The sequence below is a fragment of the Chryseobacterium sp. AG363 genome, from assembly GCF_003610675.1.
In the GTDB taxonomy this organism is placed as follows: domain Bacteria; phylum Bacteroidota; class Bacteroidia; order Flavobacteriales; family Weeksellaceae; genus Chryseobacterium; species Chryseobacterium cucumeris.
Genome location: NZ_RAQF01000002.1, coordinates 353,130 through 410,800, shown reverse-complemented (window position 1 = coordinate 410,800; position 57,671 = coordinate 353,130). Strand labels below are relative to the sequence as shown.

Here is a 57,671-nt window from a genome sequence, read left to right as displayed (position 1 = left end):
ATCAATAACATAGAATTTTATTCCGTTAGACAGCTTAAAATTGAAAAATGCCCATATGGTGACGATTATAAAACGGAGTGCTTTATCTTAAGAGATAACTTACATTGTGTCCATAAATTTTATACTGAACAATAATTTTAAGCGATGGGCCATCATTTAGTTGCTTAACAAAGTAACAATGAACGCTAAACAAGACAAAATTCGCGATATCGACTACTTAACATAAACTTGTGGCATTATTTTTTGAAAATATGTTTGAGATAGAAGTTCAGGGCTTGAAAATTGCTGTATCTGAACATATTGTAAATGGTCAGCAGGTGTTTAGGCTTTCATTTGCCGATAATAGAAAACCCCTGGTGGTTGCGCGCGCGAAAACATGGAATGGCGATACATGGACAAGTATTCCGCAGGGCCGTCAGAAGGAGGCCGAAGAGTTTGGAAAAGAAATTAGTAAACACTTAAAAGAATAAAACTATGTGTTATTACAATGGACAACGCGTATCAAGGGAAGAATTCATCAGATTAATGGATCTTGAAAAAGCCGTTATGAACTATGATTTCCTTGATCAGGAAATACATGAAGGTTTTAATTACGGAAATATTGCTGTTTTAAAACCTACTGAAGACAAATGCAATTTTGACATTGTGCAAATGGAATGGGGTTTTGTACCATCCTATATAAAAAACCGAGAAGATGTCAAAAAAATGCGTTTTGGGTACAAGGACGGTACCGGTAAATGGCGTCAGCCCTATACAACATTGAATGCCAAAGGCGAAGAACTATTGTTGATCGATGAAAATACTGGCCGTGAAAAAATGTTCCGGAAGGCTGCACTGGAAAGAAGGTGTCTGATCTTGTCCAGTGAGTTCTATGAATGGCGACATATCCATCGCCTGAACAAAAAAACCAACCAACCGCTTAAAACAGCTGATAAATATCCATACCATATCGGCTTAAAGGACAAGGCATATTTCTTTATCGCGGCCATTTGGCAGAACTGGACTGATAAAGATACTGGTGAAACGGTCGATACGGTTGCGCTGGTTACCACCGAGGCCAATTCATTGATGAAACAGATCCACAACAGCAAGAATCGTATGCCCACAATGCTGCCCGATGAATTGGCTTGGGAGTGGATGATGTCAGACCTCACTGAGGAGCAGATTATTGAACTGGCTACTTACCAGATCAAAGCAGCTGAAATGGAAGCTTATACCATTGAGAAAGATTTTAAGATAACGGGTACACCAACGAAAGCATTTGTTTATGCCGATGTCCCCGAACTTGCCTATGAGGTTAACTAATCAGAGCTAGTACAAAATAGCTACTATTTCAAAATATGGTAAAAAGATTAACCAGCTCAAAACTGACGATTTATATTTCATAAAAAACGTCCTCACCTAAATCCAGATTGGTTAAATCAGAATGTAATTGTGGGTAATTAATGATGTACCCCTTATATCCAATATGCTTTAAAATAAGCGTGTAGATTAACCGATGCATAATTATGGTCATAAAATAAACTTGCTGAGTAATTACATCTTCCGAATCATCTGTTACGGGAAGTTCCCCATGCTGAAATTTATTTCTAGCCTTCAATGCTACTTTCTCATATTCCTTTAGCGTATAACCCACTACAGCAAATGATTGTTGAAGTTTGCCCATATTAGTAAGCCCATTAAGGTTATCTATGCGTGTTTTAAATATTTCAAGAGCATCTTCATATTGCTCCTCGTCTGGCAATGTTTCCTTTAATATCTTTACCATACCTGCTTTAATTTCTTTGAAAAGTACTTTATCAACAGGCGGTGGAATTTTTCCCTTATACAGTTTTATGAAAACTGATGTTATAGCTTCCAGAGCAAGACTTAATGCAGAACCTTTTATTTCAAGAGGAAGTAAATTAGCTTGAAGAGTAATGATTACAGCACGTGATATGGGTTCGTGGTTATAAAAAAGTTCACAGATTGCACTGAATATTGGCTCTTCAATTTCTACTATTTTACTAATCCATTTTTTCACTTCAGCGTGTTTCTCGTCCCGCTCTCTTTCATCCTTGCCGGTCATATCATGAACAGAATACGCATTGGTGGTATGAATTCTATAAGTGCTCAATATTGATTCGCGATAAATCGAAAAACTAATATCGTTTATTTCAGTAAATTGGTCTGATGTTGAGGATAACATATATCCCTCATCTAAATAGAGATTTCCGTAGAGAAAACCTAAAGCCAATAAAACACTATAGCATACATTTGTAAATTCTGAAAGTCTAGATTCTACTGTTGAATCGATAAACAGATAAAAATCGCCACCTAGTTTAAATTCAAAAAAATGATATTCAGTTCCGTTTATAACTACTTTCAAAAGTGTTTTATAATCTGTAGGCACATCTGTTGCATAGGTCCAGCCCCTTATGTCTCTAAGTTTATTCTTAGTGTTATTTACTGGAACAACAAACCTTAAGAACCTTTCATCAAAATTGTAATCAGTCTCCGCGGTAGATAACCTATCGATACTGCCAACAATATCAACTGCAGAATCATCATCACCTGACAAATCATTAAATCGCTGATGAAGAAGTATTGAATTATCAGGAATGTAGTATGTCACTTCTTCATTGATGAGCTTTATGGGTTGCGGAAGCTTTATACGATACATCGCATCAGAATTGTAACTGCTTAAAATCTTAAAGTTAATTTCAGCTGAGAAACCTTTTTCGATTTTCACAATGGACATATCATAATCCTTCAATAAATGATGTTCATTGTGCAGCCTAAGAGTCTGAGCAGCATTCAAGCGATGAATACGCTGAATAGTCGGTTCCACGAATTTCTTTATCATATCAATTGGCTTATAATTGTATTTAATTGTATATTAAAGTAGTAATTTATTTACCGATCAACAAAATTCAAAAATTAAATTTTTAAAAAAATATCCCATATTCCATAATAATTTAAAGATTAAAAATTTTTTAATCTACGCCAAATTGATAGCCTTTCTTTATCGGGTTTCCGATTAAGGCTCTGCAGAGGTTTCTCCTTTAAAAAATTTTCAAAACTAAAGTAGGTATCTTCATCGCCGTATTTTTCAAGGCAAATCGCATAATAATTGCTCTGAAAATATTCGATTGCGTATTCCTCCTTATTGATAATATCTGCCCATTGATAAATTTTTTCAAGCAGGTCACGTTTGAGCAGGTTTTCCAGCGGATCATTCAGATCCTGATCCTCCAATACCCTCAAACAGCAATCAATTGTTTCTAAATTCAGCATTAAATCGAATTCTCTTTTTTGCGGGAAATCTTTAAAAAAATAACCAAAATACCCCTCCCTAATGCAGCGTTTTTCGACAGGGTGCATCTTTAAATACTTGTATAACAATCCAGCCTCAATATCATTGATGCTAACTCTTATGCGAATATCATATAAAACTTCCATTACAATTATTTATATAAAAAATTTTCTTGCGATCAGTACGCCAGATACGGAGCGTTTGACTGGCGGAGTTAAAAATTCTTATTGATACCCAAGACGACATGGAAAGGTATCAGCTTCTGGGTGTAGAGGCTCTCACTGATATTATCGATAGAATACTTGGTGATGCTATTGGAATTCAGCAAATTATTCCCCTGCAGATAAATATCGCTATTGTATTTTTTCCACGTGTAATTAAGCTTGATATCCCAAAAATGTGTTGGATCCTGACCGGTGTTCCCAAATTTATAATATTCCATCGACGACTCGATCCTGAACATCGGATTTACCTTAAAATATACATTCGCGAAGGCTTTCTGATCCTGATAATTGTTTGAGTTTACATCCGAGACAATCGTATTGAAGGCGATCTCATAACCAAGTTCATAATTGAAAAATCCCATAAAACCTGATTTCATCTCAAAACCTGTTTTGAGGTTAGAAAACCGTGATTTGATCAGTGGCCCGCTATTGATGCTGTTTTCATATTCCGAATCCGAATAAGAACCTAAAAGACTTATTCTGGTCTTGATAAAATTCAGGTATTTGCGAAGTTCCAGGTTAGCGGAAAACGTGCTGTTATTCTTAACAAGGATCGCCTGACTGAACGTAAAAGTTGGATTCACGATCATATTATTTGAGAGGTAGCTATCATTTTTTGCAAAATTAGCATTGAAGGACAGATATTGCGAGCTGATCTGCCCAATGTTGTAGCTCAAGTTAAAGCTGTAGCTTGGTAGCACTGTAAACCTAACCTCGCTCTTGTTAAAATTCCTGTTTCCCTGATAAATGTATCCGGTATAGAGATCATTGATACTTACTGTTGAAAATTTTCTGGAGGCGCTTAAACTGATATTTCCGGTCCTGCTGTTTTCATACCCAATATTGACGGTCGGAAACAGATGAAATCCTGATGTACTCTCGTCTCTGAGATCCGAGTAAATAAACTGACCCATCATCGTAGCGCCATAACGCCACTTCTTGTTTTTCCGGAGGTATTTTCCCTGCGCATACAGGTTATTCTGCTCAAGCGAAACATCATTGCTAAAACTCCGGTCATCGTAATTAACCATATTGTTGTCCGCATCAAAAAGTGAAAGATCTGAAGATAACCGGTTCCTCCGATATTCATTTCCCGCCTGAATCTCAACCGATTCTTTTTCCGAATATTTTTTAAGATAAGAAACTTTAACTCCGCCAAAATTCATTTTGGAGCTGATGGTCTGCCGGGATTTCCTGACGTCCGGATTACCCGTGACTTTTTGGAATACATCATTATCATCAGTGAAATCATACGGCCTGTCCTGAAAAATATATCTTGCAACGGCAACTAAAGCTTTTGAAGAGTCAATTTTTTTGGTATAGACGAATTTATTTTCAGTAGACAACAGCCTGTTGGTTCCTATCTGATTATTTAGCTGTTCATTGAAGACAAAAATATTATCGTTGTTTTCTCTCAGGGATGATGTTTTACTGTAAAACTGAAAATTCGAATTATTCCTGAATTCCTTTGAAATTTCAAGTTTTCCGACCAGATTCGTGTTGTTCTGCTTCCAGGTCTTATCCTCCACGTTTGCGAAATTTTGTCCCGCATAGTTGAACCGGTAAAAACTGGAGATGTAATTTCTGTTCTCGATGTCGTTGAATACAGTGATGAATTTAATTTTCCAGTCATTCTTGAAGTTGTAGATATAGTTCAGTGAACCCAGTTTATCATTGTTGAAGTTGGTACGCTTATCCTGGAAGATGCTGTTTTTTTGATGAAGATTGACAACCGATAATATGCCCACGTTGTTACCCACATTCTCTACCTCATTCTCCGAAGCCGGATCTATCAGGTATTCAACGCCTTTCATTTCGTTCAGTCCGAGGTTGTTCGCATTAAGAAGAAAATAGACCTTTCGTCTCTTGGTGAAATTCATCACGTTGACCTTCCCCTGTCTCATGTCCTCTTTGTAACTTGTCGAAGCAAGCAATAAATTTCCGAACCATTTTCCCTTCGCATCTTCTTTCAGTGTAAGATTAAGGGCAATACGGTTTGTATTTTCGATGTTCTTTAGCAGTTTATTCTTGGAGTAGTTCTCCAGCACCTGAACTTTTTCAAGGGGTTTGGAAGGCATGTTCTGTGTAAGGGTCTGATAACCTTTTTCAAAGAGGTCATCATTTTCTATCATGACCCGCTCAACCTCCCTGTTCCTGAATTTTATTTTCCCGTCACTTTCAACCGTGATGCCGGGAAGTTTTTTTAGCAGTTCTTCCACATTGCGTTCTGTTCCGTTGGAGAAACTCTGCACATTATATTCAGTCGTATCTTTTTTTAGCCTGACCGGTGTGTTTCTGGTAATGACAACTTCTTTGATTTCCTTGACTTTATCCCTGCTAAGTTCGATACCGTTAAGATCGATTACCGAATTCTTTTTGATGAACGAGATCGGAATATTTTTCTTTTCATGCCCCGCCGCGGTAACCTGCAGGTTAAAGCTGCCATATTGATCCGTATTTAACGAAAAGCTTCCGTCCTTATTGCTAAAGACGAAAGCTATGATATTATCATGTGTATCCGTAAGAATGATACTGGCTCTAAGAAGCGGCTGCTTACTATCTGAAAGTACAGTTCCTGCAATCTTCGTTTGCGCGGAGATCTTAAGAATTAGTATAAAGAATAATAAACATAAATATTTCATTAAGGCTTCTTGGTGTCAGGTTCCCATTCAAAGTGGGTTTCCATACAAAACTCTCTGATGTTCGGTACTTCGTACTCGGTTCCTGCTGGCAGTGCAGCGATAGATTTATTCATATCGTCCTGCAAGATAACATTTTCCAATTCTATCATTTTTTTGAACGGCATGATGTGGTCAGTCGTTTTTTTCTCAAAAATTGCGAGAATTTTAGGTGGAATCTGATCCTGCGAATTTAATGAAATTGTTTTTGCAGTACCTCTTATAAAACCATCTTTATCCTGAAATTCCAGGATAACACCAGGTAGTCCCTTAAGTTTCCAAGGAAACACTTCGACATTTAGATCCTTGGTGAACCAAACAGTATATTCTCTTCCCCTAAAATTAGCGGTGGCCATAAAAGCTTTATAACCGAGAATATCCTTTGATTCCTTCGTGATCTTCCAGTCAAGGTTCTTCAGCTTTTCGGAAGCCAATCTCGGGAGCGGCTGCTTTTCATTTTTCGGAACCATGTACACCCGCTGGTAGAGATTTTCACTGGAAAGATCATAGTCATAGACATGATACGGATTAATTGATGTAAAGTCAGTTTCTATTAATTTTTTATAACTGACAGACGGATCACTGGCAAAGAAAAAATAGGAGTTTTTTTGATCACTTATGACAAATGATTTTAAATTACTCATATGCGCAAAAGTATAATCGTACTCCACGATAATCTTATCCTGAGCGTCAGCATATCCAAAAATGGTCAGCAATAAAAAAATTAACACGTTTTTTAAGGCCATAGATCAATATAAGGATGTAATTGATGAACATAGGTCGTTGTGGTAGAACCCTCAAGTTGACCAGATGCGCACGGAGCCGAGACTCTCGGTCCCACAGAAGAACTGATGTAGTTCCCCTGATGGTCTTCATATTGGGTTACTGTCTGCGTAAAACAGCCAGCAAGCTTCTTTACGTTAACTTTTTTCACTCCGGGAGCGGCATACGTTAAGCCACTTAAACCTAGAACGGTCGCTGTTAAAATGATTCTTTTCATATTTTTTTATTTTATTCTATGGACATGATGTCGCTTGGTTAGGATCTGAGCCTGGGTTCCATCCACCTTCTGTTCTAACTTCGTAATAAGTAGATGTTGAGCCTTCTGCCTGTCCCTGTCTGCAATTGACAGTATATTTTGGACTAGCCGAAGAATATAGATACTGTCCGCACGTATTTTCAACGTTTACAATAACTTGCGCGTAGCAGTTTCCTTTGAAACACTGATCCTGATCAAGGTCCTTTTCGATCTCAATGGTGTTAGCAAGAGCAAACGATGATGATCCTGCAACTAGGAATAAACCTAAAATGAGTTTTTTCATAAGATAAGATTTTTGTTGTTTATCGGTAATTACACATATTCCTTACTCAGGTGAGTAATGGTTTTTATTTTTTAATCTGTTTTCTGACAGATCAATAACTGACCTATATGGCTGTTAAGGAAAACCTAGCCAATACACAGCAAGCGGAGAGATCTGATGGACATAAGTTGTCTGGGTAGAGCCTTCAAGCTGTCCCTGCGCGCACTCAACTGACACTCTCGGTCCAACAGAAGAACTTACATAGTTGCCCTGAAGATCTTCATATTGGGTTACTGTCTGCGTAAAGCAACCGGCAAGTCTCTTTTCAACGGCCACTTTTTTTACAATAGGTGAAGAAGCATAAGAAAAACCAGCAAACCCTAAAACGGTCACGGTCAAAATGAATTTTTTCATAGATTTTAATTTAATTATGGTTGGATTAGTTACAGCTTGATAGTGTTGCTGGATCGGAACCTTGATTCCATCCCGCCTCAGTTCGTACTTTACAATAAGTGTCCGTAGTACCTTCCGCTTGTCCCTGTCGGCAATTAACGTTGTACTTGGGACTTGCTGAGGAATACAGATACATGCGGCACGGTGTCTCATGATTAATGATCACCTGCATAAAGCATTGCTCTTTAAAAATTTCTGTTTGGTCAAGATCATTTTTTCGATCTCAATGGAGTTTGCAAGCACGTAGGAAGATGTGCCAGTCACCAGAGATAATCCCAGGAAGAGTTTTTTCATAAGTTTTTAGTCATTTATTGGTGATCAAATATATAAATTTTTATCACACAAAAATGATATTTTTAACTTATATTTAATACTTTATGTAATATTTTCTCCTAAAGACCGCCGATACGGCATTTTATAAAATACTTACTTCACCAGTCTTAGATAAAATACAAGCTATTATTGCTCCTAATAAAACAATTTTCAACGAAACATTGCCGTCAAAATTGCCGGTCTACACGATGAACACTTCAAGCTGGAAAATAGAATGCATTCATTAACTGGATGCAGATAATTATCAGAACAATCGGATAATTCTGTGTTAACAAGAATCTGTGCTTTTTTAGAGATATCCAAAAGTTGGCTCTTTCCTTTTTAAAGGACAATTATTTTCGTAAATAAATTTTTTGGTGGGATTTTTCTTGTTCCAAAAGATAAATCAGACGTTCTATTCAAATGTAAGCGATTACCGGTAATAAGTTAAAGAACTAGGTTCTTATTATGTTGGAAAATTCTGAACAGGCACTAATGAAATTAATATATCTGATCATAAAGGATATCGCAAAAAAATGGACGATGCCAATGCATAACCGTGATTTGACCATATCCCAACTTTATATTAGATTTGGGGATAGACTCAAACTGAAAAGAGGCTTTAAGTTTTAAGCCTATGACACAGTTCGTGTTACACTCCCTGTTGATACGATGAAATGTTGGACAATATTTGTACAAAATATTGCCCAATATAAAATTACCACTGTTTTTCTAATTCTTTGAAATATATGCTCCAAACCCCACCGGTTCAATTTTCTCTTTTCTAATCCATCCAAGTGCGTAATCCAACTGATCAATAAATCTCTTCTTCTTATCATCCCAATTAAGGAAATCTTGTTTCAAAATATCATCCGAGTACAGTTCTTTGTTTATCAATCTGTTATTCCAAACAGCATAAATAGTCGAAATCATCTCACAAAACTCCCAATTTTTATCTCGGAACTTATCTAAAAGATTATTGATGCTTTCAGCCTGATTTTTAAACTCCCGGCAAAATAAAGATGATAATTCATTCGAACCTGATAAAGGTGTGTAAGTTACTTTTGAAGTTGCACCAAACTTATCCTTTTTAATATCGAAAAATCTTAGAGACTTTAATTTTGGTTCTATTACATGTTCTAATTCCCAAGCATACGGTCCGGCTACATTTTTATGATATTTTAATTCTGAAGACAATTGACAATGATACTCTACCAGGTGAAGCATCTTTTGTAATTTCACGCGACCAAAATCCTTCGAATTCTCTGTACTTAACGTTTTTATGATATAGCCTGCAAGAATTGCCATATCTCCGGTATCGCAATTTTTATTAATTACCTTTCTCATAGGATATATTTGACTTTCTTCTTCACCTAATTGTGGTTTTCCGTCCTTTCCATCCTTTACTTCAAGTGCTTCTCTCAAAACCTGTTGAAGAAGTTGTTCATTGTAACTTTGACTTATTTTAATTGAATTTTCTAAATCGTCACAATAGTTCATTAATTCATTTAGCTTTGCATTAATTCTTTCTTGAATTTCCAAAGGTGGTAATGGTGTATACACATTTAACACTGTATCTCTATCTATTCCCGGTATTAGACTTTTTGACTTTATTCTAAAATCTTCTACACTATTCTTGATAATTATGTACACATATCCCAATGGTGAAGAAATTGTACTGAGCGCCATTATTTGTCTTGCAATATGAGCTTTTTCAATTTCCAACATTGCCGTTTTACCTACACCAGATCCCTTACAAGTTAATAACAGATCGCCATTATATGCAATTGATCTGGCATGTTCGGTCCAACGATTAATTATTACTTTTTCATTTTGTAAGTTACTAGCTCCTGTTATATAAGGAATTCCCTTTTCTTTATCATTATATTCTGATGGAATTAAATCTTGTCCTGAATTTAAATTTATAATTTGTCCTAATCTACACCAAACCCAATTTTTAGGAATCTCAAACGGAATTTCTTCTTTAGAAATTGGTGGTAAAGGTTTAGATTTTTTAATCTTTTTTTCTTTGATTAATTTTTCTTTTTGTGCTTGAATTTCATGTAATAGGTCAGCACCAGTTTTCCCATCAGAAGTCTCATTGCTAACTAATTCCCCCTGCATTGCTTCTCGGAGATATGCCTGACGTAGTTGATTAATAAGAGCTATTTGATCATTATGCTCATTTTTTAAATTTATAGTTGCAATTCTTATATCATTGAATTTTTTAACCAACTCTTTTTGGTATTTTATTTCAGGAATAGAAATTTCAAAATTAAAAAATTTATCTTTTTGCAATCTAATTCTTTGAGTAGTTCCGTCGCTACTTATTTTACAAATGTGATCGAAAAATTTTGTTGATGTAAGGAATAAGAAAAAGTGCTTATCTAACAGATTTTCATTTGGAGTCAAACACCAAAAGTCATTAGTAATAATTGCGCCATCTAATTCATTAGGAACAATACCGAATGCACCATTTCTAGCATCAATTCCAGATAATACGAAATCACCACCATTTATTTTAAACATTGTTGATTTTATTTTGGAACCCAATTCTTCATCACGTAGAACAACCCCTTTATGATTCATCCGAATTGTAATTCGCTTAAACTTAGCATCAGCTACTAGTTTAACCTGTTCCTTTTTTCTGATAATTAGTTCAGAGAGTTTATATTTTTTGAATACCATTATGAAACACTATTTTTAAGAATTTCAAATATCTCTTCTGACTTTTTAAATGATTGTGACAATTTTTCTAGAAGTTCAATTGAAGAATATTCCACTGTTTCTTCAGCTTTATGTGGATTTTTAATATCAAGATCAAAATTACGGTCCTTTAAAATGTCAATTGAAACTTTCCAACATTTTTCCGACTCTTCACGATCATTCCACCATTCTTTAATTGGATCAAACTCAGATTCTTTAATGGGTTTTGTTTTGCTATAAGACTTTTGTCCTTCCGGTAATCGGTGTTCATAATACCAAACTTCCTTTGTTGCAAAACTTGAAGTATCGTTATTATGATGCACTTTATCAAAAAATAAGAGATTGGTAGCTACTGTTGCATAAGGTTGAAACACAGAATTTGGTAATCTGATAATAGTATGCAATCTACAATCTTTTAAAAGTTTTTCCCTTACTCTTTGTTTAACACCATCCCCTGTTAAAGATCCGTCAGGTAAAACAATTCCTGCACGTCCACCTACTTTTAATAAGTGAATCATTAAAATAAGAAACAGATCTGCAGATTCTTTGGTACGATAGTTTTGAGGGAAATTATTTTCATTGTTATTCGCTACAATTCCCCCAAACGGAGGATTTGCTTCAATAACATCCACACGATCCTTTTCACGATATTCTGACAATGGTTTATCTAACGAATCACGGTAGGTAATATTGGGAATTTCTACATCGTGTAAAATTAAATTGGTGGTTGCAAGTAAATAAGGTAATGGTTTATATTCCCATCCAATAATATTATCCTGTAAAGACTTTAAATCATCCAAAGAAGAAACTTTTTTGGAGATATTTTCGATAACCGCAGTTAAATATCCACCTGTCCCGCACGCCGGATCCAAAACCTTTTCTCCTAATTTGGGATCAAGAATATGAGTGATAAATTGTGTTATAGCTCTTGGTGTGTAAAACTCTCCAGATTTTCCGGCAGACTGTAAATCTTTTAAAAGACCTTCGTAAACATCTCCAAAGGCATGTTTATCTTTTGTATTATTAAAATCAATCTCGTTAAGTTTATTTAAAACCTTACGAATATTGATCCCACTTTTCATGTAATTATTGTTACCATCAAATACTTCGTGAACGATAACAGCACGTTGATTCCCGGTACTTAAATCTAAGTTTCTTAATGCAGGAAAAAGTTCACGATCTATAAAATAAAGTAATTCATCTCCTGTCATTCCTTCATCATCGGATGCCCAATTTTCCCATCGGTATTTTTCAGGAATTGGAGAGACATAATTCTCATCCATTAATTCCATTTCCTGATCTTTATCACAGAAAACCTTGAAGAACAGCATCCATCCCAATTGTTCCAACCGTTGAGCATCACCGTTTAGCCCTGAATCCTGCCACATTATTTTTCTTATACTATCTATTACCCCTGTAATACTCATTTTACATCTTATTATTTTGCAAAAGTACGTTCCTAAAAAATCTATACCAAGATTATGGTAATATAATTTAAGCTATTGAGTAGATTTCATTTTCAAGTTCCTTTAAAGCATTGAGATACATTTCTCTCCCGCCAAATGCTTTTACAATTTCCATTGGCGAACCGAATTCAGAGATTGGGTTTAGCTTCAATACTTCCATTGATTCAATTGTTTCAACACCTTCATCAGCATACTTATCTACCAATGCAGTAAGAACATTTCTTGCCTGCTCACCATATTTTGCAAAATAATTTCTTTTTTTAACCTCATTTGCACGTTCTGTACGAGTCAAGGGTTTTTGATCAAACGCAACGTGACAAATAATATCAAAAAGATCACATTCTTTATTTACTGCCTGTAAAAGTTCTTCAACCATAACACCCTGTTCTGCCAATTCCTGGATAATGGCATCTTTCCTATCGGAATTTCTCCAAAGATTTAAGAACTGATCTAATGAAGTATATTTTTCACTTAGAATATCTCTGGTATAGTCTTTTAAACTTATAGTAATCGGTTTACCCTCTTTATCAAAATACAATTCTCTTGAATTTAAAACAGTAACATCCACACCGTTTACGTAAACTTTTGCAGGTTTCGTTTTCTTTTCAGTAAAGGGATCTGGATAGTCCGATTTAGGGTAATTCAATTGATCTGTACTGCTCTTTTCATCAGTTTGTAATTCGTCCGGAACATCATTCTCAAAATCATCGTTTGCCGGAGTGTCTTCATCAATAACTTTTATTCTAACGGGATCACCATCAAAGTTAGGGTCAGCAAACAAATCTGTTACATTTCTAAAATCCATGATGGTAAAATACAACTTACCAAATTCTTCGTTCACTCTGGTTCCACGTCCGACAATTTGTTTAAATTTTGTCATTGATCCTATTTCGGTATCTAATGCAATTACTTTACAAGTTTGAGCATCTACACCGGTAGTCATCAGTTCAGATGTTGTGGCAATAACAGGATAAGTCTGTTCGGGATCAATGAAATTATCCAACTCTCTTTTTCCTTCATCATTATCACCGGTAATTCTCATAACATACTTATGATTTTGCAATACAAGATCAGAGTTTAGATTTGCAATTGCTGACCTCATTCGCTCAGCATGATCTATATCTCTGCAAAAGACAATTGTTTTATTAAATCGGCTTGTATTTTGCAGAAACTCGGTCACTTTTTTTGCGACTGCCCAAGTTCGGTTATCAATAACTAAATTTCGGTCAAAATCTTTTCTATTGTAAATTCTATCCTCAATAACATTACCATCTTTATCCCTCTTATCTTTTTCTGGTCTCCAACCTTCGACATCTACATCCAAGGTAACTCTAATAACCTGGTAAGGTGCCAAAAATCCATCTTCAATCCCCTGTTTTAAACTGTAAGTGTAGATTGGATCACCAAAGTATTCAGAATTGCTTACGGTCTCTGTTTCTTTTGGCGTTGCAGTAAGACCTATTTGCGTAGCAGATTTAAAATAGTTAAGAACCTCTCTCCATGCCGAATCTTCCTTAGCACTTCCTCTATGGCACTCGTCAATAACAATTAAATCAAAAAAATCTTCACTAAATTGTTTGAATATATTTTTTTCATCTTCATTTCCCGTTAAGCCCTGATAAATTGCTAAATAGATTTCATAAGACTTGTCTACCTGTCGTTTTTGAACAATAGTCATCTTATCACGAAAATGTTTAAAATCCCCTCTTTTGGTCTGATCAATTAAGGAATTGCGATCCGCAAGAAATAAAATTCTTTTTTTGGTTCTTGACTTCCATAAACGATGAACAATCTGAAAAGCAGTATAAGTTTTACCGGTTCCAGTTGCCATCACCAACAAAATTCTATTTTGACCTTTAGCAATAGCTTCGAGCGTAAGATTTACAGCATTCTGCTGATAATATCTCGGAGATCTTCCGGAACCATCAAAATAGTAATCTTGTTCAACAATAGATTTAGAGTCGTTTTCATTAATCCCCTTAAATTCTAAATATTTACTCCACAATTTTTCCGGTGAAGGGAAATCATCTAATTCAATTTCGGTTTCAACGTTTGTAGAGTTAGTTTTATCATGGAATAAAAAACGATCTCCATTGGTTGAAAAAACAAATGGTAATTGTAGAATGTCAGAATATTCCAATCCTTGTTGCATTCCTGCACCTACTTCATGATTATTTTCTTTTACCTCGATGATTCCTATAGGAATATTTGGTTTATAATATAAAATATAATCCGCCCTCTTTTTTTTACCACGGCTGGACAATTTGCCCCTAACGATAATTCTACCGTCTGTAAAATTGACTTCTTCTCGAAACTGTTTCATTTTATCCCACCCAGCATTTTCTAAGGCAGGAGTAATAAATTTTGTACAAATATCTCTTTCAGAAAACAGTTTTTTACTCATGTTTATTTAATTAAAGAAAATTATTTCATAATTAGTATTACAATATTACATATTATCCACCGTACTCTTTTATTTCTGAAACATTAAGTCTATTTTATATAACTTAATGCACGTATTGAAGAAGAATGAATAGTTAATCAATATGGGCTTTTTTATGATTTAATCTATTTAGTTTTGTGATTTATAATATTTCGTCAAATGCAGTCAGAATTCTTTGAATAAGGATCAAGTGTAAGCATCAGATTGAATCAAGTTGTTTAATGTGAAATTCTTATAGTGAAATTATGGCTAAATCTCTTCTTTGAAAATTGGTGTCCCATTGGTTTGGATTACATAATCAAAAATTACCTGGTCATTTTTATCACCTCTACTATCATCGTCAATATCCTTAATTTTGATAGCAGCAAAAAAACCACTTCTGTTCTGAAATACTGCAATCTGCCCTAGGGATATCGTTCGAACTCTAGAAGACGTATCGTAATTGCGGGCATCTTCAATCTTGTTAATTTCATCTACGTCCTTTACCGCAGCTACGGTTAAAACAGTGTTTGTACCATTATATATGTGTATTCTCTCTTTACTTGCCTTCGAAAACTTGATATGAAACTGTAGTTCATGCTGTCCAATAGCATAAGTACCATCGTTGTTTGAATAGTCAAATGAAACTGTGCCACTTGTAGCAGGTGAAAGATACTTTTCAGATTTAGGAACAAACTTTTTCTGGGCTTGGAAAGCTATTATATTCTCGAAGGGATTTTTACCAATAACGGGAATAGGCAAAGCAATCTCACCTAATAAATCCCGAAGTAATTCTTCATATCTTGCTTCATACAGTGCTACATCGTCAAAATTTATGTACATGCGCCCATTAAGACTTGTTGGTAGAATCCTTTCTGTATTATTCTTGATAAGCGGGATTATATAGTCGGTATTCTGATCTGAAATTAGGTCATTTGTAAAAATCTGTTTTTCATATCCTGCACCACCTTTTCCTTCATTAGCCTTTTTAGTATAGATATCAGAGCATATAGCGATAACCCTGTTTGCACTTGAAAGCCCTTTTTCCATAAACAGCGAAAGGCTAGAACCTAATGTTAAGTTCCATCTATCCAAAATAACGTCTACACCATTGGATCGTAGTCTTGTCGCTAACTGAAGGACCCATTCTTTATGCTGGTCATTATCATGAGAATATGAAATAAATACTTTTGGGGCAATTTCTGACATAATATGAATTTAATGTTGATTCTAAAGTTAAAAAAATCTAATTAGTAGAGGAGTTTAAAATGCAAAATTTTCAGTTATCCTAAAATTCTTTTTATAATTTCTCTTTGCTCTTCGTCTAATTTTTTCTGGTCTTTTAAGGCTGACTTTAATTCGTCGGTGAGATCATTGACCGGATTCCAGTTATTATAGGTTTTCTTTTTGATATGATATCTGTCTGCCAGCTCTGCAGACATTTTGAAAGCCATTAAACCAAACTGACTATAAAAGACCTTCCTCTCTACGAACCATTCTTCGTAATCCGGAGGACCGGCAATTTCTCCGGCAAAATTTATCATCCTGTTTCCTTCTTCAATTTCCGAAGGGAAAGAGAGTAATTTGAACATAAGTTCGGGATCTATACTTTTCCAGTCCACATCATCCGGATAAATTGGAGGTGACGGGATTTTTACCTGGGGTTTGAGACAGCCATCCGGCATTCTTTGACCACAGTCTAGCCCGTCATCTTTAACCACATCAACACACTCCTGCAGATATCTATCCAAAACACAGACAATTCTTATTGCGAGATACCTTGCATTTTTTTCCGCCTCATTTTTTTGAGATCTCGAATTCTGGTACCAGGTTATAAAAGAACCGATTAATACTCCTAATAAACCAAAAATTCCTTCAGTCATATTATTAGATTTTATGATTTTAATATACGTATTCGAACTTTAAACAATCATAATAGATATTTGGAGTAATGAACATTCTCATAAATTCCAGCTATCTTTCGCGCTACTCTGGTGCTTGTGGAGTTGTTAGTCTTCTATATTCAACTGAGTACCTTGTAGCCTGCTTAGGATCATATTCAACAGTCACATTTTCATCGTTCTTAAATTCTGCATTATCAGACCAGTTATAAGATCCTGTAATGACCACTTGATTATCGATAACACAAAATTTATTGTGCATCAACCCTCCTTTAATCCCTCTCTTTAACCTTACATTTGGGACAAGATCAATGTCAACACCATGCTTTTTGTTGATTCCATCATCATAGATAGCAATTTTGACTTCCACTCCCTGCTTCTGCTTTTCCAAAATTTTCTGAAATAACACTTTATTTGTAAACCAGGCTATTACAAGTGTGATAGAAACTTCAGCACTATCCAGTGCATCCAGGATTCTATTTTGAATATCCTGGAAATGAGCTTGGTTTACAACTGGCGGCGCTTTGACAACAACACCGCCCTGCACATTATATTCGCCATTAACATATATGATTCCATATTTTTCAGGCTCCAGTATCTTTTGGAATTCTGGAACTAAAGCTGTGTTATGCTTTATACAGTCATTAAGCAGCTCGCGCAGTGAATGACTATCGTTTAGCTCTCCTAACCTTTTCTGGGTAAACTCTGTCCTTGAGGGACGTTGGCCATTGGCCTTACCGATATCAGGAAGCCCCTTTTCATCATAAACATCCCTAAATCCAAATTTATTGAAGAGACTGATAATTTCACGACCTGTTCTGCCGTCAATTATAAACGGTGTAAGCTTACCTATTGCAAATGGCGTAATTTTCATTTTTAATCAAAATAATTTTAAGATGGTCTATATTTTATTGTGCCGTTGCGGCACCAGTTGGCTTGTAATGCAAGATAACAATTTACTTTTTCAAAAACTGTATTCCCTAGATTTTTAAAATAAGGGCTTCCATTCACAAGTCAGATGCTGATCCAGATAACTTTTACCACTGTTATCCTAAAGAATTTTTTAAACGGGCCTAACACTAGAGAATTATACTGAGCATATCATCTATAATAGCCTTTGCATCACATGGAGAACAGGAGTACTGCTTTATCTCTTTTTGGCGTGTGCATTAGAGCAACGGGCTTTGTGCTACAAGTCCTCGTTCCTGCGGGCTTTCCACGTCAATCCCTCACGCGAAGTCATATTTTTTTAAATCACTGTTTTCAGATAAGTCCTAAGTTTCTTCTCATTCACGGCAAAGCACAGTTCCGCCATCGCAAAATCTAAGCGGAAAAGAGCTTTTTTGCCACCTTCATAGCAAATTGAAAGCTGTCCAGATACAGCCCGAGAAGCATTCACCTTTCAATTACCTATGGAATACATTTTTTATAAATGCCTTTATTATTTTGAGAAATCAGTTTTTGACAATCACTTTTAGCGAAGAATGGTCGAAAAAGTATTCAAATATTATTTTACTGTTTTCATTTAGCTTGAGATCCTTCCCCTCCCGAAAAGCACATTTCTTCCACCGCAAAACCTGAGCGAAAAAGAGCTTTTTATGCCGCCCATCATAGCAAATCGAAAGTTGTCCAGATCCTGTCCGGGGGCAGTCACCTTTCGATTACCTATGGAATAACAGTGCCTTTATACCTCGTGAATATTTTTGGTGGATAAGGATTGGGAAATCACTTTTTATCAAAAGAACAGTCGAAAAAGACATTCAAAGGTACATCGTGCAGCCAACCCACATCCCGCAAAAGACTACGGCATAAACACATGCCGCCCCCCTATCCCATCCTTTATTCCGTTTCCTTTTGCCTTACAGCAATTGCCCGATTTACTGATTGACTTTCTTTTTTTTCCTGTTTTTTCTTTTGAAAAAAATGATTCGGGGCCGAGGCTCAGCAGGACAGGAAGAATGAAAAACTTAACAGGATTGAAGAACAACTAAAACAAAAAGTTATGAACATTTCAGGAAGACTGACACAAGATGCAACGGTCAGTAAAACAACAACAGGTAAGGAAGTGGTAAACTTCAGTGTAGCGGTAAATGATGGCTACAAAAACAGACAAGGGGAATGGGTGGACAATACCGCATTTATTGAATGTGCCTACTGGCGAAGTGCAAAGCCAGTTTCATGGCTCAAACAGGGGCTTTATGTCGAACTAACGGGGCAGATCAGCGCAAGGGCGTGGACTGGAAAGGACGGCAACCTAAAAGCAGGGCTGAACTTCACAACCTCCAATATAAAACCCGCATGGGGAACAGCATCGGAAAAAGATTCCGTACAGGTCAGTAACAAACAGCAGAACGGCAGTCCTGCAAAAGAGGACGAAAAAGACGACCTCCCATTCTAAGCAGGACAGCGCAAAATCAAATCATTTTAACCCTTAAACAAATAGAAATCATGGGACATAATTTAAATTTCAACAATAGAACGGGCAGATATTCATTTTTCAGTGTTAAGGAAAAGGCTTGGCACGGCTTGGGGCAGATCGTGCAGGACTACCCGACCAGTGCAGAAGCAATCAGACACGCAGGGCTGGACTACGAGGTGCAAAAAAGCCCTCTTTATACCAAAGGTTCGGGCATAGTGGAAATTTCGGACGGCATCGTTATACAGGACACTGAAATTGAAGTGCCTAACTATTTTGCCAATATCCGCACGGATAACAATACCGTACTCGGTGTAGTGGGTAAAGACTACCATATCGTACAGAATAAAGATGCGTTTTCATTTTTTGATTCTATTGTAGGCGGTGGCAGTGGAATACTTTACGAAACCGCAGGGGCACTCGGACAGGGCGAACGCATATTCATCACTGCAAAGCTTCCCAACTATATCCGCATCGGAAATTCAGACGATGTCATTGAAAAATACATCTTCCTGACAACAAGCCATGACGGAAGCGGAAGCATAACGGCTGCCTTCACTCCTATTCGTATCGTCTGTCAGAACACACTGAATGCTTCCCTGAGAAATATGAGCAACGTTGTTCGCATCAAACATACCGCAGGTGCTAAACAACGGCTCAACGATGCACACAAAGTCATGGGACTGGCGAATAATATGACTACGCAGATGGACGGTATTTTCAACCATTGGTCAACGATCAAAGTAAAGGACAGCGAGGTCAGAAAACTGCTACAGCTCGCCTTATGCCCGAACAAGGAATCATATAACCTGCTCAAAAAAGGTGCAGAAGACGAACTCTCAACAATGTTTAAAAATACCGTGGATGATGCCTTTGCCTACGCCATGATGAACGACACACAGCAACTGGAAACTACCAAAGGAACCCTGTTCGGAGCATATAATGCCGTTACTGGCTACTTTCAGAATGTCCGCAATTACAAGGATGGCGAAGCGAAGTTACAGAGCATTGTACTTGGTGGTACTGCACAACTTAAATCACAAAAGGCGTTTGACCTCTGCACTTCATTTGAGAAGATAGGAACGGACATATTTCAGTTGAATTAAGCAAATCTTAACAGGTGGCAGGCAGGATTGTAAAAAACTGCCACCTACTTGAAACACACGATCATGAAAGCATTAACAGAAATGAACAACACGGAAAGGGCGTTTGCGGTAGCAAGGCTTTTCCCCGATCATCTTGGAACGTTGACCGACTTTATAAAAACTGAAATAGCACCCCTGCGGGAAAAAGAGCAGGATATCAGAAAAGCGTGGCCACCCAATTTGCGTTGCAAGTGCTGATTATTGGTACAGGCTTGTAGAAAACGCAGAGCAGACAATCGAAAAATTCGGTGTTCTGCTTTACAGAAACCCGAGGATTTTTGCTGACCAATTTTTCTATCAGGACAACAGTGTTTTTGGTATCCACTGCCTGATCAGACTGGCAGGTTCGCAGGACTTACCACCCATGCTGAGACTGGCAATAGAACTCTATTTCGGGGACGACAACGTCGTTACCATCGACTTTAAAAAGAAACCTTAAAATTTAAAAAAATGAAAAACTTACAGCAGATGAACAATTTGGATAGGGCATATTTACTGGCAAACCTATTTCCCGATGAACTGAAAGCGCTGACCGAGTTCATGAAAAAGGAAGCCGACCTATTCATGGACAATCGGGAGCAGGTCTATGCGCAGTGGACAGAAAAAAATATAGATGCTGACCTCTGGTTCAGGTTTATAGCAAATTTTCAGAACAGCTACAAAAGGAACGGTACAAGACTGTACAGAAATAAAAAAACGTTTAGGGATCAATTATTTGACGGCTACGATTCCCTGTTTACTTTACACGCTATCCTGCATTATACCGAGAAGAAAGAATGTAGCAGTGAATTAAAGTATGCCATATACATGCTGTTCGGAACAAGGAAACTAATTGAAATCAACTTAAATACTTCGCCATGAAAAAATCAGCTAAAATGACGGACGTCATCCTTCTAAAAGCATTCAGCGAGAAAGGGCGGAATAATCACGAGGTAGCCATTATCCCCCTTTGGGGGGACTGGCTAAAAAAGTCATTGGAGACAACAGACCTGCTCGAACTGCTGAACGTGGAATCCTTTTCGGGCTACATCGCCCGAAAAGATCACGGCATTTCTTTCCTGCTGTGCAGGACAGCGAAAATACCATTCTACGAGCAGTGGCTCGACGGAAATGAAATTGCTTTCTTGGAAGCTCAGGAATGCGAAATAGAACAGCTATGCAGGCATTTTGACTGCATCAAAAGTGACAGCCTTCGGGTGCATCCGAGCGGGATGGCAAATTATGAAGCATTTGAGGACATGAAATTCAGAACGGTTGATTTCGACCTCATACTGATACAGGAAATACTAACCTCCAAAAATTAAACATCATGACACGATCAAACTTACATATCACCTTATCAGGCGGACAGCAGATTATCTGTGTTGCCGATAGTTCGAGCGCACCCGAACAGGGCTACATCGTAGAGCAATTATTCATTCCCCTGCTCAGCTTTAACAATAGTCATAGAGAAATTGAACTGCTTAAAAAACACTGTACGATGGACGAGAGACGTGCTAACGCAGATTACCGCTACTATATCAATTTGGTAGATAAAAAGGTAACCATGTTCGAGGAACATTTTAATTACACTTCGGAAAAGTTCAGAAAAGGAAAAGAAATAACGCAACGCTATACAAGCTACGTAGAAAATCTAAATGCCAAAGATCATGAATAATCAAACTGATACCGAACCGAAAGCATTACAGACTATCGCTGAAATGCTGATGCAGTTCGGACTCCTCCACATTCTGAACATTCGCCAAGAAGACCGGAAACAACTTCACATGGTCAGGGAATGCCTTGAAAAAATAATCCATGACAACGGCTTCCGCATGAACTACGACAGGAATTTAAAAAACAATCTCATAAAAATCAAAAATGGAAACACTGGCAAAATATAAGTTCGCAGACTGGCTCTATAACAGGTTTGTGGAAAATTACAAAAATCAAAACATTGCCGAAGCATTTACCTTCTTGGACATTCTATCACGGTATCAGATGTTCGCAATGGAAGTGCGTAAACTTTCCGATCAGCGCAGGCATATCAAAGAACTGTATCGGGATATTCAAAAGGCACTGAAAAATGGAACAGCACATAAACTATTTCTCACAGGCGAGGAAGGTGCAGCGGAATTTAAAAGGGAAATGAAAACCTATGAAAATTACCTACGGGAACAGGGCTTTTCAGAATCCTATATCACAGAATGCGTAAGCGATAAAGCAATGAACTATTATGGAAACAGCTAATTTTTTCAGACAGATTGCGATGATGGACATCAACAGCAAATTGACGCTATCCATTACAAAGGCAACAGAAAGCACGATACTCGTATCTATCTTGATTGAAAACGACAGTTGCGGGGACAAAGCGAAGAATATCATTCCCCCTTTTAACCTGAAAGGAAGTCCCGAAGAACTGGACAGTGGGTTCTTTGAACACATCAAAAAACCTGTTCAGATGGCAGACGGAGTGATTTCAAATATGCAGAACTTTCTTAAAGGTCTGGAGACGGCGCAGGCGAATTCCGCAATGGAAAAACAGAAATCAGACAAAGAAAAGGCTAAGGGCAAAAAATACAGCGAAGCAGTCCAAAAAGCCGATGCCCTCGCCAATGCAGGTAAATACAAGGAAGCTTGGTCTGCTCTGCCAAAAGTAGCGGACTACCCTGAGCATAAAGAAGAAATCAGAAAAAAACAGGACAGCTACGAAAAACAGTTTGTCCCCGATCTCTGGTCAGCTTCGGAGCCAAAAGCAGAACAGCCCGAACAACAGGAGTTTAACCCTTAAAATACAATATTATGTTAGTAGCAACAACACTTCAGCGGGTATTTATCCTCAAAGAAAAAGAACAGGAGATCAGGCTTGATGATCCTGAACCGAAATGGAATCTACAGGCGGTACTCAATTTTTATTCGAGCAACTACCCTGCCCTGACCACAGCGAAAATTTCACGTCCGACAATCGTTGACGATATCGTAGAATATCGCTTCGAGACGGTAATCGGAACAAAAGGTTAATCCAAAATTCAAAACCCATGAACCATGCAAAAAAAATATCCGCAGACGGTAAAACTTCCTACGCTCGAAAGCCAGTCACAACTGCACCGCCAGTTGGGCGAGTTCAGGAAATGGATGAAACGTCCAAAAGATGCAGGCGAACTCCGCAGGGACAGACGGCAGTCCGTACCACCTGCGATGTTACCAATGCCTTTTTGAAAGTGCAATTCTATTCTAGGTTGCAGGAGCCTGAAATTGGAGAAAAACACCACAGTACCAAATTGGAGAGGGAATTTTATCAGTCCCTCTCCATGATCTCCAAAAAACTGAATATTTCGGTACAGGATTGTAAAAGCCTTCCTTTTCCGTACAACATATCTGAATCGCTCAAACATTTTAAAGAGCAACTTAAAATCCGTACCAACGACTGGAAAGAAATTAGGTTGGTCAACGATGGAACAAGTACATTTTTTGCTCGGGAAGACAGGTATAACACAGGTTCAACATTATACTATATCCCTGTAATTCCGCTATATACGATCTTACATAAAAGAAAGACAGCAAAATCCAGTAAATTGTTGATCTCTGTTTATGCTTACATCTATCAGGTGCTTGTTGTACCCTATTATAGAAATGAAGACAGCTATCTGCACTCCATGTATGACATGCTTGAAAACTCGTATGCCGAAGAGGATGAGGACGACGAGTTTAACGACGAAAGTTCATTGGAGTTCGGTGATGCCGAGCTGATCGGTGACTATATCAAAGAATTAATTGCAGATAAAAAGCATCTACGGTCATTTCAGAAACTCCTTACCACCTTTGAACCGAAAAATAATTTTGAGAGCGATGTCCATCGGATTGCCAGTTCATTCTACGAACTTTATCACACCTACCCAAATGTGCGTATAGACCGCAAATACTTCCCCTTGCGATATAGGGAAATAACCGATGAATATGACCGTCCCATCACATTGGACAACTATGTTTCATTCTGCGCATCTATTACTGGAAATCTATTTGAAACACTCTGCGACTTCGTAAACAATGACTTGCAGGAATGTTCCGAAGTAGATGAACCAACACGTTTTTTACCTATTGACAACAGAAAAATTGAAAACAACAATTTCGATTTTGAAACTAAGGTTTTTGATTCCATAAACAACCTGATCAGACTTTGGCAGGAACATAATTTTTAACACTAGAAATCATGGAAGATATTACAAACAGTTTTGGAACCTACTTTGACCCGATATGCGCACTGGTAATTTATCAGGGTAATAACGGATATAATGAATCTTATGTCGAATACTTTGATATGGAAAATGGCGTGCCTGTAAATCCGCACCCCCTTTCAGTGATAGAAGGTCAAAGGCTATCAACGGCATTGCAGGTCAATGAGGAAAATCTGAACCTCCTTAAATCAGACGGCATTCTGCAAAGTAACCTGCTTTCCTTTGATGCAACATCATCGACAATAGTCTGGTTTACAAAAGCAGGATTTCGGGAACTTTTCTTTGATAAGAACCTCGGCATTAAGTCGGGTAAAGCGCATATTCCTCCTTTGGTGTGGATCGCAGACCGACAGACACTACATCTGTATGCCCTTTCAACAAACAGAAAACCCACGCTGAACACCCCGCTCTATTATGCGCCATTTTTTAATGTCTATGAAAATGGATCGGTTTGCATGGGTACGGTAGATATTGCCACCACTGAAACAGGATCAGTCAATGAGCTGATGACCTTGTGGGAGAATTACTTTTTCAACAGTTACTTTTCCCATCTGATGGCTGACCATAATCCTGTTAACGGGAACTGCGTGATACTATGGGAAAATCTTGTAGGCACTGGAAAAACTTTTCCGAATGACAAGCTCGTAAAAACAGCTAAAAAACTTAAAAACATATTGTTATGAGAACAGCCAAAACAAATATCCATTTTTTGGACAACTACCTGTTAAGTCCCACAAATCCGATTCGTGTGCATGTAATCGGTGCGGGCGGTACAGGCTCCAAGTTTATGACAGCGCTGATGGAAATCAATCACAGCCTGTTGGAACTTGAACACCCAGGACTGGACGTGCATCTTTGGGATGATGATATAGTTACAGGTTCCAATATCGGAAGACAACGTTTTGCCGAATCCGAAAAAAGTCTTTATAAATCACAGGCAATTATAAACCGCCTTAACCGATGGGCAGGAACAAACTGGAAAGCAGAGACAAAAAAATTTCAGCGGGATTCCGATGGAAAAATACCGAGTGGTGCAGGGGCATCAATTTATATATCCTGTACAGACACAGTCGCATCAAGAATAGAAATTTCCGAAATAATTAATGAACTTGCTGATGGATATGGATTCCACAGGGACAAAGGTCGATATTGGCTTGATCTGGGCAACACAAAATTTTCAGGACAGGGATTATTGTCCACGATCGGAAAGATAGAACAACCGACCTCAAAAAAATTTAAGACTTTTGAAAAACTGCCGTCAATCATTGAAGAATATGGCGAAGTTATGCAAAACTCCGAGCAAAATGATGATACGCCAAGCTGTTCACTTGCTGAATCACTAGCCAGACAGGATCTTTTCATTAACAGTACAATTGCTCAATTGGGGGCTTCCCTTCTTTGGAACCTACTGAAAACTGGAATGACAGAAAATCGGGGCTTTTTCCTCAACCTGGAAAATTTTAAATCACAACCTATCGCGGTCGGCAGTTGAAAAAACTGCCGGCGGCCAAAAGCCGTTGGCTTTTGGCGCGAAAATCGGCTGCAACGGCTTTCTCCATCTACTTATCCCCACTTCGACAGCCGTTGCGGGTTATTTGTGGGATACACAGTATCCCAGTGGCTTCGCAGATAGGTTCTCTAATAATTTGAATGTTGACAGTCATTTCAATCGTAATTGTTTCCTCAATTTTTGGAGTGGTACAACGTCAATTGGAACGTTGGTATTCCCTATATTGTAAATTGATGTTAATCTGCATAAGCTTCATTGAATTTATACTGTAGATGATGGTCTTATTTATATGAAATTGTTGATTTCTTACAGTAGCAAGTTTCTGGTTACAATCATCCAAAAGTTCAATTTTCTTTCAACTTTTGTTTTTCACTCCACTTTTTTGGCTTCATTCCAAAATGTTGCTCAAATAACCTCCCGAAATAGCTCAGATTAGTGAAACCTAACTGATATCCGGCTTCAGAGACAGAAAGATGTTTCTCCCTTAGCAGCCTTGCCGCTTCCTGCATCCTTAGGTATTGACTATATTCATAAATGCCCTTTCCAAAAACCTGCCTAAAAAGTTTCCTGAGTTTAAGCACATTTATACCACTAATTTTTATCAAATCCCCCTGAGTCAAAGGTTGTTCGAGAGAAGATGAAATCGCATCTCTGACACGGTAAAGACCTGCTATTTCATTACTTCGGAGGCTCTGATGAATAAAATGCTCCCTTTTGGAAAGGTTTTTAAAAAGCAGGTAAAGCAATTCCAATGATTTCAATTTGTAATATGCTTCGGAAAGTGTCCCCAATATTGGAAAATTGGCAATCTCGCTAACAAGATCAGCAATCTCAGGTGACATAAATTCTTCGATCAGTAATGTTTTTTCATCATTAAAAAGATAACCGAATGCCTCCTGATCTTTACCTATAAATCGTTTGAGAAAATCGAGTTCGATCAGTATCGTGATCTGGCTAATTGCAAAACCTTTAGGAAATACCACTTCACTTTCCAGGTGAAAAGGCGTTATCCGGACGTGAGGTTGTGTGGGAAGGAATTTTTCGTCATGAGAGTTCTCATTATGATATGAAGAATCACTAATAATGTTTTGGAAAGAAAAAAGCAGGCCTTTTTTAGCAACATTAATAGGTTTTCTCCGGTAAGTAAAAGTTTCTTCCGCAATGACGCACCGGATCATCAACAATATTTCCGGAAGCATATCAACGATATGAATCTCGTTAAGTCGCAGAAAATCTAGGGAGCCGTTAAAACCAGATGCCGGCATCCCCAATCTCTCAGCCAGATCAAGCATTTGTTTTTTCTTATCTGTCGAATTCACTTTATGGACTATTTTTATTGCAATGAGGACTATTTTATCCTTAAATGTAAAACTAATTTTGCAATAAGCATTTAAAATATTATAAAAATGAAAAAGAAAATTTTAATATCTGGCGGAGGAATTGCAGGATTAACAGCAGCAAAATTACTATCAGGACAAGGTCATCAAGTTACGGTGATTGATAGAGCTCCTTCTTTTACTAAAGCAGGTTTCCTTATCTCCCTGAAAAGTTTCGGTGTACGGATTATGGAAGAACTTGGTTTGATGGTGGAATTGCATGCCGCGTCTTCCCCATCCGAGTTTGTGAGCTTTTTAGAAAAAGACGAGCATCTAATTCAACGCATCAGCTATGAAAAAATGAACCAAAATATCGAACGCTCAGTGCTTATTTCCCGCGGCGGACTTCATAACGTACTATATGACAACTTAAAAGACCACGTCAACGTACTTTTTAACACCACGATTTCTGAGATTGCTTCAACAGATCACAAAACGGTGGTGACACTATCTGACGGACACAGAATGGAAGCTGACCTTGTTATTGTTTCTGAAGGTTTACGTTCTTCAACACGCGAACGTTATTTTACAGATTCACAAATGGAAGATTTCAATACACTGTATATGGGTGGAAGACTACAGATGGAACATTCATATGCTGTGGGCGATTTTAAAATCTACATTGATGTGGATAAAATGCTATCGATCTACCCGATTGCAAACAATGAAATTGCCATTCAGTGCTACATCCGCCATACTGGTGACCTAGCTACTTTAAAACAAAAAGCCCTGGAACTATTGCAAAACTCTTTCAATGACTATAGCGTCGAGGTGAAGGATCTGCTCAGTCGTTTTGCAGAAGATGGTATAATCTTCATCGATAAAATGGGAATGGTAGATGCTCCGGACTTGGTCAATGGAAACATGGTTCTGCTGGGTGACGCAGGATATTGCCCTACGGCACTGTCAGGGATGGGAGCTTCACTTTCAATTTATGGAGCAAAGGCTTTGTCTCATTTTATCAGTAAAACACCCGATGATTTAAAATCTGCATGCAGCAATTACAACATCCTGATGCGGCCGATCATCCGTAAGTTCCAGAGCAATGCTAGAAATAACGCTGCATCTTTTATCCCCGCCGATGCACAAAAGCTTGATCAGTTTGTGAATACATTCAGGGCTGCATCCGACATCCAAATAAAAGGAATAATGACCGATCCGATCGTACTTACGGAAGAACAGTTAAATTTTAAAATCAGCTGAGTGATGAATTTCAAAAAAATACTTTCCATCATCATTGGATTTGGAACCATTGGACTTTTAAGTTCAATCTTTGCGAAAATACAGGGCATCATTTTTCCAGCTTCGCTGTTACTTTTTAATCAGGATACTTGGAGTTTTTCCGATATCATTCAGCTTGTCGTCAAATTAGCTTGTGTTTATCTAAGCTGTATCGCAGGAGGTATTGTAACATCGTTGTGCGGCGGAAGAAACAGAGAGCAGTATATTATAGGTATCAGCATAATGCTCGTCGTAATATGGCTCTGGATAAATGCCATTCATCCATTTTGGTTTTGGGCATTATTGCTCATGGGAATCCTCCCTTGTATTCTTATCGGAGCTAAAATGAAAAATGATACTGAACGATAATTCTTAATACGGATAATTCAAATGTAAAACAAAGTGAACGAGCAAAAAACACATGCTTTATAGAAAAACATCCCTTCCTGTTTGCATTAAATTAATTTTAATAATTAGATAATGTTACGGTTTTCCGCAAGGATTGAAAGGATAAATTATTACGGATCGACGATGATTCCGTTCTCATATTTGTTTTTGCGGATAAAATCTGAAAATGATATTCCGTTTATTTCTGTAAATAGCGCAGAAAAATTTGTTCGGGAAGCAATTCCGCATTCTTTCGCTAATGTCGCACTGTTATATTTTCGGTACAGTGGATCGGTAATCAGTTTTTCAGTAATATAATTTATGCGCAGTTCACTAAGATATCGATTGAAGCTTGCTCCCTTATGCTCATTTATGACATTGGAGAGGTAATTGGAATTGACCTCAAACTTTTTTGCGACGGATTTCAGATCTATCTTTGGCTCAAGAAATTCTTTATTCAGCTCGAACTCTTCCAACTTGCTCAGAATTTCATCAACGACGTCCTGACCTATTTCAGTTCTGCTATAATGGCGGATTCTAAAAGTACCATCCTGAATCGGTATTGGAGAACTACTACCAAAGTTAATACCAAACAGGCTGTTGTTTCCTGCACCCTTCTTTCTTGACCTGATGCGCAAGACGATATAGAAGACAGTGAAAGCAGTAATAAAAATTGCCGTTATAATCAGCCAACCTCTCATTGATATCTGTCTTTCAAGCAGCGCTTTCTCCTGCAGAAGCCTCTTGGTATCATATTCTTTATGGATTTTAGAGGAGAGATAAATAAAATCTTTTTCTAATACCTTATCAACTTTAATAAGCTGGGTAGTATAATACAAAGCTTTACTGGCGTCATTTTTATCTTTATAATAAACGATAAGATCCTCATAAACATCCCTCACTTCAGGTAGCACGAAAGAATGACGGTTAAAGATCGAATCAATTTTATCAAAATTCTTAATACCCTCTTCGGCGTGCCCCAACTTCCACTGGGCCTTTCCCAGATAAGCATAAGATACCGTCAACCATGAAAAGTCATTAATTGTTATCAGGTTTTGCAATGAATTTTGGAGCGATTGGATTGCGCCGTCAAAATCCCCTTTGCGATATCTATTTATGCCCTCTTCCTTTAAAAAATAACTGTGTTCCTGTTTATAATCACTGTTCTTCCATGTATTTCCCAGCCCTATAGCAACCAGCGAATCGGACTTTTTAAAATCATGCAGGTTCCGGTAGCACACCGCCATCTGGTGCAAGGTGTTGTTATATCCGCGCTGGTTTCCATACATGAGGTTCGGGTGCAGGTCTTTCTTGGTTTCATTCTCGAAAAATTGCCGTGCCTCCTCAAAATCACTCAGCGCATCGGCATAATATCCGATATAGCTTTTTACAACTCCGATATGGTAATTGATCTTATTGCGGTAATATGGATCTTTTCTGCTCTTGTTTTTTTCAAAAGCTTTTAAATATTCATTCAGTGCAAGCTTATACTTTTTTAGATAGAAATAGTAAACAACTCCCTTACTCAGATAGGCACTGCTAAGAAGGCTGTCATTCTTCTTTTTTACAGCAACGGATATTGCACTATCTGCATACTTTAATTTTAGTGCGGGATCAGGTGAATAGTACCTTGCGTCAGTGTAACCCAGGTACAATTGCATCTGGTTTTCTTTGGCTTTTGCCATTCTGATCAGACTTTGAACGAGAGGTAAAGCAGTTGAATCATTTTCTGCCCTGCTTTCATATTGTCTTTGGATCAGATAAAATTCGCTCAGTTTTTCCTTCTGTGCAAACAACGATTCGCACAGAAAAAGGAATATCATTGACAAAAAACGAACAGGCAGGTGGTTCATGGCTAAGTATTACCATAAAATTAAGAAAAAATACAATATACCACATAAATCACCGCACAGATTGTTGGCCCACCATCCACTTCACTTATTTAATACTGATTAGCAAACACTTACAATTCTATAAATAACAAATTATATCACCGTCCGAGGATTCTAATACACGTCCGATACCACTAATACACTATTAAAAAGATCGCAAAGTAGAAATTTTTTAGGGTTGTAATAGTTCATTTTCTTTCAGTTCGTTACACTTCGGGAAACCACTATTAATAGACCGTCCGTGTATGTCCTAAGACCACAAACTGTTTCAAACTAGCGCCAAGACTGATAATTTGGTCATCAGAATTCAACACGTCTCGGCCGAGATAATCCTAAAAATTTTAACATGAAAAAAAAGACGGTTATCTCAATATCGATAATCCTTTTCTCCCTTTGCTCGATGGAATCGTGCAGACAGGACGAAATGGATATGGCACCGGAAAATACCAGCCTGGTGCAAAAAGAAAAACAGAAAACGACGTATCAAAAAACAGAGAATGATACGGTGAAAACAGCATCTAATTTACAGTTCGACGATAGTGGAGTCGAGATTGCAGATCCTCCTCCAAAAGATAAGGATCAGTGGAGACACTAACCTGTCCGTGCGATTTAATACGCTGTCCGTGTCCCTTCTGATACAACAAGTTCTTGGAATTGACCGAAAAGGCACTCTAAATTTGATGAAATAAAAATTTTGAAAACAGATTTTTGATTATTCACATAAAGCCTGCCTTCGAAAAATTTATAACAACCACCAAACTATCACATCATGAGAATTAAGAACATCATTTCAGAACTGATCATTTTTATCCTCATCTTATTATGGGCATATACATTCGCCAGTAAAATCTTCGATTTCGACACATTCAATAGGCAGATTAAGGGTGCTTACCTATTATCTGCAGGAGGATATGTCTTACCCTATGTTTTGCAGGCTGCACACCTTGGTATTGTTATATTACTGATCAAGAAGAACTGGAGGGGCTTAGGACTATTAGCTTCCCTTACAGTTATAATCATCTATACTGCATACCTTATTTACATTTTGAAATTTGCACCTAGCATTCCATGCTCATGTATAGCAGTATTCCGTGGTATGAACTGGAACGATCAGCTTTATTTTAATTTCATTGCACTGGCAATTAATAGCATTGGTCTGATCACTTTTTCATCGCTAAAGCGAGCCCCACACGATAGTGTTCAGACCACTTATAACTAAAAAACTAATAACCAAACAGGGGTAGCCGAAAACCTGAACCAAGAGTAGGCGAAAAACTAACCAAAGTTTAGCTTTTTGATTTAAAAAGCACCAATATCATGAAAAATTTAAGAATTACATTAGGAATTGCAGCAATTGCAATCGGAAGTTTCGCAGCTTTCTCTTTTGCTCCGGCAAATCAAGAGAAAGAAGACACAGTAGGAGATTTTTACGTTAACGCAGATGGATCAATGGGATCTCCTGTAGGAAGTTCAAACTTATGTCAACCGACCAGACCAAATTTATGCTCACAAGAATATAATATTGAAACCGGGCAGCCAACTGGTAATCATAAGATCAATGGTGCTAGACCATAAAAAAAGAGGTCGCTTAATTAGCGACCTCTTTTTTTACCTTTTTTATGAATTGAATAAAATCCGCTTGGCCATTTCGTGGGTCTGGAGGAATGCCAGCAAAATTTCCACGTCCATCCACAACAAACACTGCTGGGTAGCCCAAAATATTTAATGACCTAATAATGGAATGATGGAATTTTTCTTCCATTGTATATAATTGTAAGGAACTTTTACTACTATATTGCCCAATACCCTTAAGCCATCTCTCTTTTTTATCCACATTAATTGAAATAAATATAACATTTTCATCATTTAGACTTTTTTCGATTGCATCCAATGCTGGTGCCATTTGTTTACAACCACTGCAACCTGTGAACCAGAAGTCAATAATTAAAACTTTTCCCTTAAAATCAGGCAATGCATGTAAGTTACCTACCGTGTCAGCAAGACTAAAATTAAAGAATGGCTTCCCTACCTGTAAAGAACGCTGTGAACGAAAATAACTGTTTGATACTTCGGTTAAAAAGGGATTAAGCTGATCAGTATTCTTAAGATAAAAATCATATAGTACTTCACTTGTTTTGTCAAATATTTTAGAATTCAAATATGAGATCATAAAATTAGATAGTAAATAGTTTTTAACGTGCGAATTCTTTCCGAAATACTTTATAATTAAATTACAATAAGTAATTGCGCTATCAGTTTTAAAACGATCGCCCGCGTACAAAAGTGGATTTTTAAACTCGTTAAGTAGGATAAACTCTGACAGTAATGTTCCACCTGCATAAAAGATATTCTTTTCCTCAATAAACGGTTCCATTCTATTCTTTTCGACAATAAATTTTTTAAAATATGTCCTCGATGAATCGTTATCACTTCTCTTAACAGCAATAAAAAGACTTTCTAAAAGACTTTCATATACTTCTGCTCTTATTAAGCTGCGAACCTCAGCATCTAAAAATCCATTATAGCTATTACATACTGAATCAATAATATTGAGTTTCCTATCTGTTGTTAAAAACTTATAGTACAAACTTTGATCTTGGTATTTTGGATCTGTTTTGAATACTGCAAAAACATCTCGCAGAATCATTTTTTTAAAATCCACCTTTTCATAGCCTCTACCAGTAATATTAAGATTTAGAATTCCTAATTTTTTACTATCATCTATATTTATATATAAGCTATCATTGGGCGAAATAACTAATTTATAGGTTCCGGGAAAAAAGATAGATTTTCCGCTAAGCTCGATACCTACGATCATCTCTTTTTTAATATTAAAAGTAAAATCAAAGTTTCCATTTCTTGTAATAACAGTATCTTCTATTATCTGTGGATTATAGATTGAAAACGGATCATAGACAGTAAGGACCAGTTCTTTTGGACTATTAACGGCATCTTTAACGAAACCAGAAATTTTCGTTTGAGAGTGACAAAGCGCTGAACAAGATATTAATATGCAAATTACACTTAATATTTTCATTATAAGTTATTTTAATAAGAGTTCTGTGTTATGTGATTATAATTTATTATGTATTGTGGGATTCGCATTATATACCGCGGATCTTTGGGCGGTAGTGTGTAAGTATTTTCGCCAATTGTCCTTGTTAGGGTCTGAGCGAAATCGATATCATTATTTAATCTTTTGAGATCCTGCCAACGGAGGCCTCTTGTTACTAGCTCTTTTCGGCGTTCTAATAAAATAAAGCTCAAAACGTCATGCTTGTTTTTTGTAGGCATAGGAATTGCAGCGCCTGTTTTAAAACGATTTTGTAATAATAGTTTTATCTTTTCAAGACCTCCCTCAAAATCGCCAAGCCTCGCCCTGCATTCTGCACTTATTAATAGTATTTCCCCAGTGGACGTTCCAGAAAAGAGCTGAGCAGTAAAACTGCCTTTAAACGTATACTTACCGTCGCTTTGCACTTTATAGAAAATCTGTTTCCTTAGATCATTAGCATTATAACTTTCGATAAGCGCTTGGTTAATTCTGCCTGTAATACTATTCGGAGAATATTTACTTTGCATACTATATATATGAATTTCTTTGGAAATATCGTAAAAGGGATAGTCACTGGTCAAATCGATTTTGTTGAAATCCTCAATATATGAGTGATATTTAAAGCTCGAATCAGCGTTTGAAGACGCTTGCTTGTAATCATCCATAAATAAATAGGTTCTAGCAAGCAGCCCATAAGCACCTGCTTTTGCAATCTGAGTATTTATTGTCGAGGCAGAAGGTAATAGAATTGCAGATTCTTTTAAGTCCGAAACAATCCGGTCGTAAGTTTTTTTAAGGCTACCCCTATCGACAATTTCATCGATATCTTCAGTCAATTTGAGAGGGATACCTAACTCAGTTTCCGCAGTATTATAGTCATAATATTTACAAAAAGTTAACGCAAGATTCAAAAATTGCTTTGCCCTGTGATACAATGCAGTTCCTTTTATTTTATCATATTGTTCTTTATTACTATTTGTTCGATTAATTTTGGACAAACCGTTAAGGACTACATTGCAAACTTGAATTTGCGAATAAGCCATGTCCCACTCATCCCATACCAAAATTCCAAACTTTGGAAACTCTTGCGTTTTCCAAATAACTAAATCTCTATCAAATGCATTATAAAGTGCATTATACTGTTCCAACGTGAAATCATAATCATCGCATGCGGTTTCAGTTGCACCACGTCCATCACTTTGGAACACATCTGCATTCAATAGTAGATCCATGTCGTTCAAAGTAGTAGGAACAATTAATTTTATATCTCTTTTTTCTTCAAGCCAACCTTTGCTGCAAGAAACAGTAAGGTACAACGAGGCAATTGAAAAAATATATGTAATGAACTTGTTCATAATCAATTTTTAAAAATTACAATTTAAACCAAATGCTATTGTCCTGATAGGTTTGCTGGTCGGAAAATCTGGATCTAATCCCGACTTATCTTTCTTCCAAATAATACCGAGATTACTTACGTAAGTAAAAAACTTCATATTATTTATATTATATTTCTTTAGTAAGTTTTTACCAACATTATAAGCTAACGAAATATCTTGAAGCCTTATATGATCAGCTTTTCCAACAAGTATTTCCGAATTTTTATAATAATTATCGGCGACTCCGTTTCCAGGGTAAATCATTGCTGGAACGTTGGTAATCAATTCATCACCTGGCTTTTTCCATCTATTATAATAATCTCCATGTGTGTAATATGTACTATAAAGAGAACTGTACATAACAGAATTACGACGGAAATAGTAGCCAAATCGATATGTGATATTAAATGATAACTCAACTCCATATGTTGAAATTGTGTTTCTTAGGGCTCCAAAGTAAGGAGGCAAAGCATTCCCATTATACACTAGATTATTCTCGGGATTTTCAGCTAAATATTGAGTGATCTGCGAGTATTCTTTGGAGGGTAGTCCGTTCAGTAAACCTTGAACCTGACCATCTTCAGAATTTAAACCGGCAAATGGATAGGAATAAATACTAAAAAGTGGCTTTCCAACAACAGGAGTGTAACCAGATGTTAACCTTAAAATTTTGTAACTATCATCAACAAAGTTAGAAAGACTAGTTTGCTTCTGGTATTTTGTCACCCTATCCAAGGCATAAGAAAAAAGAAATATTGAATTCCATTTAAAATTAGGTTTGCTAATATTTTTTGATTGAAGTTCAATGTCAATTCCCTTTCCTTTCATGTTAGCCAAATTGCCGCGATAAGAGATATATCCAGTAGTAGGATCAATCTCTCCATTGCCAATAAGGTCAGAACCTTTACGCTGAAAATACTCAATACTTCCTGATAAGGCATTTTCGCTAGAAGCAAAATCGAATCCTATATTCCACATTCTATTTTTTTCCCACCTTAAATTCTTATTTGGTGGGTTCTGTAACTCAGCACTTGGTAATCTGTTGGTGGAATTAGTAACAAATTTTGCAGTAGTAAATGCAGTAATAGTTCTGTCTACATTTCCGCTAAAGCCAATTGTCGTTCTAAAGCTTAATACAGGCAACCAATCAATATTATAGAATTGCTCTTTTGATAAGTTCCATTTCGAGCCAACGGACCACAACGGAACTGATTTTTGATTAGTTGAAACACCAAATAAATTTGACTGATCTATTCTTGCACTTGCAGAAATTACATATCGCAAATCATAATTATAAGCACCATTCATATAATAAGATCGTATTCGATCAGTAGTTTCTGAATAGCTGTCGTTATTTGGAATAAGTGATGAACCACCTTTACCATATTGACTAAATCGCGTTAAATAATCGACTAAAACACTTGAACCAATGTGGGGATCAAAACCATATTGTCTCGAACTTATACTGTTAGCTTTTGTTTCTCTAATTTCAAATCCTCCTATGGCATTAACCTGATGTTTACCCCAAGCTTGGTCGAAATTTATTTGAAAACGCCCATTTAAGGCGGTTAGTTCACCATTTGTATTGTCAAGTCTACCACCTAATGGTATATTACGAGTCAAAATACCATTATTAAATGACGTAAATCTATTAATTTGATCTCGCATCACATAAGTATCCTGATCAAAAAAATTCCTTCGCTTCACCTGTTGATTCTCATATTGCAGGCGAAATTCTGTTGATAAAGAAGGAAGTATACTGTATTTTATTGCAGTGTTTAATCGTACTTCTGATTGCTTAAGCTTATTATCCTGCATATCTATTTCCTCCAGTGGTATAAAATCCCAGTTTAGCAAACCAGCATTGAGTGCTTTTTGCTTTAACACTGTGCTGTGATCTTTTGTAAGTATTGCTGGTTTCCCGTCATCATCGACTAGCCTTGCATAGGGATACATCTGTTCTTGCCCCATATTGCTAAGCATTGATACTACATTCGAAGTAGATTGATTGTTCTGGTTGTAGGAAAGACCTGCTGAAATTTCCAGTTTTTCAATAGGGCGAAATACTTGATTACTATTTAAGCTTATACGACTAAATGAATTACCTTTTTCCGAATTTTGATTTTTATCAAAACCCGTAGAAAAATAATAAATGTACTTTTTAGTTCCGCCGTTAAAATTCAAAGCATACTGTTGTTTGATACTATTTCTATACAAGTATTTGGTCATATCATCTCTCAAATCATATTTTCTTAATACATCTAATCTTGAGTTAGCTTCATCTTGAGTTAAGAGCCCATTTTTTTGGTCATTTAGAATACTGACGACAGGAGAATATGGTCTGTTAGTTGCGGTATTGCTGATTATCGTGTTAAAATAGCCCTTTTCAAAAAGCATTTTTTCAATATCAATAAAATCCGTTGGTGCTATCTTTGGAATATAGTAGAGATCAGGCTTCTGTCCTACGGAGACATTAGAAGTAAAACCTATATTCATCGGCTGGTCTGCTCGTCCTTTTTTAGTTTTTATGACGATCACACCATTACCAGCACGAACTCCCCAGATGGATGCCGCTGCCGCATCCTTTAAAATATCAATATCCTCAATGTCGTTCGGATTGATATTGTTGATATCACCCTCATAAGGAAAATTGTCAACAACAATTAGCGGCTGATCGTTACCAAAGATTGTAGCCTGCCCCCTGATCGTCAATTTCGGAGAACCTGAACGTTCGTCAAATAATATAGATGGTGCAATACCTTTCAGTCTACTGATTACATCAGTAGAAACCTGACGGTTAAAAGTCGCATTGTCAACTTTTGAAAAAGATCCTGTTGCCCTTTCTTTGGGAATGGACTGGTAACCACTGGCTACAACACTCACCTCGTCTATCCTATTGGAATTCGTAACAAGTACGATTCTTTCAGCACTCTTCGCCGAGACTTCCATTCTTGCGTAGCCCAGATAGGATATCAGCAGATCGGAATCAGAAAATTCACTGGGCAATTCAAAAGATCCTGTATTGTCGGAAGTTACTGTAAAATTTGTTCCCTTTACCTGAATGGTGGCGCCCACAAGTGGATTGCCATTTTCATCTACAACCCTCCCTTTAATTGTTTCCTTATTTTTTGAAGGGGATGTATTTCCGTTTGCTGGTTTTTCTTTTAAAATGATAATGCCATCAGCAATCTTGTAGGAAATCGGTTGGTCAGCAAACATTTTATTCAGTACCTCGGTAATGTTGGCATTTTTAAGGTTGATGGAAATTGGACCAGCTTTTTTTAATAGTTCTTCACTATAGGCAAAGTCATACTTTGTGCTTTTCCGTATTTCGGAAATCGCCTTCGAAAGTGGCGCTTTCTGCAGCGAAAGGCTGATCTGCTGTGCCTTAATAGCAGTACCGCTCGCAAGAAGCATAAAGAATAAGGTACTCTTTAAGCCTGCACGCAGCAATTTTTTCCTGCCCGAAAACATATCCGCCATGGGCGGTACGTTTTCCCTGTTGGAAAAATCATGTTTTTTCATAGATTTGTGTAGGGTTAATTATTAGTTGCTCGAAACTCTAGTATATAGACCCGATCGCCGGAGTGCGCTAACACTCCGGCATTATTTCAGGCCAACATATGAAACAGTAAATCTTTATTTCTTGATCTCAATCCTCCTTCCGCTCATTTTAAAATTTAAATCTGTAATTTCTCCAAGCGCATAGAGTACGCTCGTCAATTTTTTATCCCGGCTAATTGTAGCATAGACTTTTGTACTCGGAACATTCTTATAATCCACATCGATATCGTACCACCGCTCCAGTTGCCTTAGCACCTCCACCAGTTGTGCTCCTTTAAATTGGAATTCATTCTCAGTCCAACCTATAAAAGACTCCGCATCAACTTTTTTGACGTCAATACCACCCAGCACAAATCTACCCTGCTCCCCGGGTTTCAGTCTCACCAAGAGCTCATTTTGTAAATTTCTTAGCTCAACACTTCCGCTAATAAGTGTTGTCCTTGAATATTCCTCGTTAGCATACGAATTGATATTGAACTTTGTTCCAAGAACCTTGACCCGCTGGCCTTTTGATTCCACTATAAATGGACTTGAAGCATTGTGCGTAACTTCAAAATAGCCTTCACCTTCAAGTTCAACCAGTCGTTCCTCACCTGCAAATTTTGTAGGATACTTAAGTTTGGATTCGGCATTAAGCCAGACTGTCGTTCCATCCGGCAGCACTGCTTTATATTGTCCTTTACGCGGTGTAGTAAGTGTCGCAAACTGCGTCTTTGACGCTGAAACAGCCTTGCCGTCCAGATAGGTTACACCATTGGCATCGCTCTTCACGGTCTTGCCTTCCAGATCAATGACCTGACCATCGTCGAAAGTCAATGTCGCCTTATCCTTACCCGGGTCAATGTCGGCCGTGGCTATAGTGACGGTTTCATCAATGGACTGTCTGGACTGGTAATACCTGTACAGAAGCAGGGTAAGCGAAAAAAACAGCAGTACAGCAGCAGCGGAGGTCCAATAAACAACACGCTTATAATGGGAATGGCGTTTCTTCAAAACCCCATGTAATTTTTCAAGTTCCGAAGTAGTGCTGGCACCAGCAAGCTCCCGCTTTAAAAGTTCTTTGGCAACATGCTCGTCGTCTTTCAGGTGTTCAAAGAAAGCACGGTTCTCACTGCTCTGACTGAGCCAGACCTCAACCGTTTTCTCTTCAAGAACGGTCAGAACCTCTCTTCGTAAAATCTTTGTCAGAAGGGGGACAATCTTTAACTCATCAAGAATACGTTGCTCATCCATCGGTTTCATTTTAAATAGAAACCCGAAAAGATATGGCGTTGTCTCAAAAAAATTAAAAAATCAGGAATAAATCATTAAAAGTGCGATTCCGGCACCTGAAAGGGATTTTTTCAACAGTGAAAGTGCTCTTGATTTTTGGGTATTTATCGTACTGACAGGAATACCGAGCTCCTCGGATATTTCTTTTGGTGTATCACCGCTGACAAGCCTGCCCATAATGAGCCGGTATTGTTCAGGCAACAGATCAATTGCTCTGTAAAGCTCTTCATATACTTCGGTCTGAACAATACTATCCAGTACATTTTTTTCAAACTCGTCAAAGTTCTTGGAGTACAGGTCAAACCGTTTCTGATTTACTTTCTCCTTTTCAATAGCCTTGATACAGCTATTTCTTACGGATATGTATAGAAACGCTTTGATATTTGACAGCGTTTCAAATCCTTCCCTCCGGTCATATAATTTCAGAAAGATGTCCAGCACGATCTCCTTTGAAATTTCCATCCCGATATTCAGAAGTAACCGGTCTGCAAAAAATACCAATGAAGAATGAAACATCGTGAAAATACGGTCAAAAGCCAATTTATCACCGCTTTGAAACTGGGAAAGCAGTGCCCTTTCGTCGATCACATTCCGGGATGTCATAATAGGGCAATTGGTAAATGATTAAGTAAAGTTAAGTAATGTTGTGTAATATGGAAAATTTAAAAAAAAATTCAAGCTCTTGTGATTGTGAATTCTTAACTTTAAGTAGCTATAACCTTTAAACTATTTTAAATATGAAAACCATTATTATGGCCATTTTTCTATTAATGGCTACAACCCAAATCACATCTGCTCAAGGAAAAGTACGAATTTTCAATACAGACTTAGATGTTAAGGACATTATCGGTGCGACGAAAGTTGAACATCAAAAATGGAATTTAGAACTGAAGAAAGTTCTTGTCAGAAATAACGACTTTCCATACGAAACGATTGGAAGTTACAGAGATCATTTTTCAAGTATTGAGCCGAATATGCTTTTTAATTATGTTGATAAAGCTTCTTATCCTCTGTTAGATGAAATAAATATGGAATACTATGAAAATGCTGCTCTTCCACGAATGAAACGCAATAAAGATATAGTCGGAAGACCTGACTTCATTAAATTCTGTACTGAATGGGAAAAACTAACAAAGTACGAAGACAAAAAGAGCCTTCTATTCAAAAATGAATTTATTGAAATTGGAAATCTGATTCAAAATGATCGGTTCTCGATAACCTCGGCACCGTTTCAACTAGAAAAAAAGGTTACAAAAAAATTCAGTTCGACCATTGAAGCCAACATAAAAGCGAATTTAAAAGCAAACAATATTGATGCTGATGCAACGCTCGTAAATTATCTCAGTTCCCTTATAAATTCCCAAACCTCTTACAACGGAGTTATGATGATTATAGAATTTCGTGATGATTACCTCGATAGACTCTCACAGTCATTGAATGGTATATCTGAAAGTAAACTGGGAACAGACCGATTTGCGCGAGCACTTCTAGATTATGCTGCTCCAGGAAGCCAGCGTGCAGCAACGACCGGATTAGTGGTATTCAAATTGGATGGAAAAATAAATAAGACGAAATTGACAGAAGAAACTTTAAAAGCAGATCTCAAAACAAAATTTAACTCCTTGGGTCCTGATATGATAGGAAATATCTCGGCCTCAATTGGAATAGGATTCGTTAGTAAAGTGGAAAATATGTTCAGTGCGGAAATCAATAATACTTATGTTAAAAATTACCTGACGTCAAACCTCGTCGACAGGATAGAAATTAGTAAGGTACGAAAAGCCCTGCTCAGTCAATAACATTTCTACACACCAGATTTACACTTGCTAAATCTGGTGTTTTAAAGTTTTAGTTGTAAATTACTGATTATCGGCAGTCATACTGTAAGATTTTAACCATTCCTTGATCAAAGCCATATTTTCTTTGTCCAACAAGGTTCCAGCATTCCCAAAAGTGTGAACACCTACCAAAATATTTTTACCATCACTATTTACCCAAATTGGTGATCCACTATTTCCTCTATAGGTGTCTAAATTATGATTAAAGATCTTATTGCCAACAAATGAACATATATCTTTCTGAAAAGTAATAAAATCACCATCATAACCATAATCGGGATCAGCGGGATATCCTGCGACATTTAGCGTGTCTCCAGCTTTTAAAGAATAGTTATCATCAAGAACAAAGGTATTTTTCTTTAAATCTTTAAAATTTGTAATTGGCAAAATGATTACACCAAAATCGTGCTTAATTCTGTTACCGCTAAGTTGGAGGAACGAATATTCGGGGTGCGTTTTAATAGCAGCATCACATTCCTTTTCTCCTTTTATTTCCAATGTTCCGTAAGGGAATTCTTTATAATTTTTACCTGGGATGATTTCTATTGATGTTACTTTGCTACCCTTAACAGAATGAATATTGTGGGCAGCCGTCAGTATTATATTCGGAGCAATAAAGAAACCTGTTGATGCATTGGAACCATCTTTTTTCGGCCAGGCCCTGTCACGGTAAATATTAAGGTAACAAATATTGTTGAAAGGATTTATTCTTGTATTGCTGATCTTTTCCAGTTTTGAAGGTAATTGTCCAAAACCATAAAAGCTGGTTAGCAATAATAACAGGATTGCTATTGACTTTTTCATAATTAATTAGTTTCTAATGGGCTATGAATAAAGTTACAATATTTTGATGATAAAAAACACAGACTAAACCTAAAAAATTCTGCAATCATCTTTTGGAAAGACCAAGCCCGCTATCTGGATTAATAACTAATTAATTTTTTGCCTTTTGTCAAAAGATTTAAGCTTTTATAGGCTTAATTTAGTTTCAATAGTTCATAAGACAAAGAAATACAGCGACACTAACCTATAAACCATATAACATGTTAACAAACATTTTCAGAAACTTAATTTATGCAGTATTCACAATTATGCTGCTACAGTCATGTGAAAGGGATATTGAAACATATCCTCAAACCGAAGAAACAGCGGTAGCCAAAAAATGGTATGAAGACAACGGGAAGCCTTTTCCCTTAGATTGGTCAAAATCACAGCTTATAAAGATTGATAATAAGAATACAACGCTTATCGTCCCCTTGGAGAACGGCACAAACCTAGGACCAGATAATTCGATGCAACAAAACCTTGTATTTACTATTGAAGGGAATAAAGTAGCTGGCGCCAATAAAGTGAACATTTTCGCAGACACACGTACTGTAGCGGAGTTTTCAGACCATGCTATTTCCAATTTCGTCAAAAAACAAGTGCATCGAAGTGAGGATCTAGGCAAAGTATATTATATGATATATAATCTTGACGATATCTTGGTATACAGCCAATCACTTGATTCAAGTGGACTTAAAAACGTAAACCTTCAATTAAAGACTAAGGACGCCGATACCAACGCAAATAAAGAAAACGGAAAACCTGACACAAGTAAGAATATACCTGTTGTATGTAGCGAGTGGTATCTCGTAGAATATTTTGACGACGGTACCGCTTATTGGACTTATCTATACACAACGTGCAGCGGTACCGCAACCGGAGGTGGCGGCGGCGGAGGTGGCGGTAGTCATGGAGGTGGCAGCGGTGCACCTGCCTCAACTTATTACGAAGCTCCGACTGAACCGATTGATATTCAGGAGATTTTAAATTGTTTCAGTAATATCCCTTCTAATGCACAAACCACCTACAAGGTTACGATTCATAGCCATCTAGCCAATCCTAGCAACCCTTATCAGGTTTACAATGTTTCTGCAGACGATCCTGGGCATGCTTATATAACAATGCAAAAAACCAACGGATCTGCAACCCGTTCGCTGACTTTTGGCTTTTATCCAAGTGCGGGCAGTTGGATGACTGCGATTAAAGACGCCGAAAACTCTGCAATTGGACAGGAAGACCCTGCAAAACGCAGAAACGACGGCAGTTATACGATAACAGTTACTGAAGCCGCATTTAATAATGCACGAAACGCAGCCTTAGCGGGAAGTGCAAAGCAATACGATCTTAATGATTATAACTGCACAAATTATGCGTTACAGGTTTTTAATGCGGCAATGGGCGGAACGGGATTGCAAGTGCCCAATAGCCCAATTGGCTACAAGACACCTTCAAGTTTATATTTAAAGCTGAGTGACATGAAGACGGCGGGAACCGCTGGTGTTTCGCTTTCACAAGGCTTCGCACCGACCAGCACTACTCCATGCAACTAATAAAACAATCTTATGAAGAAGAAAAATATGAAGAAAGCAATTATAATAGTCCTTGGCACTATTCTCCTGATTCCAAATCTACCTTTTATCGGTAAGGATATCTCCCACCGGTTAGATGAGGGATATTATCGATATGCAAATTTAGATGGGTCATATACAATAACCCAGGATTTTAATTTTAAAAGCCCAGGTTTCTCAGACCTTCATTTTGAATATTGGGTAAAAATGACATCTCCCGCACTGGAAAACCGGAAGCTATACAGATTGTACAAAATCAATCCATTATGTTTTTGGCGGTGGAAAAATTATTTAGTTAATGGTGTGCATTTTGACTATATGGACCCCGATATCATCGAAAAGAATATGGAGAAGAAAAAGGTCGAGGCCTCTAAAGTAATGTAGCATTAAGTCGTGTAGTTCCGCCAGCTAGCACGAATTGTCAGAAAAGGATATGAAAAGAAAATTCATTAAAGGAATTGTACGATTTGTGTTGGTAATACCCAATACACCAATTATAGGTACGGAAATATTGAAGGCCATAGATAGTGATCATTTTCGATATGCTAATGCAAACGCCACTTTTACCAGCATTGAATACATGGAAGTTTATTCCCCTTGGATGAGCAAATGGACAACTTATGGATTTATCCATGATACGAAACCGGAAATGGTCAATATGGAAATTTTTAGGTTGTATAGAATAAATCCACTGTGCTTTTGGCGGTGGCGATATTATTTAACTGTTAGCAGACATTTCGCGTATCGCGATTGGGAAAAAATAAAGAAAAATCGAGTTCCCTTCGAATCAGGGAATAGATGGCAGAAGTTTTAATTTTATATAATTAGGAATCTTTACGCTTGGAAAAACTCTCATTACATGGGAGTTTTTTTTTTAATACATCCATAAAAAAACGCATCTTTTAAAGATGCGTTTAAAAACTAATAACCATGAAACGTATTAAAACTGTAAGCAGCCTAATACGTATGTTTGAAATATATTATACTTTTAATATTGACTAATTATATGACCTTTAATCGAGATAAGATTCTCAATTTTCGGTTGCAAATTTAAGCATTAATTTCAGATCTGCTTACGGATTCCCGTAATCTCATTAATTCATTTTCCTTATTGATAGTACTTAAAACATTTTTTTTCTAGGAAGCCCGATTTCATGCTCCTGTGGATATGGTGCTCTAAAAGTCAAGCTGACATCTTCTTTGATCCGTTGCTGGGCCTCATATTTCTTTTCCTCATCGTGCGAATACCGTGGATCAGTAATAAATGGCATCTTTGCCATCTTGGTGATGGTGATCGTCGGAAAATGGAAATCCACCTCCACTATGCCCAATAAAAGATAACATCCCCCACCTTGAAAAGGATACTTTTCAAGGCAGTCCGGAAAATGGGCTGTGTCAAAATAATTCCCGTGGGCATCTATCCACGTTCCAAAAAACATTATCCCCCGCTTCGTCGGAACATGTTTCCTTGAAATAAGATAGGCGAGCATCTTTACTTCCTTTTTGTGATGTACCGTGAGATCTTTCGCCATAACACTTCCTCTATATTTTGTCTGAAGTAGATCGAAAGGTGTACAGGATACCGGAAAACTTAAAATCTCGATTTCGTCGAAAGCATCCTCAAACACATTTCTTTTTAACTCCGGAAATTTGTATTCCTTGATCGGTTCTTCAAAAAGAGTCTGAAATCTTTTCTCCGGTTTAAAATCGCCCAATAGAATGCGCGCTTTGAGCAATAGTTCATTTTTTGGCACACCAGAAAAACGGAATGCTCCGATAAAGATCAACGTTTGCAAAGTCTCAATGCCAATTGGAACCCTCTTGATAAAATCTTCCATTGACCTATACTCCCCATTTGCCTTTCTTTCCTTTGGTATCAGCTGAGCAAGTTTCGATTCAACTTTTTCAAGCAGCATCAGTCCCAGATATATTTCCTCTCCATAAATCGTTGTTTCATACTCGCTTTTATTTACACATGGATTCAATATAACACCCCCTGACATCCTTGCCTCGTGTACATAGACCTCTGTCCTATAGAAACCGCCCATATTATTTATCGCTGAAACCATAAACTCCACTGGATAATAAACTTTCAGGTACAGCGATTGATAACTCTCTACTGCATAAGAAGCTGAGTGAGCCTTACAGAATGAATACCCTGCAAAAGATTCGATCTGCCGGTAAATTTCTTTACTTAACTCCTCAGGATGCCCCTGTTCTCTGCAAGATGCAAAAAAATCGTCCTTCACTTTTTGAAGTGCCGAAAGTGACCTACCTTTTCCGCTCATAGCTCTTCGCAGAATATCCCCGTCAGCAGCAGAAACTCCTCCATAATGCAGAGCAATCTTGATCACATCTTCTTGGTACACCATAATGCCATAGGTCTCCCCTAACTGCTTCTCAAAAACAGGATGGAAATATTCAAATTTGTCCGGATTGTTATGCCTAAAGATGTATTCCCGCATCATGCCCGATTGGGCAACTCCAGGTCTGATGATAGATGATGCCGCAACCAAAACCTTATAATTATCGCATTTTAACCTTCTGAGCAAACCGCGCATAGCTGGCGATTCAATATAAAAACAGCCTATGGTTCTTCCCTGACTTAAATATTCATTGCATTTTTGTTCATCTTTGGAAATCGTAGTGTCTTTTATATTGACTTTGATTCCCCTTTTTTCTTCCAGTAGTCTTACGGTATCGTTAATCGTACCAAGCCCTCTTTGTGATAAAATATCAAATTTTTCAAAACCGACCTCCTCAGCAACATGCATGTCCCACTGTACAATGGGAAATCCCTTTGGAGGCAACTCAAGGGCTGTAAAATTTGTCAACGGTTCCTCGGAAATAATAATCCCGCAGGAGTGCATACTCCGCTGGTTGGGAAATTTTTCGAGCAGCTTCCCATACTTCTGCACCTGCTTAACTATATCGTCTCGAAATACACGCTCTGGATATTTGCTGAGCTCGTCAAGCTCCTCCTTGGGTAGTCCAAATGCTTTGCCTACTTCCCGAATGATCGAACGGTATTTAAACTCTACATTAGTACCGCAGAAGGCGACATACGCTTTACCGTATCTATTGAAAATATAATCCAGAATGATATCTCTTTCCTGCCATGACCAATCGATATCAAAGTCAGGCGGACTTTTTCGGTTAAGATTCAGGAACCGCTCAAAATATAGGTCAAGCTCTATTGGGCAAATGTCCGTGATCCCTAGACAATATGCAACAATCGAATTGGCCCCGCTCCCCCTACCTACGTGCATAAAACCCATACTATTGCTATATCGAATGATATCCCAGGTGATAAGAAAATAACCGCTAAAGTTTAATTCATCGATGACCTTTAGCTCTTTCTCAATCCGCTGTTTTGCCTGCTCATGATTTCTACCGTACCGTCGTTCCAGACCAGCATAAGCTAAACGGGTGAGCAGTTTTAGGTCGTCAGCTTTGGTTCCTGTATAATGCTTCCTATTTCTTGGTGTAGAAAAAGCAAATTCAAAATTGCACTGTGACAGTAATTTTTGCGTATTTTCAATTATCTCCGGATAATAACGGTAGATTTCACATACTGACTGAAAAGACCGCAAATATTCCGATTTTCTGCACACTTCTTTTTCCGGAAGTTTGGAAAGAAGTAAATTGTTATCAATGGCACGTAAGATCCTATGCAGATTATATTCCTTCTTTGTCCTAAATGTAACCGGGCAGAGAACAACCATTTTTGATATTAGCCTTTTTAATTCAGGTCGTATCAACAGATTGAGTTCATCCTCACGGATTCCGATATATTCATTATCACGAAGATTTTTAGGGAAATTATCCAGAGGATAAATAATAAAATTGTCGTTTAAATCCGGCTGTAACGGTAAATCGAACCCATCACAAATATACGAAGTAAGCATTCTGTTAACTTCTGAAAGTCCTCTAAAGTCCTTTGCAATCGTTATATAGTACAGTTCACTGCCCTTACGCACTTCTACTCCTACAACCGGACGAATATCATTTTTTTCACATTTCTTTTTAAATTCGTAGATGCCGGTCACCGTATTTATATCGGTTAGAACAAGTTCCTTGACTCCCAATGCTAAAGCCTGGGATATGAGATCGTCTATGGAAAGTGTACCATAGCGAAGACTGTGAAAGGAATGACAGTTTAAAAACATACTTGCGCATACTAACGTAAAAAATTGAAGCCAACTGCACGACCAACCGCATCTTTACCAAAACGGTTCTTGATATTGTCCATCGCCTGATATAAACTAATGAGCTCTGCATTATCTTCAAAAAGGTTCATCTGATAACTTCCATGAACAAGATCCGTGAATCGTAAACCCACTAAACGGAGCCTCATACGTCTGGTATAAATCTTATCAAAAAGTTCCAGCGCAACCCGAGCCAATGTATGGTCCGAGGAAGTATAGGACACTCGACATTGCTTAGACTCCGTATCAAAGTTGGAGTATCTGATCTTGATCACAACTGTAGAAGTCAGCCACTTCTCCTGACGTAGCTGGTGGGCAAGTTGCTCTGCCATACCCGATATTAGGCTTTTAACCTCAAAAACATCCATCGTATCACTGCCAAAGGTCCTCTCTTTTGAAATTGACTTCCTTTCGGAATAAGGTATAACAGGGGTTTCGTCAATACCATTCGCCTTTTTCCAGAGATCGACTCCATTTTTTCCGATCATCTGTTGGAGTACATCAACAGGCATTTCTGAAAGTGTGCCGATAGTCCTGATACCGACTCTCGAAAAAAGCTGGAAAGTTGCACTGCCGACCATCGGCATTTTTTTTATAGACAAAGGATTTAAAAATGACTGAACACCAAATGAAGGAATCTCTCGATGTCCGTGAGGCTTTGACTCGCCAGTCCCGATCTTACTTACGGTTTTATTCGTCGATAGTGCATAACTGATGGGTAAACCTGTTTCCTTCTCGATCTTGGCTCCGAGTTCATTGGTCCATTTATAAGCTCCGAAAAACCTGTCCATCCCAGTTAGATCCAGATAAAACTCATCAATTGAAGCCTTTTCCATTACCGGGGCACTTTCCTCGATCACCTCAGTGACCATATGTGACATCTTGGAATACAGTTCCATATCGCCTTTGACAACTTTTGCTTGCGGGCAGAGACGAAGCGCCATTTTCATGGGCATAGCTGACCGTACTCCAAACGTTCTTGCTTCATAGCTACATGAAGAAACAACACCCCTGTCACCTCCACCAATGATCAGTGGAATCCCGTCTAAACTGGAATTTATCAGTCTTTCGCAGGATACGAAAAACGTATCCAGATCCAAATGCACTATCGATCGCTCCATATCGTTTACTAATTTATTTAGCAAAATTGATAAGATTTTTCACAATTTATATTACATTTGTTGTGAAAAATATTCACAAAATGTCAACACGCTCTATTTTAGCTGATAACATAAGGTATTTAAGGATGCAGCAGATACCGGAACTCTCGCAACAGCAGATTGCTGACAGGCTGTTTGTGACAAGAGTTTCTTATGCAAAATATGAGACCGCAAAAGCTTCGCCTCCGCTGGAAGTTTTGCTAGCGATTTCAAGATATTACCACATCAGTACAGATCTGCTGCTGACTGTAGATCTAAGAAAATATAAGCTGCAGGAAATGCTTAACCTTCCGGATAATAGGATCCTGCTACCCATAAAAACTGATTCATTAGGAGAAAATAAAATAGAAATAATACCCTACAAAGCCTCAATGGGCTACCTGTCAGGATATGCTGATCCAGAATATATTGAAAGTCTGCAAACAATGTCACTACCATTCCTACATAACGGAAAATATAGAGCTTTTCCAGCAGTAGGCGACTCAATGCCTCCCTATCAGGATGGCACTTACATTGTCGGAAAATACGTTGAGAGTATTCAAGATATCAGTGTAGGCAAAACGCATGTACTGGTAACCCGCACAGGATTTACTTTCAAACGCATTGAAACTATCAACGACAGTTCCATTACCGTAAAATCTGACAATACATTTTATGATAGTTACGATATTTCATTTGCTGACCTTTGGGAGATTTGGCAATATGCAGGCAGTTTCTCATCTAGGGAACAGGAAATAATTGACTTCGCTGGAGATGATATAAAATCAATGCTGATAAAATTGATGCAAGAGGTAAGGGAATTAAAAGCCCGGTAAATACTTAATCAACATCCTTTTTATCAATGATAATTTCATAAAATTCATTTAGCTTTTTCACCAAGGCTTTAAATACCTCCAGATCAGTTGCAGTCTCCTGGAGACCCAACCTTTGTTTGCACGAGTTATACCGTTTCACAAAACTGGAATCACTTAGGTGCCCATGTAATTGTCTCAAATCATTCAGCACAAATAGAGGTGCAATCAATGTTTCTGCGTCACTTTTCAAAAGCACTCTTTCAATGAACAATGATAAAAGCTTTAAACTGCCTAACTTTCTACCCTCTTTATTTACTAAATCTTCATCAGCTAAACCAGATTTTTTTAAGATTTCTCTTAGCGATTGATCTTGAATATTCTCTACAAGATATTTATTTAAACTGAGAAACGCAGAAAATACCTGCTCCCTCTCTTCCATTATCGGGGGCTTATAATATTCAGATAACTTGCTGACATCAACTTTGGTGAGATCTATTCCAAATTTATCTCTAATTTCAGAATTGAATTGATTTTTTAAATAAAATAAGCGTGTTTCGTTATCAGAATTCTGAAAAGCATCATCTGGAGAATATGGATTCTGACTTAAATAAAATTTTGAAAAAACTTCATGATCGGACGGAACGTTTGAGGCTTGAAATCGTTTCAGATGGGGCTTCATATCTTCATCCCTGAAATCTTCATCAAGATCACCAAGCCATTTAAACAATTTTCCATTCCTGTTTATTCCAAATCCCCAACTAAATAATGGTTCTCCTTTGAAATATATATTACAAGAAGAAAACGAGGTAAATTTTACTGAGTAATCAGGATGGCCATTATAATAAATCAAAAGATCCTTATCGAAGAAAACCGGAGTCAAATATCCATCATCCTCCGGACGATATAATCCTGGAATTATATAGTAATCTAAAGGATCATATTGAAATCCCAAATGATCATATCGTTTAAATCTCTTTTCTGTATCAAGCTTTGAAAAAACGTATTTCAAAGGCATTTCAAAAAACTCCCCTTCCTTTATTTCGCCGATCATTTCATCTCTAAACTTCATGAAATTATCACCGGGAAGAATACTTTCCCTGTCACCGCAGCTCTTACATAAATAAAAAGGTATTTTGATTCCGAAACCTTTCTTATTATCTGCATCATTGAAGTTTACCCCTGCAAATTCAATAAATCTATAATCCCCACATCTTTTACATTTAAGCGGATGTACCATACCTAAAATTTTAAAGTTTTTGTCGAATCTTTCTTAACAATGACGATTTGTAATTCAGCTAGCTTCCCAGTTTTGCAAAGAAGCCGATCCTAATTTAGCTTTACCCAAATATAAAGAAATTGAACTCACGATATGCAACTTCATTCTTTGCAAAATCAAACCTAAGTCAACATAAATAATAAACCTCTGGAAGATTATCGTTTTAACCTAACGTCTTCATATTTTTTTCTTTCCGTCTTAAGAGAAACGAGCCATTCCAGATACATCCCTTCAGGCATATTTCTATACCCAATCTTGTGAATATAATTGTACTCTTTGTTCAATGACGAAAGAAGTTCCTTTGCTTTTGGATCAGATTTTTCCATTTTCAGATATTGTTCCTTGTGAGTTTCTGCCCGCAATAGTAATGCTGTTATTAAATTTGGACTGACTTTCAAGGCCCTTTCAGCACATTTTAGCGCAAAGCTCCCGTCACTTTCAGGAAAAGACCGTTTATAAGCATTCGCCAGATCGACTAAACATAAACCGAGGCTTTCGCGATTATCTAATGCTTTCATATAAATCCCATTTTCAATGGCATTTAAGTGAATAAATCCCGATGCCATCAACCAGGCGTCCTGCGAAAAGATACCACTGGTTAATTCTGTATTATACCAGCCAATGGATTTTATATTATGTTTGATATAAATATGATTTGGTGCCAGCGCAAGATTTGCTTCAACACCGATTTCCTCCGCAAGAATTTTGTAGAGGTATGGTAATGAATTACAATTTCCTCTCTGCGTAGTTACCAGTTTTGAAACAAAAAGGCTTGTTAGATCTTTGTGTCCGAAGACATCTTCAAAATCGTATGTAAATGGTTTATAGTGTACCGTATCTTGATCGATTAAAATAGGTGTCTCTTCACAGATAACTGAAAAAATCGCCGCATATTTACTAACCTTATCTTTATCTGTTTCATTATATGTAAGGTTCCGATTTCGAAGAATAGTTTTACAGAAATTTGCCATAAATTTTATTTTCCTGTTTACTTCAACCGTATCTAACTTACCTTGATAATATGCATTCTCCGTACTCAGGACAGCCACTTTAAAATTATATTTCTGCTTATCATTGAGCATATTATCAATAGTTAAATACGCTTCATCATAAAATCGGTTCTCCTGCGATTTTACCAAACCGGCAATGAAAATAAATAAAGAGATATAAAAGTATTTCATAATTAGGGTCCCAAAAATGGGTATATTTAATTGTTCTGATTATCCAGATGATCAATGATATCGATCGCCAATATATCATCGGTTTTCCGACCATATTGTGAAAGGAAGTGATCTATTAAGAAACAAAGCTGGTTAAGTGAGCAAAGACGTTCGAACCATATTTGTTCTTCTTTTAGTAATCCCGACATATCGTTTCGAGATCGAAAAAATTTATAATCTGCATCAGTACTGACCGTGAATTCTGCATACAGAATAATGTTCTCATAGTCGGTATTGCTCAGGTCACCACTAAGCAGTTCATTTATTGTATTCGTCCTTACCGCCTTAATAATTTTATCTAATTTCATGGTTATCCACTTTTCATAATAGTTTTCAGTCCACTAGATTCAGTACTTTCCAGCCATCATCTTTTATAAAACCTACCCAAAATTTATTACTTACCGTTGAGCCATCTTCAAATATTATCCTTTCCTCAATAAGCTGCTGCCCTGCCCGACTATCAAGCAAGGTAAATACCCTTTCTATGTTTTCGAAATTTGGAAATCCATTCCTTTCAAGATCTTCTAATAATGATATTTTAAGAACGGTTTTAATTTTTGAATGTATGTCCTTGCTAAATTCCAAATTGCTTTCAAGCAGAACATTTTCAGCTTCCATATTAAAATCCTTACATGAAAGAACACCTTCTATATTTTTTTCACTGTAAAAATTCTCAAGTGCAATAATTGCCCCTTCCGCAGTTGACCGGTCTGCCTTAAATAAATCATTTCCAAGATCAATCCGAAATCCACAGTGTATTTCGAAATCAACCTTTTTATCTTCTGACAATGTCTCATTGTAATATCGAATTGTATAACCTCCAATCAACCGCTGATCCACAATTAACATCCAATCTACAGCCTCAGCAATCAAAATACTATGGACCTCGTTGTTTTCTGGCAACACGCCGTGGTAACGGTCGTTCTCAACTCTGACATTTTCCAACCACACAAAAATTTCGCTCTTATTCTTAAATTTAATGGCCGAATAACCGCAATAACCATCACCAATTATTTCATTGAAATACCAAATTGTGTTTTTTGCCTTATATAATAAGTAGAGATAATCGTCATTTATCTCGAATTCTAAGATATTTTTCATTTAATGGGTCAAACTAGGCGGGGGTTAAATTCTTGTATTAAGATGCCTAAGAAAGCTCCTAACACTTTAAGTTTTTTACAAGATGTATACAGTTTTTTATTACTTTACAGCAATCTGCCATCCATCAAAAACACTACTATTCTTTTCTGCTATTTTAGACATTTCTTTTGCCCATCCAACAACTGCCTCTTCGTTAATTGACACAGGCTTTGTGTAACCAATTACGGCAAAATCCTTTTTATCATGCATCTGCCTATATCCAGCTGTATACCCCATAAGTTCTAAGTATTTATTTAATTTCTTTGCATTTTCCGCACTTGAACTTATAAAGAAGAATTCAATTTTATGTTTTGAATTCCTTTCAATTCCATTTTTGTACAAATCAATAACCGCCTTTCTATCTAACTCCTCTATGGCCTTTTCGTCATCAGAATATGTCGACTCAATAATCTTGTAGTCTACAACAGAAGACGAATCAACAATCACTTTGTCTTTCTTCTTATCGCAAGAAAGACTAATTGCAAGAACAAATAATACAATTAATACTCTAATCATCTCTGCGCTTTTTAAGAAAAGTCTGGATAAACGAAATTATATTTTCCAATCTTGATTCTTTCTACGATAGCAAATGGGGGAATTACAATTCCTACCTCCGCGTTGGTATTCTCCCCTACCAGTTTACCTACCTTTGTGAAATCTTTATCATTAATTTTCCACACATACCAGTTTTCGGAAACCTTTATAGGTTCTTCACCGACTTTTTTGCCATAATCATTTGTATCTCTAAATAGAATATTGTCTATGGCAGGATAAACAGTACTTTTTCCCTCCTGCGTAAACAAAGCTTGTTTTACCCCGATATTAATCATTGTATGTGCATGAAAGTCAATCTCTCCAGCTGTTACTTCTGCAAAGACAGGAATTTCATCACTTGGATATTCTCTTTTGAAGGAACGGATAACGTCACTATTTAATTGGGTTAAATCGTTTGCTATATATTGAAAATATTTCTTTTTCCCATTATCCAAGGTTACTGAAAACATATCACCGATCTCCGTTTTAACTCTTTTTGCCATTTTATTTCTTTTTAAGGTGCTTTAACCCCAAAATTACTCCAATATTTGGGAGCAATTGAATTTATTTTATTTAATAACTGACCTCCATTTTTCTGTAGTCCATACTGATTGATCAAATTCTGTTCTGCTACGCGAGCTTCCTGCAATGTCATTCCAGAAGCACCTTCTATTTGTCTGAAAAATAGACTGCCCTTCTCACCGCCCTTAGCAGCATGTTGAGCAAATCTAGAAGCAAATGGCTGGCTGGTTCTTCCAATATACTTAACTTCCCCTGCAGCATTTAAGCCTTCATATAATCCATGTAGCTTTTCCGTTGTTTCGGTAGCAACTGTTGCCCTTCTAATAATAGCGTTTAGCGCACCTCCTGTTACTGCACCAATGACAGCATCCTGAACTAACGGATTTTCCGCAACAAGTGTTTGAATCTCTGTTTTTCCTCTTGAATCTGGAATTCCGCTTATTGTTGGAGCATTAGGATCGCCAAACATCGCCATACTTAATCCAGGCGCCATATCACCCGCGTGAATTAGGGGATCTAAATTGGTCATAACCCCTAAGGGTGCTAAAAGAGAATTGTTGGTATAAGAACCATTAGCATTTAACGCCGTTGTAGTTCCATTTTCAGTTGTATAAGTTCCTGATTTTCCTAAATAGGTTTCATTTGCTCCAGCCGTGGATTGACTTGTGGCATTGTTATTCCAATAAACAGTATTTGATTCCCTATTATGCACCCAATCAAAAGCCGCTCTTCCATCAGGATCAATATTTTTAATGGGATTATTAAAGGCATAATTGTAAGGTGTCCAATTCGAAAACTCCTCGCTTAAAGGATCGGGACTGATCCACCTGCCATGCGTATCACCAATCGGTTGTGCATCGGGATCATCTAAATTTACTTCAATAAAATCAACGATTTCCCCTTTTTTAACATTAAAAGTAACAGAACCAATGGTAACGATGCTATCCTGATCATGAAATTCAAGATACTTTCCCTTGCTCAGCGTAGCTACCTTCGGATAATAGCCATATTTTTTAAATGGGTTACCCGCCTCAATATTTTTTCTTCTTCTTTCCGCCTCAACTGGCGTTAAGGAATCTCTGGTTTTTAGAACCTCACTCATGTAAGGTCTTGCTTTTTCTTCTTTGGTAAGTTTTACCGGATTGACCCACTCCTTTTTACCGGTCAATTTCTTATTCTGTTTTACCTGCGCTTGGTTAAATCCAATAAAAAACAGCAGAATAAATAATAAAATCCTTCTCATATTTAAGTTTGTATTTTGAATTATATGGTTATAAAAATTCCTTTGGAATAGCATACACTTTAGGACTTTCCTTCTTCGGTGTAATTGCTTTTACCTTTTTAGCTTCTTCACGCTGTTTTTGGGCGTTGAGTAGTCTTGCCCGTTCAGCAATCTCATCACTTTTTTGCTTATTTTCGGTACTCTTCAATGATCCTAACCATTGTTCATACTGCTCCGGAGGCATCTGGGCAAAACCTGATTGATCGATGTAATCAAAACCAGCCTTGATACCCAGAAACTGATCTTCCAGGGGCGGATAGCTCCTGATCTTTTGCAGCTGTTCTTTATTTTCAGGATCGATACCTAGACGGTTACAGGCTTGCATAAACCTCATTTGGTCAGTATTGCTTTTCCATAGGGTTGCATTAATATTGTTCGGATTCAGCTCCAGCGCCTTACCTAGAACTTTGGCAACAAACTCGTCATAGCCAAATTTGTGGATATACCCGCTGGCGAGATCCACATAAGTCTGCGAAAGAACTTCTTTCTTTGTTAAATTTTGCATATAAAGCTTATTCTTGAGGGCTTCAGCTTTAATATATCCTGAATTCAGAACAAACGAATTTGCTGAAAACATCCCGTTGGTCAACTCTACGCTCAACACTTCGCCATCATTATCCTTAAAACGTATATAAGAATGGTTAGGTGACATAACCAAAAAGGCTTCTGCACCGATCTGTTCTGCCAAGATCAAATACAACAATGGCATAGAATGACATTGGCCACTGTTGGATTTCATCAGTTTGGAAACAAACATTTTACTGTAGTCTTTTGCCCCCATATAGTCATCAAAATCATATTTGACCGCTTTGTGGACAACTTTTCCATTCTGCTTGGTATCCTGTGCAAAGTATTTGAAAATTGAAAGGTTTTTAGCAACATTGTCAGATTCATCAATACCATTTTTCTTAATATCTTGCCTGATTATCGAAGTAGCTTTCTGTATCTGCTGCTGATAATCCGAATGAAAATTCCTGTCATTATTGTTGTATGCATTTTCAACGATAAATACAGCATCTGCAAGTGTGTACCCCTCGGGATCGAGCTTTAGTAAATTATCATAGGCCCTGTAGTAAGAGTCAGTTCCTTTCTTTTCGGATAAAGGGCTGAGATTATAG

Annotated in this window: 55 protein-coding genes (2 of these 55 cut by a window edge); 25 read left to right on the top strand and 30 right to left on the bottom strand. The window is 37.3% G+C overall.

All coding sequences use genetic code 11. From position 1 onward, the window contains the following. From DEU39_RS01870 to DEU39_RS01860, 3 genes are all read left to right on the top strand, one after another. Positions 1–135, top strand: the final stretch of a protein-coding gene (locus DEU39_RS01870) for a metallophosphoesterase family protein (protein WP_120230730.1). The gene continues 1,728 nt to the left of window position 1, outside the view; only the last 135 of its 1,863 coding nucleotides appear in the window; its start codon lies off the left edge, out of view; the stop codon is at positions 133–135. Between the two features lie 116 nt (positions 136–251). Next, positions 252–470 (top strand): hypothetical protein, encoded by a 219-nt coding sequence (locus DEU39_RS01865; RefSeq protein WP_120230729.1) that lies wholly within the window; start codon positions 252–254, stop codon positions 468–470. Between the two features lie 55 nt (positions 471–525). Beyond that, on the top strand, positions 526–1,305 hold the full coding sequence (locus DEU39_RS01860; RefSeq protein ID WP_183037362.1) for an SOS response-associated peptidase: 780 nt from the start codon (positions 526–528) through the stop codon (positions 1,303–1,305). A gap of 70 nt (positions 1,306–1,375) precedes the next feature. Here the strand turns inward: DEU39_RS01860 and DEU39_RS01855 are convergent, their stop codons facing one another. From DEU39_RS01855 to DEU39_RS01800, 12 genes are all read right to left on the bottom strand, one after another. Then, positions 1,376–2,845 carry a hypothetical protein gene (locus DEU39_RS01855; protein WP_120230727.1) on the bottom strand — a complete coding sequence of 490 codons (1,470 nt, stop codon included), beginning with the start codon at positions 2,843–2,845 and terminating at the stop codon, positions 1,376–1,378. A 119-nt stretch (positions 2,846–2,964) separates the two neighbouring features. Further along, positions 2,965–3,441: a hypothetical protein gene (locus DEU39_RS01850; RefSeq protein WP_120230726.1), complete on the bottom strand. Its 477-nt coding sequence runs from the start codon at positions 3,439–3,441 to the stop codon at positions 2,965–2,967. Positions 3,442–3,509: 68 nt separating this feature from the next. Next, positions 3,510–6,161, bottom strand: a complete 2,652-nt coding sequence (locus DEU39_RS01845; RefSeq protein WP_120230725.1) for a TonB-dependent receptor — start codon at positions 6,159–6,161, stop codon at positions 3,510–3,512. Next, entirely contained in the window at positions 6,161–6,928 is a 768-nt protein-coding gene (locus tag DEU39_RS01840; protein ID WP_183037361.1) for a GLPGLI family protein, read from the bottom strand. Before DEU39_RS01840 ends, DEU39_RS01845 begins: the two co-directional genes overlap by 1 nt. Before the next feature lie 285 nt (positions 6,929–7,213). Continuing rightward, on the bottom strand, positions 7,214–7,519 hold the full coding sequence (locus DEU39_RS01835; RefSeq protein ID WP_120230723.1) for a hypothetical protein: 306 nt from the start codon (positions 7,517–7,519) through the stop codon (positions 7,214–7,216). Between the two features lie 114 nt (positions 7,520–7,633). Further along, positions 7,634–7,897, bottom strand: a complete 264-nt coding sequence (locus DEU39_RS24205) for a hypothetical protein (protein WP_147367544.1) — start codon at positions 7,895–7,897, stop codon at positions 7,634–7,636. 1,098 nt (positions 7,898–8,995) lie between these two features. Beyond that, positions 8,996–10,951: a restriction endonuclease subunit S gene (locus DEU39_RS01825; RefSeq protein ID WP_120230721.1), complete on the bottom strand. Its 1,956-nt coding sequence runs from the start codon at positions 10,949–10,951 to the stop codon at positions 8,996–8,998. Beyond that, the gene (locus tag DEU39_RS01820) at positions 10,951–12,396 is read right to left on the bottom strand and encodes an N-6 DNA methylase (protein ID WP_120230720.1); all 1,446 of its coding nucleotides are present in this window, start codon (positions 12,394–12,396) and stop codon (positions 10,951–10,953) included. The genes DEU39_RS01825 and DEU39_RS01820 overlap by 1 nt, the downstream gene beginning before the upstream one ends. A 67-nt stretch (positions 12,397–12,463) precedes the next feature. Beyond that, complete coding sequence (gene hsdR / locus DEU39_RS01815; protein ID WP_120230719.1) at positions 12,464–14,839, bottom strand: EcoAI/FtnUII family type I restriction enzme subunit R; 2,376 nt, start codon at positions 14,837–14,839, stop codon at positions 12,464–12,466. 288 nt (positions 14,840–15,127) lie between these two features. Further along, positions 15,128–16,066, bottom strand: a complete 939-nt coding sequence (locus DEU39_RS01810) for a toll/interleukin-1 receptor domain-containing protein (protein ID WP_228436597.1) — start codon at positions 16,064–16,066, stop codon at positions 15,128–15,130. 74 nt (positions 16,067–16,140) lie between these two features. Further along, positions 16,141–16,740, bottom strand: coding sequence for a hypothetical protein (locus DEU39_RS01805; protein ID WP_120230718.1), 600 nt, complete (start codon positions 16,738–16,740; stop codon positions 16,141–16,143). A gap of 103 nt (positions 16,741–16,843) precedes the next feature. Continuing rightward, complete coding sequence (locus tag DEU39_RS01800; protein ID WP_120230717.1) at positions 16,844–17,632, bottom strand: phospholipase D-like domain-containing protein; 789 nt, start codon at positions 17,630–17,632, stop codon at positions 16,844–16,846. A gap of 1,128 nt (positions 17,633–18,760) precedes the next feature. On the opposite strand from DEU39_RS01800, the gene DEU39_RS01790 reads away from it, so the two are divergent. The 13 genes from DEU39_RS01790 (at position 18,761) to DEU39_RS01735 (ending at position 26,025) form a co-directional block, all read left to right on the top strand. Continuing rightward, the gene (locus DEU39_RS01790) at positions 18,761–19,156 is read left to right on the top strand and encodes a single-stranded DNA-binding protein (protein WP_120230715.1); all 396 of its coding nucleotides are present in this window, start codon (positions 18,761–18,763) and stop codon (positions 19,154–19,156) included. Positions 19,157–19,206: 50 nt separating this feature from the next. After that, a complete protein-coding gene (locus tag DEU39_RS01785; RefSeq protein ID WP_120230714.1) occupies positions 19,207–20,280 on the top strand; it encodes a DUF932 domain-containing protein in 1,074 nt (357 codons plus the stop codon). 63 nt (positions 20,281–20,343) lie between these two features. Further along, positions 20,344–20,517 carry a hypothetical protein gene (locus DEU39_RS24265; RefSeq protein ID WP_183037360.1) on the top strand — a complete coding sequence of 58 codons (174 nt, stop codon included), beginning with the start codon at positions 20,344–20,346 and terminating at the stop codon, positions 20,515–20,517. Between the two features lie 252 nt (positions 20,518–20,769). After that, on the top strand, positions 20,770–21,180 hold the full coding sequence (locus DEU39_RS01780; RefSeq protein WP_120230713.1) for a hypothetical protein: 411 nt from the start codon (positions 20,770–20,772) through the stop codon (positions 21,178–21,180). Further along, on the top strand, positions 21,177–21,623 hold the full coding sequence (locus tag DEU39_RS01775) for a hypothetical protein (protein ID WP_120230712.1): 447 nt from the start codon (positions 21,177–21,179) through the stop codon (positions 21,621–21,623). Before DEU39_RS01780 ends, DEU39_RS01775 begins: the two co-directional genes overlap by 4 nt. Positions 21,624–21,628: 5 nt before the next feature. Beyond that, a complete protein-coding gene (locus tag DEU39_RS01770; RefSeq protein ID WP_120230711.1) occupies positions 21,629–21,976 on the top strand; it encodes a penicillin-binding protein in 348 nt (115 codons plus the stop codon). After that, the gene (locus DEU39_RS01765) at positions 21,969–22,202 is read left to right on the top strand and encodes a hypothetical protein (protein WP_120230710.1); all 234 of its coding nucleotides are present in this window, start codon (positions 21,969–21,971) and stop codon (positions 22,200–22,202) included. Before DEU39_RS01770 ends, DEU39_RS01765 begins: the two co-directional genes overlap by 8 nt. Further along, entirely contained in the window at positions 22,180–22,548 is a 369-nt protein-coding gene (locus tag DEU39_RS01760) for a hypothetical protein (RefSeq protein ID WP_120230709.1), read from the top strand. The genes DEU39_RS01765 and DEU39_RS01760 overlap by 23 nt, the downstream gene beginning before the upstream one ends. Beyond that, on the top strand, positions 22,535–23,089 hold the full coding sequence (locus DEU39_RS01755) for a PRTRC system protein E (protein ID WP_120230708.1): 555 nt from the start codon (positions 22,535–22,537) through the stop codon (positions 23,087–23,089). The genes DEU39_RS01760 and DEU39_RS01755 overlap by 14 nt, the downstream gene beginning before the upstream one ends. 11 nt (positions 23,090–23,100) lie before the next feature. Next, entirely contained in the window at positions 23,101–23,319 is a 219-nt protein-coding gene (locus tag DEU39_RS01750) for a PRTRC system protein C (protein WP_027374866.1), read from the top strand. A gap of 17 nt (positions 23,320–23,336) precedes the next feature. Beyond that, on the top strand, positions 23,337–24,497 hold the full coding sequence (locus DEU39_RS01745) for a hypothetical protein (RefSeq protein WP_147367543.1): 1,161 nt from the start codon (positions 23,337–23,339) through the stop codon (positions 24,495–24,497). Positions 24,498–24,508: 11 nt separating this feature from the next. Further along, positions 24,509–25,216 (top strand): PRTRC system protein B, encoded by a 708-nt coding sequence (locus DEU39_RS01740; RefSeq protein ID WP_120230706.1) that lies wholly within the window; start codon positions 24,509–24,511, stop codon positions 25,214–25,216. Next, positions 25,213–26,025, top strand: coding sequence for a PRTRC system ThiF family protein (locus DEU39_RS01735; protein ID WP_120230705.1), 813 nt, complete (start codon positions 25,213–25,215; stop codon positions 26,023–26,025). The genes DEU39_RS01740 and DEU39_RS01735 overlap by 4 nt, the downstream gene beginning before the upstream one ends. Before the next feature lie 362 nt (positions 26,026–26,387). Here DEU39_RS01735 and DEU39_RS01730 read toward each other — a convergent pair whose 3' ends face one another. After that, the gene (locus DEU39_RS01730; RefSeq protein WP_147367542.1) at positions 26,388–27,335 is read right to left on the bottom strand and encodes a helix-turn-helix transcriptional regulator; all 948 of its coding nucleotides are present in this window, start codon (positions 27,333–27,335) and stop codon (positions 26,388–26,390) included. Positions 27,336–27,449: 114 nt separating this feature from the next. Here DEU39_RS01730 and DEU39_RS01725 point away from each other — a divergent pair, with 114 nt between their 5' ends. Beyond that, entirely contained in the window at positions 27,450–28,622 is a 1,173-nt protein-coding gene (locus tag DEU39_RS01725; RefSeq protein WP_120230703.1) for an FAD-dependent monooxygenase, read from the top strand. A 3-nt stretch (positions 28,623–28,625) separates the two neighbouring features. After that, positions 28,626–29,009, top strand: coding sequence for a hypothetical protein (locus DEU39_RS01720; RefSeq protein WP_120230702.1), 384 nt, complete (start codon positions 28,626–28,628; stop codon positions 29,007–29,009). A gap of 149 nt (positions 29,010–29,158) precedes the next feature. Here the strand turns inward: DEU39_RS01720 and DEU39_RS01715 are convergent, their stop codons facing one another. Then, entirely contained in the window at positions 29,159–30,880 is a 1,722-nt protein-coding gene (locus tag DEU39_RS01715; RefSeq protein ID WP_120230701.1) for a helix-turn-helix domain-containing protein, read from the bottom strand. 385 nt (positions 30,881–31,265) lie between these two features. On the opposite strand from DEU39_RS01715, the gene DEU39_RS24200 reads away from it, so the two are divergent. From DEU39_RS24200 to DEU39_RS01705, 3 genes are all read left to right on the top strand, one after another. Continuing rightward, a complete protein-coding gene (locus tag DEU39_RS24200; protein ID WP_147367541.1) occupies positions 31,266–31,514 on the top strand; it encodes a hypothetical protein in 249 nt (82 codons plus the stop codon). A gap of 174 nt (positions 31,515–31,688) precedes the next feature. Further along, entirely contained in the window at positions 31,689–32,138 is a 450-nt protein-coding gene (locus tag DEU39_RS01710; RefSeq protein WP_120230700.1) for a MauE/DoxX family redox-associated membrane protein, read from the top strand. A 98-nt stretch (positions 32,139–32,236) separates the two neighbouring features. Continuing rightward, complete coding sequence (locus DEU39_RS01705) at positions 32,237–32,494, top strand: hypothetical protein (protein WP_120230699.1); 258 nt, start codon at positions 32,237–32,239, stop codon at positions 32,492–32,494. Between the two features lie 13 nt (positions 32,495–32,507). On the opposite strand, the gene DEU39_RS01700 is transcribed toward DEU39_RS01705, so the two are convergent. From DEU39_RS01700 to DEU39_RS01680, 5 genes are all read right to left on the bottom strand, one after another. Beyond that, positions 32,508–33,956 carry a TlpA family protein disulfide reductase gene (locus DEU39_RS01700; RefSeq protein ID WP_120230698.1) on the bottom strand — a complete coding sequence of 483 codons (1,449 nt, stop codon included), beginning with the start codon at positions 33,954–33,956 and terminating at the stop codon, positions 32,508–32,510. 11 nt (positions 33,957–33,967) lie between these two features. Beyond that, positions 33,968–35,329 carry a RagB/SusD family nutrient uptake outer membrane protein gene (locus DEU39_RS01695; RefSeq protein ID WP_120230697.1) on the bottom strand — a complete coding sequence of 454 codons (1,362 nt, stop codon included), beginning with the start codon at positions 35,327–35,329 and terminating at the stop codon, positions 33,968–33,970. A 9-nt stretch (positions 35,330–35,338) separates the two neighbouring features. Then, a complete protein-coding gene (locus DEU39_RS01690; protein WP_120230696.1) occupies positions 35,339–38,875 on the bottom strand; it encodes a SusC/RagA family TonB-linked outer membrane protein in 3,537 nt (1,178 codons plus the stop codon). A 114-nt stretch (positions 38,876–38,989) separates the two neighbouring features. Beyond that, entirely contained in the window at positions 38,990–40,147 is a 1,158-nt protein-coding gene (locus DEU39_RS01685; protein WP_183037359.1) for a FecR family protein, read from the bottom strand. 60 nt (positions 40,148–40,207) lie between these two features. Next, the gene (locus DEU39_RS01680; RefSeq protein WP_120230694.1) at positions 40,208–40,789 is read right to left on the bottom strand and encodes an RNA polymerase sigma factor; all 582 of its coding nucleotides are present in this window, start codon (positions 40,787–40,789) and stop codon (positions 40,208–40,210) included. A 134-nt stretch (positions 40,790–40,923) separates the two neighbouring features. Here DEU39_RS01680 and DEU39_RS01675 point away from each other — a divergent pair, with 134 nt between their 5' ends. Beyond that, positions 40,924–41,985, top strand: coding sequence for a hypothetical protein (locus DEU39_RS01675; RefSeq protein WP_120230693.1), 1,062 nt, complete (start codon positions 40,924–40,926; stop codon positions 41,983–41,985). A 60-nt stretch (positions 41,986–42,045) separates the two neighbouring features. Here DEU39_RS01675 and DEU39_RS01670 read toward each other — a convergent pair whose 3' ends face one another. Further along, positions 42,046–42,828, bottom strand: coding sequence for a trypsin-like serine peptidase (locus DEU39_RS01670; RefSeq protein ID WP_120230692.1), 783 nt, complete (start codon positions 42,826–42,828; stop codon positions 42,046–42,048). Between the two features lie 239 nt (positions 42,829–43,067). Here DEU39_RS01670 and DEU39_RS01665 point away from each other — a divergent pair, with 239 nt between their 5' ends. Both DEU39_RS01665 and DEU39_RS01660 read left to right on the top strand, forming a co-directional pair. Then, positions 43,068–44,399 (top strand): hypothetical protein, encoded by a 1,332-nt coding sequence (locus DEU39_RS01665; protein WP_147367540.1) that lies wholly within the window; start codon positions 43,068–43,070, stop codon positions 44,397–44,399. Between the two features lie 12 nt (positions 44,400–44,411). Further along, positions 44,412–44,801, top strand: a complete 390-nt coding sequence (locus DEU39_RS01660; RefSeq protein ID WP_120230690.1) for a hypothetical protein — start codon at positions 44,412–44,414, stop codon at positions 44,799–44,801. 737 nt (positions 44,802–45,538) lie between these two features. Here the strand turns inward: DEU39_RS01660 and DEU39_RS01650 are convergent. Next, positions 45,539–48,586: a DNA polymerase III subunit alpha gene (locus DEU39_RS01650; protein WP_120230688.1), complete on the bottom strand. Its 3,048-nt coding sequence runs from the start codon at positions 48,584–48,586 to the stop codon at positions 45,539–45,541. 11 nt (positions 48,587–48,597) lie between these two features. Beyond that, positions 48,598–49,746 carry a DNA polymerase IV gene (gene dinB, locus DEU39_RS01645; RefSeq protein WP_120230687.1) on the bottom strand — a complete coding sequence of 383 codons (1,149 nt, stop codon included), beginning with the start codon at positions 49,744–49,746 and terminating at the stop codon, positions 48,598–48,600. An 80-nt stretch (positions 49,747–49,826) separates the two neighbouring features. Between dinB and DEU39_RS01640 the strand changes: the two genes are divergently transcribed. Next, entirely contained in the window at positions 49,827–50,600 is a 774-nt protein-coding gene (locus DEU39_RS01640; protein WP_120230686.1) for an XRE family transcriptional regulator, read from the top strand. A 4-nt stretch (positions 50,601–50,604) separates the two neighbouring features. On the opposite strand, the gene DEU39_RS01635 is transcribed toward DEU39_RS01640, so the two are convergent. The 8 genes from DEU39_RS01635 to DEU39_RS01600 form a co-directional block, all read right to left on the bottom strand. After that, positions 50,605–51,816 carry a hypothetical protein gene (locus tag DEU39_RS01635; RefSeq protein WP_120230685.1) on the bottom strand — a complete coding sequence of 404 codons (1,212 nt, stop codon included), beginning with the start codon at positions 51,814–51,816 and terminating at the stop codon, positions 50,605–50,607. A gap of 194 nt (positions 51,817–52,010) precedes the next feature. Further along, positions 52,011–53,036, bottom strand: coding sequence for a hypothetical protein (locus tag DEU39_RS01630; protein ID WP_120230684.1), 1,026 nt, complete (start codon positions 53,034–53,036; stop codon positions 52,011–52,013). A gap of 26 nt (positions 53,037–53,062) precedes the next feature. Continuing rightward, positions 53,063–53,224: a hypothetical protein gene (locus DEU39_RS24260; protein WP_183037358.1), complete on the bottom strand. Its 162-nt coding sequence runs from the start codon at positions 53,222–53,224 to the stop codon at positions 53,063–53,065. A gap of 184 nt (positions 53,225–53,408) precedes the next feature. After that, positions 53,409–54,176 (bottom strand): DUF2314 domain-containing protein, encoded by a 768-nt coding sequence (locus DEU39_RS01620; protein WP_120230682.1) that lies wholly within the window; start codon positions 54,174–54,176, stop codon positions 53,409–53,411. A 99-nt stretch (positions 54,177–54,275) separates the two neighbouring features. Then, positions 54,276–54,731 carry a ribonuclease E inhibitor RraB gene (locus DEU39_RS01615; RefSeq protein ID WP_120230681.1) on the bottom strand — a complete coding sequence of 152 codons (456 nt, stop codon included), beginning with the start codon at positions 54,729–54,731 and terminating at the stop codon, positions 54,276–54,278. Positions 54,732–54,742: 11 nt separating this feature from the next. Continuing rightward, positions 54,743–55,252, bottom strand: coding sequence for a hypothetical protein (locus DEU39_RS01610; RefSeq protein WP_120230680.1), 510 nt, complete (start codon positions 55,250–55,252; stop codon positions 54,743–54,745). An 11-nt stretch (positions 55,253–55,263) separates the two neighbouring features. After that, the gene (locus tag DEU39_RS24625) at positions 55,264–56,514 is read right to left on the bottom strand and encodes an RHS repeat domain-containing protein (RefSeq protein WP_228436595.1); all 1,251 of its coding nucleotides are present in this window, start codon (positions 56,512–56,514) and stop codon (positions 55,264–55,266) included. Between the two features lie 28 nt (positions 56,515–56,542). After that, positions 56,543–57,671, bottom strand: partial view of a hypothetical protein gene (locus tag DEU39_RS01600; protein ID WP_120230679.1) — the 3' portion only. Its footprint extends 272 nt past the window's final position; only the last 1,129 of its 1,401 coding nucleotides appear in the window; the start codon falls outside the window, past its right edge; it ends in the stop codon at positions 56,543–56,545.

What these genes read in the sequence shown, in the direction of transcription:
- DEU39_RS01865 (WP_120230729.1), top strand. Translation starts at nt 252, where the DNA reads ATGTTTGAGATAGAAGTTCAGGGCTTGAAAATTGCTGTATCTGAACAT.
- DEU39_RS01860 (WP_183037362.1), top strand. Translation starts at nt 526, where the DNA reads ATGGATCTTGAAAAAGCCGTTATGAACTATGATTTCCTTGATCAGGAA.
- DEU39_RS01855 (WP_120230727.1), bottom strand. Translation starts at nt 2,845, where the DNA reads ATGATAAAGAAATTCGTGGAACCGACTATTCAGCGTATTCATCGCTTG.
- DEU39_RS01850 (WP_120230726.1), bottom strand. Translation starts at nt 3,441, where the DNA reads ATGGAAGTTTTATATGATATTCGCATAAGAGTTAGCATCAATGATATT.
- DEU39_RS01845 (WP_120230725.1), bottom strand. Translation starts at nt 6,161, where the DNA reads ATGAAATATTTATGTTTATTATTCTTTATACTAATTCTTAAGATCTCC.
- DEU39_RS01835 (WP_120230723.1), bottom strand. Translation starts at nt 7,519, where the DNA reads ATGAAAAAACTCATTTTAGGTTTATTCCTAGTTGCAGGATCATCATCG.
- DEU39_RS01825 (WP_120230721.1), bottom strand. Translation starts at nt 10,951, where the DNA reads ATGGTATTCAAAAAATATAAACTCTCTGAACTAATTATCAGAAAAAAG.
- DEU39_RS01820 (WP_120230720.1), bottom strand. Translation starts at nt 12,396, where the DNA reads ATGAGTATTACAGGGGTAATAGATAGTATAAGAAAAATAATGTGGCAG.
- hsdR (WP_120230719.1), bottom strand. Translation starts at nt 14,839, where the DNA reads ATGAGTAAAAAACTGTTTTCTGAAAGAGATATTTGTACAAAATTTATT.
- DEU39_RS01810 (WP_228436597.1), bottom strand. Translation starts at nt 16,066, where the DNA reads ATGTCAGAAATTGCCCCAAAAGTATTTATTTCATATTCTCATGATAAT.
- DEU39_RS01805 (WP_120230718.1), bottom strand. Translation starts at nt 16,740, where the DNA reads ATGACTGAAGGAATTTTTGGTTTATTAGGAGTATTAATCGGTTCTTTT.
- DEU39_RS01800 (WP_120230717.1), bottom strand. Translation starts at nt 17,632, where the DNA reads ATGAAAATTACGCCATTTGCAATAGGTAAGCTTACACCGTTTATAATT.
- DEU39_RS01790 (WP_120230715.1), top strand. Translation starts at nt 18,761, where the DNA reads ATGAACATTTCAGGAAGACTGACACAAGATGCAACGGTCAGTAAAACA.
- DEU39_RS01785 (WP_120230714.1), top strand. Translation starts at nt 19,207, where the DNA reads ATGGGACATAATTTAAATTTCAACAATAGAACGGGCAGATATTCATTT.
- DEU39_RS24265 (WP_183037360.1), top strand. Translation starts at nt 20,344, where the DNA reads ATGAAAGCATTAACAGAAATGAACAACACGGAAAGGGCGTTTGCGGTA.
- DEU39_RS01780 (WP_120230713.1), top strand. Translation starts at nt 20,770, where the DNA reads ATGAAAAACTTACAGCAGATGAACAATTTGGATAGGGCATATTTACTG.
- DEU39_RS01775 (WP_120230712.1), top strand. Translation starts at nt 21,177, where the DNA reads ATGAAAAAATCAGCTAAAATGACGGACGTCATCCTTCTAAAAGCATTC.
- DEU39_RS01770 (WP_120230711.1), top strand. Translation starts at nt 21,629, where the DNA reads ATGACACGATCAAACTTACATATCACCTTATCAGGCGGACAGCAGATT.
- DEU39_RS01765 (WP_120230710.1), top strand. Translation starts at nt 21,969, where the DNA reads ATGAATAATCAAACTGATACCGAACCGAAAGCATTACAGACTATCGCT.
- DEU39_RS01760 (WP_120230709.1), top strand. Translation starts at nt 22,180, where the DNA reads ATGGAAACACTGGCAAAATATAAGTTCGCAGACTGGCTCTATAACAGG.
- DEU39_RS01755 (WP_120230708.1), top strand. Translation starts at nt 22,535, where the DNA reads ATGGAAACAGCTAATTTTTTCAGACAGATTGCGATGATGGACATCAAC.
- DEU39_RS01750 (WP_027374866.1), top strand. Translation starts at nt 23,101, where the DNA reads ATGTTAGTAGCAACAACACTTCAGCGGGTATTTATCCTCAAAGAAAAA.
- DEU39_RS01745 (WP_147367543.1), top strand. Translation starts at nt 23,337, where the DNA reads ATGAACCATGCAAAAAAAATATCCGCAGACGGTAAAACTTCCTACGCT.
- DEU39_RS01740 (WP_120230706.1), top strand. Translation starts at nt 24,509, where the DNA reads ATGGAAGATATTACAAACAGTTTTGGAACCTACTTTGACCCGATATGC.
- DEU39_RS01735 (WP_120230705.1), top strand. Translation starts at nt 25,213, where the DNA reads ATGAGAACAGCCAAAACAAATATCCATTTTTTGGACAACTACCTGTTA.
- DEU39_RS01730 (WP_147367542.1), bottom strand. Translation starts at nt 27,335, where the DNA reads ATGCTTGATCTGGCTGAGAGATTGGGGATGCCGGCATCTGGTTTTAAC.
- DEU39_RS01725 (WP_120230703.1), top strand. Translation starts at nt 27,450, where the DNA reads ATGAAAAAGAAAATTTTAATATCTGGCGGAGGAATTGCAGGATTAACA.
- DEU39_RS01720 (WP_120230702.1), top strand. Translation starts at nt 28,626, where the DNA reads ATGAATTTCAAAAAAATACTTTCCATCATCATTGGATTTGGAACCATT.
- DEU39_RS01715 (WP_120230701.1), bottom strand. Translation starts at nt 30,880, where the DNA reads ATGAACCACCTGCCTGTTCGTTTTTTGTCAATGATATTCCTTTTTCTG.
- DEU39_RS24200 (WP_147367541.1), top strand. Translation starts at nt 31,266, where the DNA reads ATGAAAAAAAAGACGGTTATCTCAATATCGATAATCCTTTTCTCCCTT.
- DEU39_RS01710 (WP_120230700.1), top strand. Translation starts at nt 31,689, where the DNA reads ATGAGAATTAAGAACATCATTTCAGAACTGATCATTTTTATCCTCATC.
- DEU39_RS01705 (WP_120230699.1), top strand. Translation starts at nt 32,237, where the DNA reads ATGAAAAATTTAAGAATTACATTAGGAATTGCAGCAATTGCAATCGGA.
- DEU39_RS01700 (WP_120230698.1), bottom strand. Translation starts at nt 33,956, where the DNA reads ATGAAAATATTAAGTGTAATTTGCATATTAATATCTTGTTCAGCGCTT.
- DEU39_RS01695 (WP_120230697.1), bottom strand. Translation starts at nt 35,329, where the DNA reads ATGAACAAGTTCATTACATATATTTTTTCAATTGCCTCGTTGTACCTT.
- DEU39_RS01690 (WP_120230696.1), bottom strand. Translation starts at nt 38,875, where the DNA reads ATGAAAAAACATGATTTTTCCAACAGGGAAAACGTACCGCCCATGGCG.
- DEU39_RS01685 (WP_183037359.1), bottom strand. Translation starts at nt 40,147, where the DNA reads ATGGATGAGCAACGTATTCTTGATGAGTTAAAGATTGTCCCCCTTCTG.
- DEU39_RS01680 (WP_120230694.1), bottom strand. Translation starts at nt 40,789, where the DNA reads ATGACATCCCGGAATGTGATCGACGAAAGGGCACTGCTTTCCCAGTTT.
- DEU39_RS01675 (WP_120230693.1), top strand. Translation starts at nt 40,924, where the DNA reads ATGAAAACCATTATTATGGCCATTTTTCTATTAATGGCTACAACCCAA.
- DEU39_RS01670 (WP_120230692.1), bottom strand. Translation starts at nt 42,828, where the DNA reads ATGAAAAAGTCAATAGCAATCCTGTTATTATTGCTAACCAGCTTTTAT.
- DEU39_RS01665 (WP_147367540.1), top strand. Translation starts at nt 43,068, where the DNA reads ATGTTAACAAACATTTTCAGAAACTTAATTTATGCAGTATTCACAATT.
- DEU39_RS01660 (WP_120230690.1), top strand. Translation starts at nt 44,412, where the DNA reads ATGAAGAAGAAAAATATGAAGAAAGCAATTATAATAGTCCTTGGCACT.
- DEU39_RS01650 (WP_120230688.1), bottom strand. Translation starts at nt 48,586, where the DNA reads ATGTTTTTAAACTGTCATTCCTTTCACAGTCTTCGCTATGGTACACTT.
- dinB (WP_120230687.1), bottom strand. Translation starts at nt 49,746, where the DNA reads ATGGAGCGATCGATAGTGCATTTGGATCTGGATACGTTTTTCGTATCC.
- DEU39_RS01640 (WP_120230686.1), top strand. Translation starts at nt 49,827, where the DNA reads ATGTCAACACGCTCTATTTTAGCTGATAACATAAGGTATTTAAGGATG.
- DEU39_RS01635 (WP_120230685.1), bottom strand. Translation starts at nt 51,816, where the DNA reads ATGGTACATCCGCTTAAATGTAAAAGATGTGGGGATTATAGATTTATT.
- DEU39_RS01630 (WP_120230684.1), bottom strand. Translation starts at nt 53,036, where the DNA reads ATGAAATACTTTTATATCTCTTTATTTATTTTCATTGCCGGTTTGGTA.
- DEU39_RS24260 (WP_183037358.1), bottom strand. Translation starts at nt 53,224, where the DNA reads ATGTCGGGATTACTAAAAGAAGAACAAATATGGTTCGAACGTCTTTGC.
- DEU39_RS01620 (WP_120230682.1), bottom strand. Translation starts at nt 54,176, where the DNA reads ATGAAAAATATCTTAGAATTCGAGATAAATGACGATTATCTCTACTTA.
- DEU39_RS01615 (WP_120230681.1), bottom strand. Translation starts at nt 54,731, where the DNA reads ATGATTAGAGTATTAATTGTATTATTTGTTCTTGCAATTAGTCTTTCT.
- DEU39_RS01610 (WP_120230680.1), bottom strand. Translation starts at nt 55,252, where the DNA reads ATGGCAAAAAGAGTTAAAACGGAGATCGGTGATATGTTTTCAGTAACC.
- DEU39_RS24625 (WP_228436595.1), bottom strand. Translation starts at nt 56,514, where the DNA reads ATGAGAAGGATTTTATTATTTATTCTGCTGTTTTTTATTGGATTTAAC.